This window comes from Lentzea terrae (genome assembly GCF_003265345.1).
Taxonomy (GTDB): Bacteria; Actinomycetota; Actinomycetes; order Mycobacteriales; family Pseudonocardiaceae; genus Lentzea; species Lentzea terrae.
In genome coordinates, this window is the sequence record NZ_QFWW01000023.1 from 229,372 (window position 1) to 287,042 (window position 57,671).

Below are 57,671 nucleotides of genomic sequence, written 5' to 3' on the forward strand. Positions count from 1 at the left end.
TCTTCGTCGCCGGTGCTCTCGATCGACCTGCCGCCCCGGTTGTGCCAGGAACCCGAACTCGTCGCCGAAGTGGCGCGGGTGCTGGACCGGACGGGGTTGCCGGCCTCGCAGTTGCGGTTCGAGCTGCACGAGCACCTGCCGGCGTTGCTGAACGACGACCAGATGGACGAGCTGACCATCCTGGCCGAGCGCGGCATCGGCCTCGTGCTGGACCAGATGAACGGCGGCAACGTCGGCATCGACCGCCTGCGCCTGCTTCCGCTGAGCGGCGTGAAGTTCACCGGCGCCGTCGTGCACGGCCTGGACGCCGGCGCGAACCGGGTGGATGAGAGCGCGTCGGTGGCGTTGCTGCAGTGGGCGTCGATCCTGCGGATGCCGCTCTACGCCGAGGACGTGCGAACCGCGACCGAGGCCTCGCGGTTGGCCGCGCTGGGCGTGACGGGCGGACAGGGCGCGCACTTCGGTCCGCCGCTGTCGGCCTCAACTGTTTCCTCGCTGCTTCTCAGCTAGTTCTTATCAGGGATTCTCAGGCTCTTCCCACAGGTTGCTCACATGATGACGGTCCATCGTGGAGTCATGACCGAGCAGAGCTTCCCCGCGATGAGCGGGTCACTGGTGGAACCGCAGCCCGCCGTTACCCCGGCGCCGAAGTTCTGGCGCCGCACGGCTCCGATGCTCACCGCGGCGGCACTCGTCGCCGGGTTGTTCGGAGGTGTCACGGGCGCGGTCATCGCGTCGCCGGACTCCCCGGCGTCGGCAACCTCGTCCGTGTCGGCGCAAACGGTCTCCAACACGTCCACTTTGGACTGGTCGTCCGTGGCCTCGAACGTCCTGCCCTCGGTGGTGCAGGTGAACGTCGGCAACGGCCTCGGCTCCGGCGTGATCCTGTCCGCGGACGGCAGGATCCTCACCAACAACCACGTCGTCGCCTCGTCCGGCGGCCAGGTCACCGTGACGCTGAACGACGGCCGCACCGTGCAGGCCAAGGTCGTCTCCACCGACCCGACCTCCGACCTCGCCGTGCTGCAGGCCTCCGGGATCTCCGGTCTGACGCCGATCAAGTGGGCTGACTCGACCTCCGTCAAGGTCGGCGACGCGGTGATGGCCATCGGTTCGCCGTCGGGCCTGCAGGGCACCGTGACCACCGGCATCGTCTCCGCCCTGGACCGCAAGGTGACCGTGCCCGGCGAGACCCGTCGCGCGCAACCCGTTACGTACCAGGCGATCCAGACCGACGCGTCGATCAACCCCGGCAACTCGGGCGGTGCGCTGGTGAACGCGGCCGGCGAGCTGATCGGGATCAACTCGGCGATCTACTCGCCGGCGTCGAGCAGCGGTGAGGCCGGGAGCGTGGGCATCGGGTTCGCGATCCCGTCGAACCAGGCCAAGCAGATCGTCGACCAGTTGGGCTAACTGATCACGTCGAACGTGCACTTGGCCCCTGGAGCGGAGGCCAAGCGCACGTCGCACGTGATGAGCGTGGCGCGTAGTTGTTCGGCGAGCGCGACATAGGCAGCGTCGTACGGAGTGATGTTGTCCCGCAGCTCCCACAAGCGGGGCAACAACGGCGCCAACGCCATTCGCCGCACCGGCAGGCCGGCCAGGTGCTGCAGCGCTGCCGGCACCGCAGCCGCGAGAGCAGGGTTACCACGCGCCATCGTCCGCAGCGCCGAGACCACCTCCACGTCGAGGTGAGCAGGAGCGAACAGAGCGTGCCCAGCAGACATGCGGACCACGGTCTGCTGTCGCCGAGGATCGTCAGCTGAGTAGAACGCGGCCAGAACGGACGCGTCCACCACCGCAAGGCTCATGAAGCGTCCCGCACCTCGCGCACAGCGGCTGTCGCGTCCTCCAACGTGACCCCTGTTCCACTCGGCGGCTGGTAGGTCGCCAAGTAGTCGCCGATGCTCAGCACCTGGGCCACCTCGGTCAGTCGTTCCACCACGAACGCGTTCAGCGACTGACGGCTCGCTGCGGCACCATCGGCCAGCGCCGCGTAGACCTCATCCGGCACATCTCTCAGGTTCATCCGCTTCATGGTGCCATTGTGGCACCAATCGCCACGATCGGGGGATCGAGCACGGGTCAACCGGAGGCTTGTGCGGGTGCGCGCTTCAGGTCTAGACCGGGATGATGCCCAGTCGACGACAGTTCATGACCGCGGCGGCGATGAGCCCCGCGGTCGCGGCCGTTACCCCGACCAGTGCAACCCAGGCGGCACCCGCAGGTTGGCCGACCGGCCCAGGCCGCCGCACCACCCAGCAGCAACCCGACCGCGACCTCCGGCGCATCCTCGGCGAGATCGACCAGCGCCGGATCGAGGCCACCGTGCGCAAGCTGGTGTCGTTCGGCACCCGCCACACGTTGTCCAGCCAGACCGACCCGGTGCGCGGCATCGGGGCCGCGCGCGACTGGATCTTCCGCGAGCTGCGTTCGTATCCCGGCCAGCTCGCCGTGGAGCTGCAGTCGTTCGTGCAGCCGCCGTCGCCGCGGATACCCGTGGCGACGACCATCACCAACGTCCTGGCGACCCTGCACGGCTCGAAGGACCCGTCCCGGATCTACGTGGTGTCCGGGCACTACGACTCGCGGGCGAGTGACCCGTTGGACGCCGTCAGCGACGCACCGGGCGCCGACGACGACGCGTCCGGGGTGGCGGCGGTCATGGAGATCGCGCGCGTCCTCGCGACGCGGGACGTCGACGCGACGATCATCTTCGCCGCGGTGGCCGGCGAGGAGCAGGGCCTGTACGGCGCGGCGCACCTGGCGTCGAAGCTCACCGGCGTGCAGGGGATGTTCACCAACGACATCGTCGGCACCGCCCCGGCCGACGCGTCGCACGTCGTGCGGCTGTTCGCGGAAGGCGTGCCCACCTCCGAAACGCCGGAACAGGCGGCGGTCCGGCGTTCGGTCGGTGGGGAGAACGACTCGCCGTCGCGGCAGTTGGCCCGATTCGTCACGGACCTCGCGGGCACCGGGATGACCGTCGAGGTGATCTACCGGCGCGACCGGTACCTGCGCGGCGGCGACCACATCCCGTTCCTGGAACGGGGTTTCCCGGCCGCGCGGTTCACCGAGCCGCACGAGGACTACGCGCACCAGCACCAGAACGTGCGGGTGGAGAACGGTGTGCAGTACGGCGATCTGCCCGAGTTCTGCGACTTCGGGTACATGACGCGGGTGGCGCGCGTGAACGCCGCCGCGCTGTGGTCGCTCGCCACCGCGCCCGGGACGCCGCGCAACGTCCGGATCAGGACCAACCGGCTCACGAACGAGACCGACCTGGTGTGGGACGTCGACCCGGCGGCCGGCGGGTACGAGGTGGTGTGGCGGCCCACCGAGGCGGCGGACTGGACGCACCGGATTCCGGTCGGTGCGGTCGGGGCGCACACCGTGGACCTGTCGAAGGACAACGTGTTCTTCGGGGTGCGGGCGGTCGGGGTGAACGGGAGGCGCAGCCCGGTGGCGTTCCCGGTGCCGGCTCCCTAGCAGGTCCAGAGCGCGGAGATCGGCAGGCAGGTCATGCCGTTGCCGAAGCTGAACGACTCGCGGCCGGTGTACAGCACGAACCCCGCGTGGAAACGGTCGCCGAGTTTGCGTTGAAGCAGGCGCAGGCCGCGGAAGTCCTCTGCTCGCACGGTTTCCGCGGCCTTCACCTCAACGCCGATCACGCGGCCGGTGTTGTCCTCCAGCACGGCGTCGACCTCGTACTGATCGCGGTCGCGGTAGTGGTGCAGCGACGCGAAAGTCTCAGACCAGGTCAGTTGACGCGCCAGTTCGCCCAGCACGAAGTTCTCCAGCAACGCGCCATCGCGAGCACCCAGATGCGCGGCAATCCCGGAGTCGACGAAAAACACCTTCGGCGTCGCCACTGCACGCGTCGTAGCGTTGGCCGACCAGGCTGGCACAGTACGCACGAGGTAGACCGTCTCAAGGATCTCCACGTACTTCCGCACCGTTGGTGCCGTCAGTTCCAGATCACCGGACAACCGGTTGTAGCTGACCAGACCAGTGGTCTGCGCTGCCAGCAACGACACGAGCGAACGCATGTCACTCGCCCGCTCGATGTCGGCCACCTGCTTCACGTCACGAGCGATCAGGTCGGCGAGATACCCGTCGAAGAACCTGGCCCGACGACGCGGGCTGTCCCTGCGCAACGCTTCGGGATAACCGCCTCTGGCCGCACGAGCCAGATAGTCCTTCTTCCGCAACTCGCTCGGCTCAGCTCGCAGCTCTGCACCTTCCGCGAATGCCGCGTCCACGAAGCCGTCCGGTGCGTCGTCGATCTCTCCTTGGGAAAACGGCCACAGCTCGACTGTTTCCGAACGTCCTGGCAATGCGTCCGGCAGACTGCGCAGCCCCAGGAGGCGAGCCGAACCCGTGAGCAGGAACTGACCTGGTCGCTGGTCGCGATCGACCACATACTTGATCTCCAGCCACAGGTCCGGCACCCGTTGAACCTCATCGATCAGCATCAAACCGTCATGCCGGACGAACGCGGACGGGTCCGCCGCAGCTGCCGCTCGAGTCTGGCCTTCGTCGAGAAAACGGCCCACACCGCCATGCTCGCGGAGCACCTTTTCAGCCAGGGTGCTCTTGCCAACCTGGCGGGCCCCGTTCAGAACGATGACGCGGGTGTCCGACATCGCCTCGGTCACCCGCTCCGCCGCACGTCGCGGCAGGTAGTCGACACCTTCTCGCACTACCTCATCGTACCGCTTGGTTTAGATCTGCCGAACCGTAGTCTTTATATCTGCCGAGCTTCAGTCTTTCGATCTGCCGAATATCACCCTTTAGGTTTGCCGAAGATCAGGACAGCCAGTCCGGGCGCAACGGCATGTGCGACTTCGTGCCGTCGAGCTTCACCCCGAGCACCTGGTGCAGCTGGATGTTGTTGCGGTCGAACCCGAGCCGCGACGCCGCCAGGTACAGCCGCCACACCCGAGCCCGAGCCTCCCCGACCTCCTTGACGGCTTCTTCCCAGTGCGCATCCAGGTTGCGACTCCACGCCGCGAGAGTCAGCGCGTAGTGCTCCCGGATGTTCTCCTCGTGTCGCACCTCGAACCCGGTGTCGTGCATCTGCGACACGATGTGACCGGGCCCGACCAGCTCACCGTCCGGGAACACGTACCGGTCGATGAACGGCCCGGACAACGCTCGCTGCTTGTTGTCCGGCCGGGTGATGCAGTGGTTGAGCAAACGGCCGCCGGGCTTCAGCTTCCCGTACAACGACGAGAAGTAGCCCGGCAGCTTGGCCTTGCCGATGTGCTCGGTGAGCCCGATCGACGACACCGCGTCGAACCCGGTCTCCCGCACGTCGCGGTAGTCGAGGTGCCTGACCTCGGCCAGATCGGCCAAACCAGCCGAGACGATCGCCTTCTGCGCCCACTCGGCCTGGTTGCGGGACAGGGTCACGCCGATCGCCCGCACGCCGTACTCGCGAGCCGCGTGCATGACCATGCCGCCCCAGCCGCAACCGACGTCCAGCAGTTTCATGCCGGACTTCAACCCCAGCTTGCGCGCGACCAGGTCGTGCTTCTCGAACTGGGCTTCCTCCAAAGTAGATCCGAGAGACGGGTACACCGCGCAGGTGTAGGCCATCGACGGCCCGAGGATCCACTCGTAGAACTGGTTCGACACGTCGTAGTGGTGTGCGATGGCGGCCTGGTCGCGGGCCTTGGAGTGCCGCAGGCCGCGCAGGCGGGTCTCCTGCGGTGGCGGCGAAACCTTGTGCGACAGGCGAATCCTGCCCAGGAAGCGCAGCAGCTCCACGCGTTGCAGCCACGGGAGCTCGCGCAGGGAGAACTCGGAGAGCTGGGAGAGGCCGGCGTGCACGTCGCCGAGGATCTCCAGGTGGCCGGTCACGTAGGCGCGGGCCAGACCGAGCTCACCTGGAGCGGAAGCCAGGTAGGACAAGGCTTCCGGTGTTTTGATGTCGATGGACACCGGCGCGGCTGAAGGGCCGGCGGTACTGCCGTCGTAGGCCTGGAAGCGAACGTCGCTGCCACCCGTGATGCGCTGGAAAATGGAGGCCAACCGCATTCATCGTCCCCTGACACACTTGGCGTACAGATCAGGCAAGCGGTTCGTCTGGTCGTACCGGGACTTCACGGACCGGTAGTGCGAACCGTTGTAGTGCCGCCAGAACTCGTCCTCGGTGTAGTAGGAGTCCGAGTACAGCGACTTGTGGCCGCCCAGCCGCGCCACCTCGCGCTCGATCAGCCGGTTGCGGTCACCCATCCGTTCTCCCGGCCGCACCGGGACCTCCGACCAGAACCCGACGTTCACGTACAACGTGTCCGCGTCCATCGGGTACAGCGGCCAGCCCGTGGTGTCGCGCAGGCGAACCGGGCACAGCCACACCGGCGAGATGCCGATCTCGCGGTCGAAGAAGTTGAGGAAGTCCGGCAAAGCCCCCACCGGAATTTCCACGTCCTGGATCACCGGTTCCACGCCCACCCGCGGCCGCAACTGGCGGTGCTTCGCCACCATCTTGCGGTACACGTCCGAACGCAGGTAGCGCTTCGGCCACAGCCGCCGCACCACCGGGTTCTGCGCACCGAACGCGCGGGAGCACCAGAACCAGTCGGTGTCCCAGCGCCACAGGTAGTCGTGGATGGTCAGATGGTCCGTGCGGCGCTTCTGGATGGACCGGTAGTAGATGTCGTTTCCGGTGTAGTCGGACGTGTACGGCGCGATGTCGACGTAGTGCCCCAGCGTCAGGTACATCTCGCCGCGGGAGAACACCGTGCCGTCGACGAAGTCCGCCGAACCGTCCGAACAGACCTCCTCGATGACGGCGGCGCACTCGGCGAAAGAGCCGAACGGCACGTGCCGCAGCCGCACGTACTGCCGCACCGGTTCGAGCTCGATCTCCAACCGCAGCGCGTAACCCAGCGTCCCGTAGGAGTTGGGGAACGCGCGGAAGAGGTCGTCGTCCGGCTTGGCGACGACCACCTCGCCGTCGCCGGTGAGGATCTCCAGCTCCCGCACCGACTCGTGCGGGAGTCCGTTGCGGAAGGACGTGGACTCGATGCCCAGTCCCGCCACCGCGCCGCCGATCGTGATGGTCTTGAGCTGCGGCACGACCAGCGGCATCAGGCCGTGGCGCAGCGTCGCGGCGACGAGGTTCTCGTAGGTGGTCATGCCTTGCACCTGTGCGGTGCGTCCGACCGGGTCCACCGCCAGCACCCGGTCGAACCTGCCGACGTCCAACCCGCCCGACTGCTCGGCGCGGAACCGGAAGAGGTTCGACGTCTTCTTCGCGAGCCGCACTGGCGCACCTTCGCGCATCGCGGCGTACTGCGCGGTCAACGCAGCAACGGCCGTGCTGTGCCCATGGTCACTCACCAGAACGACGTTATTCCTCGTCAGCGCCGTTGGCACGCCCAAAAGCCCGAATGGGCCAGCGATCTTTCGTCGCACCCTGCCGAAAGTTACTACCGAGTAGTAGCGTGCGAGGCATGGCTACGCACGAGGTGACCAACCAGGTGCCGCCGCTGAGCGGGCACGACGTCGCGGCCGACCCGGCCCTGCTCACCTGGGTCGACAACGACGACCTGCACGACCTCGGACGCCTCGCGGGCAGGGCTGACCTGCAGGAACTCGGCCGGCTCGCGAACACGTACCCGCCGGTGCTGCACACGCACGACCGGTACGGGAACCGGATCGACGAGGTCGAGTTCCACCCGGCCTGGCACGACCTGATGCAGATCGCCGTCACCAGCGGCCTGCACGCGTACGTCGACGGCGCACACCTCGAGCGGGCCGCGAGGTTCTACGTGTGGTCGCAGGTCGAGGCCGGCCACGGTTGCCCGATTTCGATGACTTACGCCGCCGTGCCCGCTTTGCGCGTCGAGCCCGAACTGGCCGACGTGTACGAACCGCTGCTCACCTCGCGGCAGTACGACTTCGGGCTCGAAGCGCCGCTCACCAAGCGCGGCCTGATCGCCGGCATGTCCATGACCGAGAAGCAGGGCGGCTCGGACGTCCGTGCGAACACGACAGTCGCGAAGCCGGTCCAAGACGGATACCTCCTCACCGGGCACAAGTGGTTCACCTCGGCACCGATGTCCGATGTGTTCCTCACGCTGGCGCAGGCGCCCGGCGGACTGACGTGCTTCCTGGTGCCGCGGGTGCTGCCGGACGGCACGCGCAACCGGTTCTTCCTCCAGCGGTTGAAGGACAAGCTGGGCAACAAGTCCAACGCGTCCGCCGAGATCGAGTACGACGAGGCGTTCGCCTGGCGCGTCGGCGAGGAAGGCCGCGGCGTGCGGACGATCATCGAGATGGTCAACACGACCCGCCTCGACTGCGTGCTGGGAACCGCCGCCGGGATGCGCGCCGGACTCCGGCAGGCCGCGCACCACGCGGCGCACCGCAAGGCGTTCGGGAAGTACCTGATCGACCAGCCGGCCATGCGCAACGTGCTGGCGGACTTGGCGGTGGAGTCCGAGGCGGCCACGACGACGGCGATGTGGCTCGCACAGCACCGGCCGCGGCTCGGGCTCGCGATCACCAAGTACTGGGTGTGCAAGCGCGGGCCGGTGCACGCGGCCGAGGCGCTGGAGTGTCTGGGCGGCAACGGTTACATCGAGGACAGCGGGATGCCGCGACTGTTCCGCGAGTCGCCGCTGATGTCGATCTGGGAGGGCTCTGGCAACGTCGCTGCACTGGACGTCCTGCGCGCGATGAAGAAGGAACCCGACTCGGTGCAGGAGTTCCTGGCGACCGTCAGCGGCGTGGACCCGCGCATCGACAAGGCGTTGAACGAGCTCGGCGTGGCGCTGTCCGATGTGGACGAGTCGCAGGCACGCCGGGTCGTCGAGAAGATGGCGTTGATCCTGCAGGGTGCCCTGCTGGTCAGGCACGGACACCCTGCGGTCGCGGATGCGTTCCTGGCCTCACGGCTCGGCGGGGACTGGGGAGTCGCCTTCGGGACGCTCCCCAAGTCCACCGATTTCAGCGCGATCATCGACCGGGCGATACCGAAGATTTAGACGGGGCAACCGTTCGGCGCCGGGGAACGCTCCGGTCCGTACATTTCGCCGATCATGAACACGCACACCGGTTGCTGCTCGAAGTCGTGGATGTCCGCGATCTCCAGGATCATGAAGTTCCGGTGCTCTCCCACCCGGGACGCGCTGAAGTTCGTGCGTCCGGTGGCACCGTATGAGTTCAGCTCGCGGAACTCCGCGCCGACGGCGGCACGGTGCGGTTCCCGGCCCGGCTGGGTGCCGGGCCGCGTCTGGGCCTTCCGCACGGCGTCGAGGAAGAGCCCGGTGGCGTCGTAGGCCACGCCCAGGTGTTCGCCGGGCCACGGCTTGGCAGGCCTGTCCTTCTCCGGCAGCTCGGGGTTGCCCTGGATCTGCTCCGCCAGCGTGTTGTAGCCGCGGCAGAACACGTCCAGCGGCTGTCCGCCGGGCACCTTCGCCTGGTCCGGTTCGCCCTCCACGCAGGACTTCCCGGCGAGCACGATCAACCCGGCCATGCTCACGTACGACAGGCGCATGCCGGCCAGTGCCGCCTGCTCGCGGCTGTCCTTCTGCGCGACGAACCGGATGATGGCGTCGTCGGCGACGACGCGGGGCATCCGGGCCCGGTCGGGGCAACCCCTGCCGATCGCCCGCAGGAACTCGGCGAAGTTCTCCTCCCTGCCCGCGAAGAACACCATCTCGCCGGAACGGTCCTCCGTGCACTGCGACGGGAACTCCTGCGGGCTGTTGACCCACTCCGCGTCCGTGGGCGCGATCCCGTGCTTTGCCAGTTCCGAACCCAACTGGGTGACCAGGTTCGAGGTGTAGATGTCGCTCCCGGACTGCGGCGGGTGGTAGATGGTCACCTTCGTCGTGCCGAGGTACTGGGCGTACTTGCGGACCAGTTCGGCCTGCCGGACGTTGCCGGGGATCAGCTGGAAGTACGTCGCCGAACTGTCCGGCAGCGAGGACTCGGTGAGCGTGGTGCCGATCGTCGGCACGCCCAGCCCGCCCAGTTCGGAGATGACGGTCTTGGTGTCCGCCACGCTGCGGTCGAGCCCGATCACGCCGATGATGCTCGGGTCCCGTGTCAGCAACGGCGTCAGCATCTCCCCGAGCACCCGGTGGGCGTGCTTCATCTTCGTGCCGCCGTTCGCGATCACGATGCGCAGCAACGGTTCCGAGGGCAACTTGATGTTCTGCTGGCGCTGTTTGAGGAGCATGCCCTCCAGTTCCTCGGCACGGGAGTGGTCGGCGTCGGGGTTGGAGCCCTGGTTGGTGAGGCTGGAGAAGTAGACCAGCGTGACGAGCGGGCGTTTGGCGTCGTCCGCGTGCAGCTTCTCCGCCTCCTCGTTCTGCTGGAACACCTGCTGCTGCGTCCACTTCAACCGGGGGTTCGAGCCGAAGATCTGACTGGCGTTGTCGCTGTAACCGACGCACTCCTCGTCGATCAGCCTCGTCGACACGCCGGACGACACCGCGGCGCCGACCAGCGAGCAGTTCGCCTTGACGTTGTCGCGCACCGCCGTGAACGCCGGCACCAGCAGCAGGAGCACCAGCACCGCAATGATCGCTTCCAGCCTCCGTGACTTCGCGAGCCACCGGACCGGCGGCGCCTTGAACGACAGCGCGCCCCTCGGCGGCTTCTCCGCGGTCTCGCGCGGGAGGGCGATCACGAGGTAGCGGGCGTCGTCGGCGAGCAACTGTCGCTTGCGCGGCAGTTCCTCACGCCACGTCGCCAGCGCCTCCTCCGCCTCGTGTGGCGCCACCGGAACGACGGTGCCGCCCTTCGACAGCTCGCGCGACAACCTGTCCTCGTCGTCGCTGGCGGCGATCACCAGCAACGGGTCGAGTTCGCCGGTGTCGTTGCGCACCTTGTTGATCAGCTTGAGGAGTTCCCAGCCACCGTTGTCCCTGGTCACGCCGTCGAGCAGGACCGGGACGTACGCGGTGCGCCGCCAGCCCGCCCTGCGCAGCCGGAACCTGCCCGACTTCCGCCGGTAGGCGATCCTCAGGTCCTCCAGGAACGCGTGCACGAGCAGGAGGTGGATCTGCTCGGTGTTCTCCGACTCGTGCCTGCCCAGCGTGAGCCGCTCGGCGAACCCGAGGAAGTCGATGGAGTGGTTGGGCAGCGCGTAGTTCTGCCCGCGCATGAACCACTTCGACTCGCGCGCGAGTCCTGGCACGCGCTTGCCGAGCCAGCTGATGCCGATCTTGGCTCCGAACTGGGTGACGAGCCCCAGCACCAGCCGGGACAGGAAGCCCGGGCTGAGCGTCTGGACCGTCTGGTTGACGTGCTCGGCGGTCCGGTTGACCTGCTCGCCGTCCTCGCTCACCCGGCCGGTCCACGAGCGCAGCAACTCGACTGCCGCCGCACGGTCGTCCCTGCCGGGCAGGTCCGGCAGCGGCGTGCGGGTCAGCCAGTCGACGAGCCGGTAGTGGTCGAATCTGGTCAGCCGTTCGGATCCGACGTGGACTCTGGCCAGCTGAACGCGGAGCTGGTCGAGCAACGGCAGCAGCGGCCCCGGTTCCCTCGTGTGCTCACTTCCGTCCGCCTCCGGAGGCACCGTGGCGGCCACGTCGACATAGGCGTGCGGAATTTTGGGAGAACCGGCGTCGAGCCGCGCCTCCAAGGCGCGCAGGAACGGCGTCGGGCTGCCTGCGCTCTCCAGGTAGAGCAGCGGAAGCGGCTGGTCACCGACCACTTCTTCGGTGTTGCTGCGGTAGAAGAAACCCGGTCGTGCGCAGAGCTCATGAATGACTTTGAAGAGCTCGCGCAGTCCGGTGAAGTCCGGTTCGGTCCGGCCACCAGTCATCTGCACCCTCACACTCGCGCGGATGGCAGAAGACGGTAGCCGGATTTACCGTTACGAACCCGTGATTCAGGGTACTTTTACGCAGATCGGGTTATGCGCACGATTTCTGTACGCAGTGGAATCAGAGGCCCAGTTCGCGGGAGATCAGCATCTTCTGCACCTCGGACGTGCCCTCGCCGATCTCCAGGATCTTGGCGTCCCGGTAGAACCGGCCGACCGGGTACTCGTTCATGAACCCGTACCCGCCGAAGATCTGCGTGGCGTCACGGGCGTTGTCCATCGCCGCCTCGGACGACACGAGCTTCGCGATGGCCGCCTGCTTCTTGAACGGCTCGCCGCGCAGCATCCGGGACGCGGCCTCGTAGTAGGCCAGCCGCGCGGTGTGCACGCGGGCCTCCATCTCGGCGATCTTGAACTGGATCGCCTGGTACGTGCCGATCTTCGCGCCGAACGTCTCACGCTCGTGCGCATACCGCACCGACTCGTCGACACAGCCCTGCGCCAGACCGACGGACAACGCGGCGATGGCGACGCGGCCCTCGTCCAGCGTCCGCAGGAACTGGGCGAAGCCGCGGCCGCGCTCACCCAGCAGGTTCGCGGCGGGCACCCGGCAGTCCTGGAACGACAGCTCGCGGGTGTCCGAGGCGCACCAGCCGACCTTGGAGTACTTCTTCGACACCGTGAAGCCCGGCGTGCCGGACGGGACGATGATCGACGAGATCTCCTTGCGGCCGTCCGGGAGCGTCCCCGTCACCGCCGCGACCGTCACCAGACCGGTGATGTCCGTGCCGGAGTTGGTGATGAACGCCTTGGTGCCGTTGATGACCCACTCGTCGCCGTCCAGCCGCGCGGTGGTCGCCAGCGCACCCGCGTCCGAACCGCTGCCCGGCTCGGTCAGGCCGAACGCGCCGAGCTTCTCGCCGGAGGTCAGCGAAGGCAGCCACTCAGCCTTCTGCTCGTCCGTGCCGAAGCGGTAGATCGGCATGGCGCCCAACGAGGTGGCCGCCTCCACGGTGATAGCGACGGACGAGTCGACGCGCGCGAGCTCCTCCAGCGTCAGGCACAGCGCGAAGTAGTCGCCGCCCATGCCGCCGTGCTCCTCGGGGAACGGCAGGCCGAGCAGGCCCATCGCGCCCATCTTCGCCACGATCGGGTACGGGAACTCGCAGCGCTCGTAGTAGTCGCCGATGACCGGGGCCACCTCGTCGCGAGCGAACTCCTCGACGGTCTTGCGCAGGTCCTCGTACTCGCTCGGGAGTCTGAAGTCCAACATCGGTGTCACTCCTCGTGAGAGACGACGAGAGCCAGCACCTGGTCGAGTGCGACCTGCTGGCCTGCTTGCACGTTCACTTCGGCGAGCACGCCGTCGACCGGTGCGGTCACGGTGTGCTCCATCTTCATGGCCTCGACCACGAACAACGCTTGACCGGCGGTCACCTCGTCGCCGGCAGAAGCCCGCACCACCAGCACGGTGCCGGGCATCGGCGACTTCACCGGACCGCCGGAGGCTGCGGCGCCACCGGAGGCGCCGACCAGGAACTCGGCCTCGATCAACGCCCAGGAGGCGCCGTCGTGGCCGAGCCACAGCACGTCGCCGTCCCGTGCGATCGCGTACCGGCGCGACCCGACGAACAGGTCCGCGCCTTCGCGACGAGCCCGCGCGCGGACCGGTTCGCCAGCGCCCACAACGACTTCATCGCCACGAACTCGCACGTCGACGTCGTTGATCCGCCACGTCGTCCACGCGTGCTCGCCGACCCGCCACCCGGACAGCTGGTCCCACGGGTCCTCCCAGGACCCGTTTCTGGGTGGCTCCAGCGACCGTTCCAGGCCCGCCGCCACGTAGACGTCGTCCGGAATCTCGGCCGACGTCAACGAGTCCAGCTTCCGTTCCACCAGACCGGTGTCCAGCGCGCCGGAACGAACGTCCGGATCGCGCAGCAACGCCCGCAGGAACGGGATGTTCGTCGTGACGCCGAGCAACACCATCTCGCCCAGCGCGTGATCCAGGCGCCGCAACGCTTCCTCGCGCGTGCGGCCGTGGGCGATCACCTTGGCGAGCATCGGGTCGTAGTCCGAACCGACGACAAGTCCCTCGTACAGCCCGGAATCCACCCGCACCGACGTGGGCTCGCGCAACGCCAGCACCCGGCCACCGGTCGGCAGGAAGCCGCGCGCCGGGTCCTCCGCGTAGACCCGCGCCTCGACCGAATGTCCCACCAGCTCGACGGAGAGGTCCAGCACCTCGCCGGCCGCCACGCGGAGCTGCCACTCGACCAGGTCGACGCCCGTGACCTGTTCGGTCACCGGGTGCTCGACCTGCAGCCGGGTGTTCATCTCCATGAAGAAGTAGTCGCCGGTCTGTCCGTCCACGATGAACTCGACCGTGCCGGCGCCGACGTAGCCGCAGGACTTGGCCGCGTCGACCGCAGCGGACCCCATCGCCTCGCGCACTTCAGGCGTGAGGAACGGCGACGGCGCCTCTTCGATGATCTTCTGGTGCCGCCGCTGCAGGCTGCACTCGCGTTCACCGAGGTGGATCACGTTGCCGTGCGAGTCGGCGAGCACCTGGATCTCGATGTGCCGCGGGTTCGTGATGAACCGCTCGATCAGCAACGTGTCGTCACCGAACGACCCGCGCGCCTCCCGCCGTGCCGACTCGATGGCCTCGCGCAGCGCGGACTCCTCGTGAACCAGCCGCATGCCCTTGCCGCCACCGCCCGCGGAAGGCTTGAGCAGCACCGGAAAACCGATCTCCAGGGCAGCGTCGACGATCTCGTCGTCCGACATGCCTTCGCGAGTGCGGCCCGGCACCACGGGAACACCGGCTGCCGACACGGTCAGCTTCGCACGGATCTTGTCGCCCATCGCGTCGATCGCCGACGCGGGCGGTCCGACGAACACGATGCCGGCCTCGGCGCAGGCCGCGGCGAACGCCGTGTTCTCGGCCAGGAAGCCGTAACCGGGGTGAATCGCCTGCGCCCCAGTGGAAACGGCGGCTTGAACGATCTTCTCGATGGACAGGTACGAATCACGAGCCGCGGCGGGCCCGATCCGCACGGCCTCGTCGGCCAGCCGGACGTGCAACGCATCGGCGTCCGCGTCGGAGTACACGGCGACGGAACGGATCCCGAGCGACCGCAACGCGCGGATCACCCTGACCGCGATCTCCCCGCGGTTCGCCACCAGAACGCTGTCGAACATGATCACATCCGGAAGACGCCGTAGGAAACATCGTCGATGGGCGCGTTGGCGGCGGCCGACAACGCGAGCCCGAGCACCATGCGGGTGTCCCGCGGGTCGATCACGCCGTCGTCCCACAGCCGCGCGGTCGAGTAGTACGGGTTGCCCTGGTCCTCGTACTGCTGGCGGATCGGCGCCTTGAACGCCTCCTCGTCCTCCGTGGACCAGGAGTCCCCGAGCTGGTCGCGGCGCACGGTCGCCAGCACCGACGCGGCCTGTTCGCCGCCCATCACGGAGATGCGCGCGTTGGGCCACATCCACAGGAAGCGCGGCGAGTACGCCCGGCCGCACATCGAGTAGTTGCCGGCGCCGAAGCTGCCGCCGATGATCATCGTGAACTTCGGCACCCGCGCACAGGCCACCGCGGTCACCATCTTGGCGCCGTGCTTGGCGATGCCGCCCGCCTCGTACTCGCGGCCGACCATGAACCCGGTGATGTTCTGCAGGAACACCAGCGGCACGGACCGCTTGTCGCACAGCTGGATGAAATGCGCGCCCTTCACCGCCGACTCGCCGAACAGGATGCCGTTGTTGGCGACGATCCCGACCGGATGGCCGTGAATGCGCGCGAAGCCCGTGACGAGCGTCGCGCCGTACTCCTTCTTGAACTCCTGGAACTTCGAGCCGTCCACGATCCGCGCGATCACCTCGCGCACGTCGTACGGCGTCCGGGAGTCCGTCGGCACCACGCCGTACAGGTCGGAATCGACGACAGGGGCCTCGACCGGCGCGACGTCCCACGGCCGCGGCACGCGCGGTCCCAGCGTCGAGATGATCGAACGGACCATCCGCAGCGCGTGCGCGTCGTTCTCCGCCAGATGGTCGGTGACGCCGGACGTGCGCGAGTGCAGGTCGCCGCCACCGAGGTCCTCAGCGCTGACGACCTCGCCCGTCGCGGCCTTCACCAGCGGCGGGCCGCCGAGGAAGATCGTGCCCTGGTTCCGCACGATGATCGCCTCGTCGCTCATCGCCGGCACGTACGCGCCGCCGGCGGTGCACGACCCGAGCACGGCGGCGATCTGCGGAATGCCGCGCGCCGACATCGTGGCCTGGTTGTAGAAGATCCGGCCGAAGTGCTCGCGGTCCGGGAAGACGTCGTCCTGCTTGGGCAGGAACGCGCCGCCGGAGTCGACCAGGTAGACGCACGGCAAGTTGTTCTGCAGCGCCACTTCCTGCGCGCGGAGGTGCTTCTTGACCGTGATCGGGTAGTAGGTGCCGCCCTTGACCGTGGCGTCGTTCGCGACGATCACGCACTCCCGGCCGGAGACCCGCCCGACGCCGGTGATGATGCCCGCGGCCGGTGCCTCGTCGCCGTACATGCCGTTCGCGGCCAGCGGCGACAGCTCCAGGAACGGCGAACCGGGGTCGACCAGCGTGTCCACCCGCTCGCGGGGCAGCAGCTTGCCGCGGTCGACGTGCCGCTGACGTGCCTTCTCGGGACCGCCGAGCGCGGCGGTGGCGAGCTTGCCGCGCAGCTCGTCGACGAGCGCGGTGTGCTCCTTGGCGTAGCGGTCCGACGGCTCGGCGGCGCTGCGCAGGGCGGGTGCGTCCATGCTCCCCAGACCTCAGGTTAGCGGGCGTTAACAAAGCCATGTTAACGCCCGCTCACCTAGCGGTCCACCGGAACCGCTCGAGAGTCACCAGAAGCCAGGTCAAGGCCTATTTCAGGCACTCTCACGTTCCGGAACAACCCTAACCGATGACCGACCGCAGAACGGGCAGGTAGCCGCTCTGATGACCGGCGCGGTTCGGGTGGTACGACTCCTCGACCGGCCAGCTGAGGCTGTTCAGCCACCAGCTCGACGAGCAGATCTCGTGCCCGGTGAACGCCCCGCGCACGTCGACGTAGCCGAACCCGGCCGCACCGGCCCGCGCACTGATGACGTTGTGCAGCGCGTCGGAACCGGAGTTGATCGCGGCCCGCTTGGTGTCGCTCAGCCCGACGTTGCACGTGCCCGGCACCTTGTAGAGGCGCGGGTAGCCGAGCACGACCACACGTGCCGACGGGGACTTCGACTTGATCGTTCCGTAGACGTTGTTGAGCAGTCCGGGCAGCGTGTTCGCGATGTAGGTCTTCGACTGGTTCACCCGGTTGACGCAGTCCTGGTCCGAACCGAACGTGCACGTCGTGATCACGTCGGTGAAGCCCGCGTCGTTGCCGCCGACCTGCACGGTGACCAGGTTCGTGCTGCTCGCGAGGGTCGCTGACTGGTTGATGACGTCACCCGTTTTCGCGCCCGAGCAGGCGACGGACTTGAAACTCGCGGGCGCTGTCGCCGCCGCCCACAGGGCCGGATAGGCGAGCGGGCCGCGCTTGCAGCTGCCGCTGACACCGTCGTACGAGCCCGTACCCAGGCCGGATGCGTACGAGTCGCCCAGCGCGACGTAGTTGACGGCGGCAGCGCTCGCGGGATTGGCGAGCGCGATGACGGCCGCGGCGGCGGTGACCACCGAGGCGATGAAATGAGCAGGGCGCATCGAAGACTCCCGAAGGGGTCGCAGGGGTGTGATGCATTGCACGCCAATGGTTACCCACGAGTAAGACCCGTGTGAAGTATTCGTCAACAGTCAACATTCAGGGGCTTGCACCAGTCGAAATTCCACCCATCGGACGACTAGGTAAACGGCTGCTAACCTCCCGGTGTGGCCGAGAAACCCTCACGTCGGGACCAGATCCTCACTGCCGCGGCCGAGCTCTTCGCGCGGCACGGCTTCCACGGCGTGGGCATCGACGACATCGGTGCGGCCGTCGGCATCTCCGGCCCGGCGCTCTACCGGCACTTCCGCAGCAAGGACGCGATGCTCGGCGAGATGCTGACGTCGATCTCCGAACGCCTGCTGGACGGCGGCCAGGCGCGCGTGGACGCGGCGACGACCGCGGAGGAAGCGCTGCGGGCGTTGGTCGGCTGGCACGTCGACTTCGCGCTGGACGACCCGGCGCTCATCACCGTGCAGATGCGGAACCTCGCGAACCTCACCGACCCGGACCGCCGACGGGTGCGCGCGTTGCAGCGCCGCTACGTCGAGGTGTGGGTCGAGACGATCAGGCGCACGGTGCCGGACTTCGACGAACCGACCGCGCGGGCGGCGGCGCACGCGGTGTTCGGGTTGATCAACTCGACCCCGCACAGCGCGCACCTCGACCGCGACCAGATGGCGGCGTTGCTGTCGCGCATGGCGCTCGCTTCGCTCACGCCGGTCGTTGTGACCTCGTAAATTGGCGATCAGCCGAGACCTTTCCGTAACCTGACGCGCGATGGGCGCGCGCAAACTCCTCCTCCGACTCCCGGCCTGGTTCCGGTTCACGGTGATCACGCTCGCGGTGTTCGTGTGCGGGGTGGTCGCCTCGCGCCCGGCGAGCGGCGACAGCGGGGCTCCACCCAGCGCTGACGTGATCGCCGCGGCCAACGCCGTCCACGCGTTCGTCGAGCCGTCGGCCACGCACGACCCGCACCTCAACCTGCCGTCGGACTTCGCGCAGGAGACGGGCCGTGACCCCAAGACGATCACGGCGCCGGACGGGACGTTGCGGGTCGTCGACTCCTCCGGTGGCTGTTCTGGTCCGGCGGGCGACACCGAGTGGGACTTCAGCGCCGCGTGCCGCGCCCACGACCTGGGATACGACCTGCTGCGCTACGCCGACCACAAGGGCCAGCCGCTCGGGCAGTACGCGCGCAAGGCGCTGGACGACCGGCTGGCGACCGACCTGCACACGCAGTGCCGGCTGAACCCCCGCGGCGCGGAAGAGACGTGTCACGCGGTGGCCGAGACCTACGCGCTGGGCCTCAAGTTCAACTCCTGGCGGCAGCGCTGGGGTGCGCCCGGCCACGAACCCGTGGTGGCGTGGGCGTTCGGCAGCGCGATGGTGGTGTTCCTGCTGCTGGCGCGCCTACATGGTCGTCGCCGCGAGGAAGTGCCCCCAGCGACCGCTCCTGTTCAGCAGGACCGGTACGCGACCTTCCTGCGGCTGTTCAGCCTCGCACTGCTCGTGCTCGGCGAGACCGTCGCGACGCTGGCTCATTTACGCGGTGCCGGCACGCCGTGGCTGTGGGCGTTGCAGGCGGTGCCGTTGTTCTTCTTCGCGGGCGGGCACGCGAACCTGCGCTCGTGGCAGGCGCACGAGGGCGGCTTCGGCTGCTGGGTGTCCAGCCGGACGTCGTGGCTGCTGCGGCCGGTGCTCGCGTTCGTGTTGCTGTGGGTGGTGTTGTTCGCGGCGTTGAACCTGCTGGACGTACGGGTCGACGCGTACAGCCGGCTGATCACGCACCCGTTGTGGTTCCTCGGGGTCTACCTGCTGGCGGTGGCCGCGACGCCCGCCGCCGCGTGGCTGCACCAGCACTTCCGCCGCACCGCGCCGTTCGTGCTGATGCTGGTGACGCTGGGCGTCGAGGTCGCACGGACGTCCACCGACTGGAAGACCGGCGGGTACGTGAACCTGATCGTCGGTGCCCTGCTGATGCAGCAGATCGGGTTCTTCTACGCCGACGGCACGTTGCAGAAGATCTCCCGGCGGGTGCTGGCCGCGCTGGGCGCGATCACGTTGCCGGCGCTGGTGTTCTTCAGCGACTACCCGCGCTCGATGATGGTGCTCGGGGTGGCGCAGGTGTGCCTGGCGCTGCTGGCTCGCGGCCGCGTCACGACGTGGCTGGAGGGTCGCTCCTGGCACGTCGTGAACTTCGCGCGCCGGGCACCGATGACGGTCTACCTGGCCTATCTGGCCGGCGTCGGCGCGGTGGTCGGGCTGCTCGGCCTGTCGCAGGCGCCTATTTGGCTGGTGTTCCTGCTGGTGCCGCTCGTCCTGCTGTTTCACCGGTTCGAGGCGCGGCTGGTCATGTTCCCGCGCCTGTCGCACGAGTCGCACCGCACCCGACTCGCGACCGCGATGGGCGTGTCGTTCGGGACGCTCGGCGTGCTCGGGTTCGTGGTGAGCGGGTTCCTCGGCGACGGGACGCTGGTGCTGCTGCCCGTCGACCCGCTGCAGAACCTCATCCACCTCCTGCTCGGCTGGTACCTGATCCACACCGCCCGCACCGGCAGCTGCGACACCCGCCTGCCGTGGCTGCTCACGGCGCTGGCGTGCGTTCCGCCGATGCTGGCGCTGGATCCGACTCCTCCGGTGGTGGTGCTGCACGCCGCGGCGATCGGGCTTGCACTGCTCGGAGCCATCCCCAGGTCACGGCCGCGCACACCGGCAGCCACAGCAGTCGTTGCCACACCCAGCCCGGATGCTCTGGTTGCTGCTGCAGCCCCGGCAGCGGGCCCCACGCACTGAGTGCCAGCGTCACGGTGATCAGCGCGCTCTGGTGCGTCAGGAAGATCCCCAGCGCGCGTTTGTTCAGCCACCGCACGGGTTTCGCGGTACCGAGCCGGGTGAGCCACGGCGCGATCGTGAGCACCAGGCCGATCTGGGCGAACGCCAGAGCGAGCGTGGCGTAGTTCGGCGGGTTCAGGTTCGAGACGGCCGCGCCGGGGATGCCGACCGCCGACGTCGGGTAACCGCCGAAACTCGTCAGCAGTGCGTATCCGATGACGCCGATGGCGAGCAGCGGCGGTCCGGGAATCTTCCTGCGGGCCAACGAGTAGCCGAGCTGCCAGGCCGCCCACCACACCGCGTACGGGACCACCAGCACCAGCAGGACCGGGACGAGCACACCCCACGAGTACTCGTCCAGCTTGCGCACCAACGGTTTCAGCGCGAGCAGGACCAGGTAGACGCCCAGGAACCACAGCGGGGTCGTGACCAGGTAGCCGATGTTGTAGGCGGTGGCCTGGTCGACGCCGCGCATCGACAGTCCGAAGAGGACAGCTGTCCAGGCGCCGAGCATCAGCAGCGTTGGTACGGCCAGCTGCTTGAGCCTGGTGAGGAACGAGGTCTTCGAATGGGCCGCCGCGTAGCCGCCGACGAAGAAGAACAGGCCGAGTGTTTGCAGCACCCAACTGATCGGCGTCAGCTCGGGTAAGTGCTTGAGCGGGCTGTCTATGTACATACCGGTGGGCGTATCCACCAGTGCGGTCACGAGCCAATGCCCGAGCACGACGGTGACGACCGCGATCGCCCGAACCGAGTCGATAAAAGGATTCCTCACAGCGATTTCTCCCCAGATGCAATCCGAACCAGAGCAGCGAGCGTCTCGCTACCCGGTTCGTAGTAGGTGTCGTGCTTCCCGCCCTCGAACCGCAACACCGTGGCCCCAAAGCCATCGCTCGTCGGATCCGTGCCGTGCCCGAGGTCGAACAGCCGCACGTTCGGCACGAACCGCATCCAGTCCCCGCTGGACCGGATCGCCCAGACCTTGGCCCGCGTCCCCAGCTCCGACACGGAACCCGTCCGCACACCAGGACTGCCGGTGAACACGATGTCGTCCACGTTCAACTCGTGCGCCGCGAGCGCCACCACCACCGAGCCATAACTGTGCCCGAAAACGTGGATCCGTGCGTTGGTGTGCAGTGCGCGCACGAACTCCACAAGCGCAGAAGCTCCTTGGCGCGCAAGGCCTCCGGTGGCCGCGTCCACCCCGAGCCCCTGCGGCGTCCGATATCCGAGCCACGCGATCACCGCGAGGTCGTCGCGGTGCGCCTGCTCGTACAGGTTGGTCGCCATCTTCCCGACGGTCCGGTCGAACCGGTCGACGTCCACGTCGGAACCCGGCACGACCACCACGACGTCGCGTGCGGTGGCGAGGTCACCGACGATCGCGACCCGGCGGGCGACGTCGCCGCGCCACTCGGCGATCGACGGCGCGACCGCCGGAACAGCGATCAGCAGGAGGAACAGGACGGCTCGGCGCATGAACCGAAGCTAGGAAGACGACGGACGCCGATTCGTCCCTCTGACGTGCTGTTTTACCGCCGCTACCCCGGTACTACGAGCCCGCTCTCGTAGGCCGCGATCACGGCCTGGGCGCGGTCGCGGAGGCCGAGTTTGGTGAGCACGCGGCTCACGTGCGTCTTGACCGTCTGCTCGGCCAGCACCAGGTGCGCGGCGATCTCGGTGTTCGACAGGCCCTGCGCGATCAGCACGAGGATCTCGGTCTCGCGTTCGGTGAGGACGGTCAGCTGCGCGGGCCGGACGCGTTCGGTGCGCCGGGACTTCACGAAGTCCTCGATCAGGCGCTTGGTGATCGACGGCGCCAGCAGCGCGTCGCCTGCGGCCACCACGCGGACGGCGTTGAGCAGCTCGCGGGCAGGCGCGTGCTTGAGCAGGAACCCGCTCGCACCGGCCTGCAACGCCTCGTAGACGTAGTCGTCGAGGTCGAACGTGGTCAGCACGAGCACCTTCGTGGACACCGACCCGTCGAGCAACAGGCGCGTCGCGGTGAGTCCGTCCATTTCGGGCATGCGCACGTCCATCAGCACGACGTCCGGTTTGACGTTGCGCGCCAGTGCGACGCCCTCCAGGCCGTTGCCCGCTGCCCCGACGACCTCGATGTCCTCCTGGGCGTTGAGCAGCGCGGAGAACCCCTCGCGCACCATCTCCTGGTCGTCCACCACGACCACCCTGATCACTTGTCCCCCAACGGAATCCTTGCCCGCACCATGAACCCGCCGCTCTCGGTCGACTTCACGGTCAGCGTGCCGCCGTGCACCGCGACCCGTTCGCGCATGCCCACCAGGCCCTGCCCACTGCCGCCGCCCATGGACGGTCCCCCGGCGGTGTTGATCACCAGCACGTCCAGCTGGCCCTCGTTCTTGTGCACGTGGACGGACGCCTTCGAGCCGGGCGCGTGCCTGGTGGCATTCGTGAGCGCCTCCTGCACGATCCGGTACGCGGTGAGCCCGACCGCCTCCGGCACGTCGTCCACGTCGACCTCGGCCTCGTCACCAGGCCTCGCCAGTTCGGGGATGCGGCTGATGCCCGGCTGCGGTTCCCGTTCCGGCTCCTGGCCGTTGGTCCGCAGCACGCCGAGCAGTCGTTGCATGTCGGTGATGGCTTCGCGTGCGGCCGTGCCGAGTTCCGCGAACTCCTGTTCGGCTTCCTCGTTCAGTCCCTTGAGGCGATAAGGCGCGGTCTCGCACCTGACCACGATCATCGACATGTGGTGCGCCACGACGTCGTGCATCTCGCGCGCGATGCGGGCACGTTCCTCGAGAGCGGCCTTGGCGGCCCGTTCCTCCTCGAGTTCCTGTTCCGCCCGGCCGCGCGCACCGAACATGTACACGGCACCTGCGATGACCGGTATGTAGAACCCGATGGTGTGGTTCTGGTACTCGGAGAGCTGGTGCAGCAGAACGCTGATCGCGGTGACGGTGATGACGATGCCGCGCGAGTAGAAGGCGGCGACCGCGACCAGCAGCGGCGCCGCCGTCCAGTACTGGAACGGTGCGACACCGGTCCAGTCGACGAGCCCGCTGACGAAGTAGAACCCTGCGGCGGCGAGTCGCCACGCGTACAACGGCGACCAGATCAGCAGCACGTACGGACCGAGGGTGGCGAAGAAGATGAGCACCCACCAGCCGTCACCCTGCACCGTCGCACCTGGGCTGTCGACGTACTGGACGCTGCCGATGATCGCCCAGATGAACGCATAGATGATCAACGCGGCGAACGCGGGGACGCGGAACCTGTCGAGCGTCCTTGCGAGCACTCGGGTGCGATCGGGACCGAACACCGTTCGGTACAGCGTGCGAAACACCACCCGATGCTAGGTGGATTCGCTGATTCCCACATTGACCTGCGGAGTGACATACCCCGGTAGCACTCTGATCAAGATGGGGCATTGCGAACGCGTCACACCGCGCGGTAGGCAGTACCTGTGAGACCACCACAGGATCCAGATCGCTGGGCACGGCTGACCGCCGTGGCCGGTGAGGCGCTGGCTGCGGCCAGGGCCGGTGAGGACGCTGTGGCGGTGGACCTCGTGACCGGCTACCTCAGCGGGTCGCCAGAGGGCAACGAGGAGATCCGTGAGCTGGTGCTGCTGCTGTTCGCCGAGTGCAGCAGCATGGTCGGCGCGCTCGGCTCCGGCGGCGCCACGCCGGTGAAGATGCAGGTCTTCGACGAGGAGGGCCGCGAGGTCCAGATCGACGACGCGGACCCGCCCGTGCGCACCGCGATCCGCGCCCTGCTCGCCGAGGTGCACGGCGACCAGGAGGCGGCCTCGGAGCAGATCGAGATCGCCCTGGCCAACGGGGCCCCGCAGGAGCTCGCGACCGTGGTCCTGCAAGCCCTGCGGTGGACCCTCAAGCTGGCGATCGAGTGCGAGACGCGCGACCTGCCCATCGCGCCGTGGATCACCGCGTCACTGGACGACCAACCCTGACGTGCAACAGGGCGTCCACGCCGTCCAGCAGGTGCTGGTCGAGCGGGAAGTAGCCCATCCTGAGCTCCGTGTCGGCGCGGGTCCTGCCCTGCGGCTTGTCCTTCGTCATGCCCCAGGTGGTGAATCGGCTCTGCAACTGCCCTTCGAGGGTGTCTTTGTCCGGTTCACCCAGCCCGAAGCTGTCGTTGCGGCCGAGCGTGCCCGCGATGACCGTGTACTGGTCGCCCAGGACCGGCGCCACGAGCGCGCCCGCGGAGAACCACTCGACCCGTTCCCCGGCCATCTCCATCGAACTGCTGGTGCGCTGCAGGTGAGCGTTGTGGGCGAACACGAACGTCGGCCCCCTGCCCGCCTCGGCCCTCCTGATCTCCAGCAGGTTCCGCGCCATCACCCCGTCCCGCATCTGACAAAGGCGGTTCAGCCGCACCCCCAACGGGTTCGGCTCGGCGCACTCCCGGTGGTACCGCAGCAGGCTCAACCCGGCGACCAGGTGCGTTTCCGCGCGCTCCCAGGCCTCGTCGACCTTCTTGTGCCGATGCAGCTGCTTGAGCAGCTCCGTACCGATCTCGCGCAGCCTGACGGCCTCTTCGGACCTGCCGGGTGACTTGGTCAGGTCCAGCACCGCCTCGTCCCGGCTCCACTTCTCGTCGTCCGTGCTCAGGTCCACCTCCACACCGAGGTAGTCACGAGCGTGCTCGAGGTAGGGACGAGGGCTGGGCGCGCTGGCCGTCTCGGTCTGGAAGTCGAACCCGTAGAAGCTCAACCGGTCTTGCTCCGCTTTGTCCGCGTTGTACTCCCGCATCCACGCGACCAGTTCGCGGTTGGCCGGCCAGTTCTCCCCGAACGTGTGGGAGAACCCTTCCTTCATGACCGCGTCGAGGTCGCCCGCCCCACCGTGCACGTAGTCGTTGACGAGCATCCCCCGGATCCGGCAGCTCTCCAGTGCGATCGACCGGAAACCGCAAGCCGCCAGCTGCTCGAACAGCTCGTTGCGCACCCACGTGTGCGCGTGCTCCAGATGCGTCGGCTCGCCGAACGCCAGCAACTCGGTGAAGGGGCTGATGAACTCACGAATGTCCTGGCTCATGTAGTTGAACCGTAACATTGAAAGCTCTGTTGAGACTTTCGCACGGATCTAGCCGTTGATTGCGCCTAAAGTCTCAACCGTGCGTCCCTCCGACCTGGCCCGCGAACACGGCCTCTCCACCCAAGCCGTGCGCAACTACGAGGAGTCCGGCTTCCTCCCACCCGCCGAGCGCACCCCGTCCGGCTACCGCGTCTACACCCCGGTCCACGCCGCCGCACTACGCACGTTCATCGCCCTGATCCCAGCCTTCGGCCACGCCCGAGCCGGCCAGATCATGAACCTGATCCACACCGACGCGCTGGACGACGTCCTGCTCACCATCGACCGCGGCCACGAACAACTCCTCCGCGACCGCGAAACCCTGAACTCAGTCAGCCGAGCCGTAGCCGACCTCACCGACTTCGAGCCCAGCCGCCACCCACGCTCAATCGGCGAACTGGCCCGCCGCCTGGACCTCAGCCCCGCAACCCTCCGCGCCTGGGAAACCGCAGGCATCCTCGTCCCCACCCGCGAACCAACCGGCCACCGCACCTTCACCGCAGCAGACGTCCGCGACGCCGAGTTGGCCCACCTCCTGCGCCGAGGCGGCTATCCCTTGGCACGCATAGCTTTGGTGGTTTCGCAGATCCGCACCGCAGGCGGCACCGACACGTTGGTCGACGCCCTGACCGACTGGCGCCACCGCCTGACCGCACGAGGCCTGGCCATGCTCGCCGCCTCCGCCCAACTCAACGAGTACCTGACCATCCGGGACGCTTAGGCTGAGCCGCATGCGCACAGCTCTAGTCGGCTACGGTCTGGGCGGGGCAGCCTTCCACGCCCCTTTCATCGCGGCGACCAACGGCCTAGAACTCTCCGCCGTGGTAACCGCAAACCCGGCCCGCCAAGCCGAGGTGCGCTCCCGCTACCCGGAAACCCTCCTGCTGTCCTCTCTGGACGAGGTCTGGTCCGGCAACTTCGACCTGGTGGTCATCACCACCCCGAACCGCTTCCACGCAACCCACGCCCGCCAGGTCCTGGAACACGGCCTCAACGTGGTGGTCGACAAACCCTTCGCAGGCTCAGCAGCAGAAGCCAGAGCCCTGGCCTCAATCGCCTCGTCCCGCAACCTGATGCTCGTCCCGTTCCACAACCGCCGCTGGGACGGCGACTTCCTGACCGTCCAAAAGCTCCTCTCCTCGAACTCCCTGGGCGCGGTGCACCGCTTCGAGTCCCGCTTCGAGCGCTACCGCCCAGAAATCAAGTCCTCCTGGAAAGAATCCGGCGACCCGGCCGACCTGGGCAGCATCCTCTTCGACCTGGGCACCCACCTGGTAGACCAGTCTGTCGCCCTCTTCGGCCGCCCCAAGTCCGTCCACGCCGAAATCACCACAGTCCGCCCAGGCGCCAAAGCCGACGACGACGTCTTCCTCTCCTTGTCCCACGAAAACGGCGTCCGCTCCCACCTCTGGATGAGCGCCCTGGCCGCAGACCAGGGCCCGCGCTTCCGAGTCCTGGGCCACGACGCGGCCTACGTGAAGCACGGCATGGACCCGCAGGAAGAACGCCTCAAGGCAGGCGAGGCCCCAGCGGGACCGGGCTGGGGCGAAGAACCGGAGTCCGCGTGGGGCACCCTAAGCGGCAAACCACACCGCACCGAACCAGGCTCCTACCAGGATTTCTACGCCTCAGTGGCCGCCGGTGTGGCCCCGGTGTCACCACAGGACGCAGTGACGGGCCTAGAGGTGATCGAGGCAGCCAAACAGTCGGCCGCAACAGGCGATTCCGTATCGATCTAACGCCCCCGCGAAGGCCAAGCCGAGCGGCGAGGCCGAGGGCGAGCCGACCCGATGGCGCAGCCGAGGCACGGCGAACCGACGACTCACCCCCAACAGCTGAGACAACCTACACACCCGGCACACGCACCAACGGCGGGTACAACACAGCAGCCGCCCCTCGACGAAACAACGCCGCCGGCCGCCCCCCATCCCGAGTGGTCGACTCCCCAGTAGCCTCCAACAACCCCTCCACCCCAGTAACCTTCCGGTGGAAGTTCCGCGGGTCCAGCGAAACCCCCCACACGATCTCGTAAACCCGCCGCAACTCAGCCACAGTGAACTCGGCCGGACAAAACTCCGCCCCCAACGGCGTGTACTCCAACTTGGCCCGAGCCCTCTCCACCCCATCCGACAAGATCCGCGCGTGGTCGAACGCCAACGCGGACACCTCGGACACCGGCACCCATGAGGCCGCAGCGGCATCTGTGCCGGCGACCGGCACCGGCAGGTCCGGCGCCAACGCCAGGTACGCCACCGACACCACCCTCATCCGCGGATCCCGGCGCGGCTCCCCGTACGTGGCGAGCTGCTCCAGGTGCAGCCCGGCCACCCCGGTCTCCTCGACGAGCTCGCGTGCAGCCGCGGCGTCGACCGACTCGGCAACCTGAACAAACCCCCCAGGCAACGCCCACCGCCCCCGAAACGGCGCCTCCCCCCGCCGAACCAACAGCGCACACAGCGCGTCAGACCGCACGGTCAGCACCACGAGGTCGACCGTGACCGCAAAGGGAGGGAAATCACTTGGCGAGTACACATCCACGAGTATAGGCTTATCGTCAGATCGACGACAAGCACACCGAGGAGACCCCCATGGCCGACATCAGCAGCTACCCCGGACTCAGGCACCTCAGAGGAGCCCCCACGGTCCACATCAGACACATCAGGAAGGGCAAGGTCATCCACGAAGGCACCGGCCTGAGCTTCTGGTTTCGCCCCAGAAACGCAGTGCTGAGCGAAGTCCCGGTAGACGACCGCGAACTCCCGATGCTCTTCCACGCCAGAACCAGCGACTACCAGGACGTGACAGTCCAGCTGACCATCACCTACCGCTGCACCAACCCGGAAACCACGACAGCGAGGATCGACTTCTCGATCGACCCGGACACCGGAACCTGGCGCCAGGACCCGCTGAGCCAGATCGCCAACACCCTCACCGAGAGCACCCAGCAACACGCCCTCAAGATCCTCGGCACCCTGGACCTGGAAACCGCCATCAAAACCGGCGTGGAACGGGTCAAGCAGCAGGTAGCGGAGAACCTCAAAGCAGACCACATCGGTCTGGAGATCATCGACGTCCGCGTGGTCGCCATCCGCCCGGACGCCGACCTGGAGAAGGCCCTCCAGACCACCATCAGGGAGAAGGTTCAGCAGGAAGCCGACAAGGCCACCTACGAACGCCGCGCGATCGCCGTGGAACGTGAGCGCGCGATCAGCGAGAACGAGCTGCAGAACCAGATCGAGCTGGCAAAGCGAGAAGAACTCCTTGTCGTACAACGAGGAGCCAACGCACTCAAGAAGGCGGAGGACCACGCGAAGGCCAGCCGAATCGCCGACGACGCCAAGGCAGAAGGCATCCGCAAGCTTGCAGAAGCCGAAGCAGCAGGCGAGAAGGCCAGGCTGGACGCCTACAAGGAGATCCCTCAAGCAACCCTCTACGCCCTGGCAGCCAAGGAACTCGCCGGCAACCTCCCCGAGATCGGCAGCATCACCCTCACCCCTGACCTGATCCAGCCGATCCTCGCCAGGCTCGCGCGATGAGTCTCGCCCCGAGAATTGTGCTGGTGCACCGGCGCACCGAGCTGACAGAGTTGCTGGCACGGCATGGCACGCGGGGCCAGGTCGAGTTCTTCCTGAAGTCCCGCAACCGAACCCTGGACGAGGTGGTGGACCGTGACGAGCAGACCCGCAAGGCGCTGGGAGAGGTCAGCGCCGCCATCCCGCTGGACTGGCGCCGCGGCGTGGTCGAGAGGGAAGACCTGTCGCGGTTCCTGTTCGCGCCCGAGGACGTAGTCGTCATCGTCGGGCAGGACGGGCTGGTCGCCAACGTCGCCAAGTACCTCGACGGCCAGCCCGTGATCGGCATCAACCCGGAGCGAGGTGTGCTCGCGAAGCACGCTCCCCAGGACACCGAAGAACTCCTGCACAACACCGGGAACACCGAAGACCGCACGATGGTCGAGGCGAGGACGGACGACGGCCAGACGCTCCAGGCGCTCAACGAGATCTACGTCGGCCACCCGAGCCACCAGACCAGCCGGTACCGCATCCACAACGAGCGCCAGGCGTCGTCCGGCATCCTCGTCGGCAGCGGCACCGGCGCCACCGGCTGGTGCTCGAGTGCGCACCGGGAACGGAAAAGCGCCATCAGCCTCCCGCACCCGACCGAGCCCAGGCTCGTGTGGTTCGTGCGGGAGGCGTGGCCGTCGCCGAGCACTGGCATCGAGCACACCGAAGGCGAGCTCACCCGTGCACCGCTCGACATCGACGTCGAGTCCGACGGGCTGGTGGCGTTCGGCGACGGCATCGAGAGCGACGTGCTACGCCTCGGCTGGGGTCAGCGGCTGAGCGTCGGACTCGCCTCCCGCCGGCTCCGCCTCGTGTGCTGAGCCGATCACCAGCAAGCAAACTCCCGACAGCACGGCACCACAGATCAGGTACACCGCGACGGCCCAGGTTCCGTAGCCCAGCAACGACGTCGCGACGAACGGCGCCAGCCCACCCCCGAGCACGGCGCCGAGCTGGTAGCTCACCGCCACCCCGCTGTACCGCACGCGAGTGCGGAACAGTTCGGCGAAGTAGGCGGCCATCGGCCCGAACAACGCACCCGATCCGATGAAGCCGAGCACGATCGCCGCGGTGAACCACTGCGCGTCCATCAACCAGAACATCGGGAACGCGAAGGCCGCCTGGAACACCGCGCCACCGAACATCACGGGCAGCCGCCCGATCCGGTCCGACATCCAGGCGAACACGGGCACGGCGACCACCTGCGCGAGCCCTCCGAGCACCTGCGCCACGAGGAGATCGTCCGGAGACAGCCGCAACGCGGTGCGGCCGTAGTTGATGGTGAACACCGACAACACGAAGATGAAGATCTGGAAGCCGAGGTTCACGCCCGCGCCGAGCAGCAACACCTGCCACCGCGTGCGCACCACCTCGGCGAGCGGCGCCCTGGACTTCTCCGCCGATGCGAACCGCGGGCTTTCCGTCACCCGCAGCCTGATGTACAGACCGATGCCGACCAGCACGATCGAGAACAGGAACGGCAGCCGCCAACCCCACGTCAGGAAGCCGGGGCCGGACACCCGCGACGACAGGTACATCGCGAGGTTCGCCAGCACCAGACCGATCGGCGACCCGATGAAGACCCAGCTGCCGTACCAGCCCCAACGGCCCGGCGGCGCGTGCTCGACGGCCATCAGCGACGCCCCGCCCTGTTCGCCGCCCATGAAGAAGCCCTGCACGATGCGCAGCAACACCAGCAGCACCGGCGCCGCGATGCCGATCGAGGCGTAGGACGGCAGCACGCCGATCAACGCCGTGGCCAGTCCCGTCACGGAAAGGGTGATCACGAGCATCGCGCGGCGGCCGAGCCGGTCACCGAGGTGGCCGATCACCGCGCCGCCGAGCGGCCGGGCCACGAAACCCGCGCCGAACGTGGCGAACGCCAGCAGCACGCCGACGCGCGAGTCGAACTGAGGGAAGAAGATCTTGTTGAACACCAGCGCTGATGCTGTGCCGTAGAGCAGGAAGTCGTACAGCTCGATCGTGTTACCGACCGCCGACGCGAAAGCTACTTTGCGTACCCCCGTCATCGTTCCAGCCTGGACGAGGGATTGACACTGCGCAATGGTCCGGTCACCCTTCGTCATACGTTCCTACTGCTCAGTAACGAGGTAGCAATGACGCGCCGAGTGACTGTTGTTTCCCTGCTCACTGCCCTGATCGCGGCTCTTTTCGTCCCCACCGCCACGGCCGCGCCGAAGTATCGGAACTACGTCTCACTCGGAGATTCGTTCGTCTCCGGACCCTTCATCCCGCTCCAGCGGCTCGACCCGCTGAGCTGCTTCAAGTCGACGCAGAACTACCCGTCCGTCGTCGCCAGGAAGCTCGGCATCGCCAACTTCACCGACATCTCGTGCGGTGGCGCGCAGACCAAGGACATGGCCGGCGTGCAAAGCGGCATCCCCGGCCAGTCGGTGCCGCAGTTCTCCGCGCTGAAGCCCGACACGGACCTCGTCACGGTGTCCATCGGCGGCAACGACATCGGCTTCATGGACATCATCGTCACGTGCGCCGGTAAGAGCCTGCTCGACCCGCACGGCGCACCCTGCAAGGCCAACTACGGCGACGAGCTCGCCCAGCGCGTCAACGCCACCGCCGCCAAGGTGGCCGCCGTGCTCGCGGGCATCAAGCAGCGTTCCCCGAAGGCCAAGGTCGTCGTGGTCGGCTACCTGCGGATCCTGCCGCCGTCCGGTGGCTGCTGGCCGATCGTGCCCATCTCCTCTGGCGACGTGCCGTATCTCGACAACGTGCAGAAGCAGCTCAACGGAATGCTCGGCGCCCAGGCGAGGGCCGCCGGTGCCACGTTCGTGAACCCCTACGACATCAGCCTCGGTCGCGACACGTGCGCGGCACCGTGGGACAAGTGGGTCGAGGGAATCATCCCGACCAGCCTCGCGTTCCCGGTTCACCCGAATGCCAGTGGCATGGCAGCGGTGGGTAAGCAGGTCGCCGCTGCACTGAGCGCGACGGAATCAACGACCACCTAGTTGCACGCAGTTAATGCGATCTACACGATCTGGTGTTATCGCTGAGTGAGCTGGAGATTCGGGTCTTCGCCGCGCCACAGTGAGGGCATGGTGAAGACCCGACTCCTGCTTGCCTGCCTTGCGTTCACCGCGCCGCTCGTCCCCGCGACTGCGTCCGCCGCACCTCTGCCCGCGACCAGCCTGGTGCTGTCGACGCGGTCGGAGATGGGCAGGTACAGCAACACCACGCAGTTGATCTGCGAACCCGCTGGGGGCCGGCACAAGAAGGCCAAGGAGGCCTGTGCCGATCTCGCCACTGTGGACGGCGACTTCACCAAGCTGACCGCAAGCGGCGCCATGTGCACCATGGAGATGAACGCCACGAAGGCGACGATGCGCGGCAAGTGGCGCGGCAAGAAGGTCTTCCGCGAAGAGACCTACTCCAACCCGTGCGTGCTGCGGGTGAACACCGGCAGCGTGTTCGATTACTAGACCGCGTTCGCCGGTGTCCCGCCGCACCGCCGTCGCGGCGGGACACCGGCCAACGCACTCATCCAGGCAGACCCCATGACGGTGCCGGAGCACCGATCACGGGTCCGACCTTCAGGTCCGGCTTGTCCCCGCCGCGGTGGATGACAGCTTCCTCACCGCGTCGCAGCTCGATGCGCAGATCTCCGTTGGGCAGCACCGAAAAACGCTTCGGCCGACCCCACCTGTCGCGCACCACCGGATCCTTGATGTCCGTGCGCACCACGCACGGCGCACCGGCCTCGCTGCGTAGCTTGATCCACCGCGTGGCGCCCTTCTGTCGGGACGCGCTGAGCAGGAACGCGCCCTGCGTCCGGAAGTTGTCCAGCGAGATCTCCGGCCACGCCGCAGGAACCGCCGGGAACACCCGGATCACGTCGCCCCAGCTCTGGCAGAGCATGTCGTACATGGACTGCACGGCCGACAACGGCGTCTCGATGACCGGACCGGACTCCTGGTACATCGTGTTCGGCTTGATGTACCGCCGCATCAGCTCGCCGAGGTAGAAGTCCGCCTTGTCACCGCGCAACATCTGCGCGGAGATCGAAGCGGCACCCGTGAACGTGTAGCCCTGCAACGCGCCCTCGAAGCTGATCCAGTGGTTCAGCGACGTCTCGATGACCTGCCGCTGCGCCGGGTCCTCCCACGTGATCTCGTACAACGGGTAGATCTGCAGCAGGTGCGAGTAGTGCCGGTGCGACTTCGCGAACGGCACACCCGCGCCGATCATGTACCCGTTCTTGTCCACCGGGTACGGCGTGAGGTTCGCGAGCGTGTCCCGCCACTTCGGAATCAGCGGATCGTTGATGCGCAACGACTTCGCGGACTCCAGCAGCGTCTGGCAGCCCCATCGGATGAGCGCGAGGTCGTAGTTGCAGTCCGGCGCGTTGACGCCGTACTCGGGCGAGAACGTGATCGGCAGGTGCCACTTGCCGTCCGCGCCCTTGGCGAGGAAGTGGAAGTAGTAGTTGATGGCCCTGCGCAGCAACGGGAACAGCACGTTGCGCAGCACCCGGTCGTCCATCGTGTGCCGGTAGGTGAGCCAGACGTTGTGCATCGTCCAGGTCAGGTTGCCGACCTCGGGCGTCGGCACGTCCTTGCCGGGAATGCCCACGCCGTAACCGGAGTTGCCGATGCCCGCGCCGTTGTTGAGCACGGTGTCGGTGGTGCGCGGAATGCCGGCGGAGTCGTGCCGGTACTCCGCCGGCACCTGCTCCACCAGCACGTCGCGGTACCGGTCGATCGAGTACGTGACGGCGTCGAAGTCGACGTGGTTGGAGCCGTGGATCAGCCAGTACTCCAGCTGCACGTTGAGGTTCCACCACGTGTTCGGCCACGGCGTGTTCTCGAGCCACGGCCCGCAGGTCGCGATCGCAGGCGCTTCTTTCCGTGCCGCGGAAGCGAACTTGTAGAGCTGGATCCAGTAGAACGCCTGCAGTCGCTTGTCCGGAATGGACAGGAAGCTCTTGCGGTAGAAGTCGTGCCACCACAACCGGTGGTCGACGGCCAGTCCCTCGATCGAGCCGCACCGGACGTTGCCGATGGCCTTGCGCACGGCCTTCTTGTCGGGGTGCGACCACGTGACACTGGTGAAGAGCGTGCGCCGAGTGCCACGCGTGACCTCGCGCCACGCCGTCACGTGCTCGCCGCCCGCGTTCAACGGCTGCACGGCCAGTTGGACGTCACCGGAGCTGGTGAGCTGCACGGGCGGGTTGTCGGTGAAGCCGGCGGGCGGCGGGCGGTTCCACTTCGGGTCGGTGCGCGGGCTGATCCCCTTGAGCGGGTGGAAGACCCACTTGAACGCGCGCTCGCCCTCGCTGGCCTGGACGTCGATGGCGTAGAGGTCGCGCTTGGTGTGGATGAACGCCCTGATCCGCAGGCTGCCGGCCGCGGTCGTGATCGTGCCGGTCAGCTCGGCGTTCCACAGGTCCATGCGCAGGTCGACGCCGGTGATCGCGCCGACGGGTTCGAGGGTGAAGTAGCCGATGGGCAGCCGGGCGAGGCCGAACAGCGCCCCGAACTCCGGCCGGTGGTCCTGCACCTGGGAGTGCTGGACGTTGAATCTGATGGCGTTGGCGTTCGGCTCGGCGTAGATGCCGGAACCCAGGTACCCGTTGCCGAGGTACGGGCCCTCGAACCAGGTGGCGGGCATCTTCTTCCAGATGAGATCCGATGACCCGATGAAGTCACGCCAGTTGAAATCGTCGCCGGCCGATGCGATGTCAGGGAGCAGCGCACTGCCCGCTACCCCGGCCAACGCGCCTCCGATCAGCGTGCGCCGGTTGAGTTCGACCACGTTCGGGCACCTCACTTCGATGTGCGGTCAGGTCCTCGCGGCGGCGATTCATCGGATCTTTCGTGAGTACCCAGCCAGAGTCAAGAGGTGGCCATGGGCATGGCGCCGGCTTCGCGGCCACGTCCTTGACGAACTTGGTTTGTGATGCAAACCTGATTGCAATCGAGTGCAGTCGGGGGACTGACCATGACCGAGGATCCGAAGAGCCTGCTCACCGAGCTGAGCGAGATGCGCAAACGCGCCCGCGCCGACCGGCACGGCTACTGGCTGCCGTTCCTGCTGTTCGGGTTGATCACGCTGGGAGCGACGCCGTTCTACACGCCGAAGCTGTGCGTGGAGAGTGGGCAGGACCCGGAGCTCGTACAACCACACGTGTGCTCGTGGAGCTCGGCGGACCAGCACTGGCTCTACAACTGGCTGCACCCGACCGGTCAGATGAGCGGACCGACGTTCGGCTTCCACCCGACCGTCGCCGCGGACATCTACTGGATCATCGCGTTGCTGTGCGGCTATCTCGCGGTCGTCTGGTGGTACCGGTGGCGCGCGGCGCAGGTCGGCGTGGAGACGCCCACCAGGGTCTACGCCCAGGTCACGATCTTCATGCTGGTGCTGCCGCTGATCGGTGTCCCGGTGCTGAGCGAGCTGTTCTTCGGACGGGTGGGCTGGCAGATCGCGCTGCCGGTCACCGTGGCGGTGATCGTGGCGGCGACGTGGCGGGTGCGCAGCGTCTGGTTCACGCTCGCGGTGCTCGCACTGTTCGCTCTCGCGCACTTCGCCACGTTCTACCCGTACGGGCCGATGTTCGTGCTGGCCGCGGGCCTCGCCGGGCTCGCCTACCTGGAGCGCAGCGTGGTGTGCACGGTCACCGTGGCGATCTTCACCGCGGTCGTGATCTTCGTGAACGAGGCCGGCCGGTTCTTCTTCTACTGGCCGTTCGACGTGGAACACTTCGCGAGCACCGCCCTGCCCGCACTCGTCCTCCTGGTCGGAGGGATCATCGGGTCCGTGCGGCGAGAGATGGCGCGATGAGCGAGAACCCCACGGCGGGACTGGACGACACGGTCCACCAGCGACACCGGCTCGGCGTGCTGACCATCGCCGCCGAGGCGAAACGGGTCGAGTTCTCCTACCTGAAGTCGGCGCTGGAGCTGACGGCGGGCAACCTGTCGCGGCACATCACCGTGCTGGAGCAGGCCGGTCTGGTCGAGGTGGAGAAGGGCTACGAGGGCAAACGCCCCAAGACGTGGCTGCACATCACCGACGCCGGCCGCACCGCGCTCGCCGCGGAGATGGCCGCGTTGCGGGCACTGCTCGACCGCCACGACGGCCGCTAGAACTGCCTGCGGTACACGGAAACGTCGTCGCGCCAGACGCCGAACGCGTCTGGCGCCGACTGCACGATCGTCATCTCGTTGAGGTGGCCGAGAATCCGCCACGCCCGCGCAACCGCTTGCGAGCCCGCGTAGGCGATCGTGCAGAACCGGCGCGGCTCGACGACCGTGCGCACGCGGTCGACCTTGCCGACGCTCATCGGCGTGTCCTGCCACAGGTCCAATGTGTACCCGGTGCGGATGGGATCACCCGATCCCAGCACGCCTTCGATGGCGACGACCAGCCGGTCGCCTTCGAGGCGCAGGTCGTAGTGACCGCTGAGGGGAGGCGTGCCGCCGGTGTAGGCGGAGCGCGCCGGATCGAGCACCCAGTGGCCGAGAAACGGCACGAGGTCGTCACTCATATGTGTCTCCTTCGCGGAACCTGCGGCACTGGCGGATTGTCCGGCGCATCGAGGTGGGCGACCATCACCCGATGAGTTATGAGACGGGCGTTCGGTGGAAGTGGATACCGTTCGTCGTGCTCGCGTTCGTGCTGCTGAGCTGGCTCGTGTTCGAGGCACTCGACCTCATCGACTTCGAGGGAGTCGTGACGTGGGTGCGCGGCATCGACCCGGTGTGGGCGGCAGTGGCGATCTTCGCCCTGCTCGTCGTGGACGTGCTGCTGCCCGTGCCGTCCACTCCGCTGATCGTGCTGGCGGGAACGGCACTCGGCCTGCCGCTCGGGCTGGCACTCGCAGTCATCGGATCCCTGGGTTCCTCTGCCGCAGGATACGCGCTCGGCAGGTATGCCGGACCGCGGTTGGTGCGCCGCGTTGTAACCATTGAGGAACTAACCGAAATGCGGCGCTGGGGCCGTCAGTTCGGGCCCTGGTTCTTCGGGGTGGCCCGCGGCATTCCGATGATGGCGGAGACGGTCTCGGTGTCCGCCGGGGTGTCGCGGGTGCCGTTCCGGACTTTCCTGCTGTTCACCCTCCTCGGGACCGTCCCGATTTGTGCCGCCTACGTGTTCGCGGGGTCGCAGGCGGAGACGGTCGAGGAGATCGTGATGATCTGCGCGGCCGGCTTGTTGCTGACCGTCGGACTGTTCTACCTGCTGCGCCGGTTCGTGAAGGCTGCGCCCTAGAAAAATCGCTGGCGCGGCGTGGTTGTATGAGTGTGCGCCCGGTGCGCAGCAGAGGGTTACTTCCGGTGATACTCAGGTTCGAACCCTGAAGCCGGCTTCGGCCGGTCTTCGCTCACTCCGGTGAGCACGTCACCTTCTGCGACTCGATCTCGGGCGCCCCACAACTCCACATCAGCCGGAAATTAATCGCTGGCGCGGTGTGGTTGCATAGAAATCGCACCCGGTGCGAAGCCAACGGTTACTTCGCCTCAAAACCGCAAAAGCCGTTGGCGACTTTGATCTCGGGAGCGCACAACTCCACACGTGTCCGGTGCGAAGCAGAGGGTTACTTCCACTTTTAATGGGCGGGTTGCAGGTTCGAATCCTGCCGGCCACTGGCCGTAGCTCAAACTGGCAGAGCAGCAACGTACCTTCCGCGACCTTGATCTCGGACACGTGTGGGGTTTGTGGGCTCCCCTTTCTTTGTCCTGAGGGGGAAGAGCCGATGGCGAAGTTCAACATCTTTCGCGCACGTCCGGCGGGCACCAGCCCGGTCGCCACGGCGCCGGCACCGTCCGGTCGCACCTATGAGGGCGGCGACGGCTACGCCCGCGACACGAAGTCCGAGCTGTTCCTGCTCGCCGTGTCGAACATGGGCGGCGAGAACACCTTCTACGAGTCCGGTGGTCAGCGCGACACCCGGTTCGCGAACCTCGTCCACCAGGCCGCGCTCGCGGATCCCGAATGGACCGCGCGCCTGCTGAAGTGGCTGCGCAGCGAGGCGAACATGCGCACCGCGTCGCTCGTCGGCGCGGCCGAGTTCGTCTACGCGCGGCTCGTGGCCTCCTCGGACGCGGGTGTCACCAACCGTGCGGTCATCGACTCGGTGCTGCAGCGCGCGGACGAGCCGGGCGAGCTCCTCGCCTACTGGACGGGCGCGAACGGCCGGAGCGTGCCGAAGCCGATCAAGCGCGGCATCGCCGACGCGGTGCAGCGGCTCTACGACGAGCGCGCGGTCCTCAAGTGGGACAGCGACGCCCGCGGCTTCCGCATGGCCGACGTGCTGAACCTCGTGCACCCCTCGCCCGCGGCCGACTGGCAGGGCGCGCTGTTCCAGTACGTGCTGGACCGGCGCCGCGACGCCGAGGTGGCGCTTCCCGAGCAGCTGCAGATGGTCGTGGCACGTCGTGAGCTCATGGCGTGGCCGGTCGAGCAGCGGCGTGCGCTCTTCACCCGTCCCGACGCGGCCGACGTGCTGCGCCGGGCCGGGATGACGTGGGAGGCCGTGGCCGGGTGGCTGCAGGGTCCGCTGACCCGTGAGGTGTGGGAGGCGCTCGCACCGTCCATGGGTTACATGGCCCTGCTGCGCAACCTCCGGAACTTCGACGAGGCAGGCATGTCCGACGAGGTGGCGGCGGCTGTGGCGGCACAGCTGGCCGACCCCGGCCAGGTCGCGCGCTCGCGGCAGTTCCCGTTCCGGTTCCTGTCGGCGTACGAGGCGGCACCGAGCCTGCGCTGGGGCCACGCCCTGGACCAGGCGCTGCAGGCGTCGCTCGGCAACCTGCCCGCACTGCCGGGCCGGTCGCTGATCCTCGTCGACACCTCGGCGTCGATGACGCAGGGCGCGTTCTCGGCGAAGTCGAAGGTCACCCCGGCCAAGGCCGCGGCGGTCTTCGGTGTCGCACTGGGCGCGAAGGGCGAGCAGGTCGACGTCGTCGGGTTCGCGGACGGCACCTTCCGGCACGACGTCCCGCGCGGGGCCTCGGTCATCCGCGGGGTCGACCGGTTCCTGAAGCGGATCGGTGAGGTCGGGCACGGCACCGACATCATCGGGTCGCTGCAGCGCACCTACCGGGGCCACGACCGGGTGTTCATCATCTCGGACATGCAGACGATCAGCGGGCACTACAGCCAGCGCGTCTCGGACGCGGTGCCGGCGCACGTGCCGATCTACGGCTTCAACCTGAACGGGTACAAGCAGGCCGCGTACGCGACCGGCAAGGCCAACCGCCACGAGTTCGGCGGCCTGACGGACGCAACATTCCGCATGGTGCCCCTGCTCGAAGCGGGGCAGAACGCCGACTGGCCGTTCTGATCAACAGTGCCGTTGAGATAGCGCTAACTATCGGTTAGCGCTATCTCAGGGTATTCTCGGCCGATGGACTTCAACGTGTTCGCCAAGGCGTGCCCGTCACGCCCGACGCTGGAGCACGTCACCGGCAGGTGGGGCAGCCTGACGATGGGCGCGCTCGTGGACGGTCCGCTGCGGTTCAACGAACTGCGCCGCCGGGTCGACGGGGTCAGCGAGAAGATGCTGTCCCAGACGCTGCACGCGCTGGAGCGCGACGGGCTCGTGCACCGCGACGCGCAGCCGACGAACCCGCCGCGCGTCGACTACACCCTCACGCCGCTCGGGCGCGAGACGGCGGAGCGGTTGCTGTCGCTGATCCACCTGCTCGAGGAGCGCATGCCCGACGTGCTCGAAGCACAGCGCGCGTACGACACCCGCAAGTAGGCACCGTCAGCACTCGATCACGTTGACGGCGAGGCCACCGCGCGCGGTTTCCTTGTACTTCACCGACATGTCCTTGCCGGTGTCGCGCATGGTCTTGATGACCTTGTCCAGCGAGACGAAGTGCGAGCCGTCGCCGCGCAACGCCATGCGCACAGCGGTGATCGCCTTGATCGACGCCACGGCGTTGCGCTCGATGCACGGGATCTGCACCAGACCGCCGATGGGGTCGCAGGTGAGACCGAGGTTGTGCTCCATGGCGATCTCGGCGGCGTTCTCGACCTGTTCCGGGGTGCCACCGAGCACTTCGGCGAGACCGCCGGCCGCCATCGAGCACGCCGAACCGACCTCGCCCTGGCAACCGACCTCGGCACCGGAGATCGACGCGTTCTCCTTGAACAGCACGCCGATCGCGCCCGCCGTGAGCAGGAACCGGACGACGCCGTCGTCGTTGGCTCCCGGCACGAACTTCGTGTAGTAGTGCAGGACCGCGGGCACGATGCCGGCCGCGCCGTTCGTCGGCGCGGTGACGACCCGGCCGCCCGCCGCGTTCTCCTCGTTGACCGCCAACGCGAAGAGCGTCACCCAGTCCATGACCCGCAGCGGGTCGGTGACGAAGTGCTCGCTCTCCAGCCGCTTGCGCATCTCGGCCGCGCGGCGGCGAACCTTGAGACCGCCGGGCAGGACGCCGTGCTCGGTGCAGCCGCGTTCCACGCACTCCTGCATCACGTGCCAGATGTGCAGAAGTCCTTGCCGCACCTCGTCTTCTGACCGCCACGACAGCTCGTTGGCCATCATGATCTCGCTGATCGACAGACCCGTCTCCCGGCAGCGCGCGAGCAGCTCGTCGCCGGTCAGGAACGGGTGCGGCAACGGCGTGGTGTCCGGTTTGATCCGGTCGGTGCCCGACGCGTTCTCGTCGACGACGAAGCCGCCGCCGATCGAGTAGTAGACGGCGTGCTCGACGGACTCGTCACCCCGGTACGCCTCAAAGCTCATCCCGTTGGGGTGCAACGGAAGCGACTTGCGCCGGTGCATGACGAGGTCGCGGTCGTGCACGAAGTCGATCTCGTGCACGCCGCCGAGCTTCAGCCGTCCGCTCGTGACGATCTCCTCGACGCGAACGGCCGCGACCGTGGGATCGACTTCTTCCGGCAGGTTGCTTTCGAGGCCGAGGAACACGGCCTTCGGGCTGCCGTGGCCGTGCCCGGTCGCGCCGAGCGAGCCGAACAGCTCGACGTGCACGCGGTCCACTTCGGACGCTCGGGCCCCGAGCTTCTCGACGAACATCGCGGCGGCACGCATCGGGCCGACCGTGTGGGAGCTGGACGGCCCGATGCCGACGGAGAAAAGGTCGAAAACGCTGATCGCCACTGATCAGTCCTTCGTGGTGGGGTTGTTCAGTCAGTCTTTGGTGAGCTCGGCGTACTTCGCCGCCGTGAGCAGGTTCTCCGCCGACTCGACGCGCACCTTGAACAGCCAGCCGGCACCGTACGGCTCGTTGTTGATGATCGCCGGGTCGTCCACGACAGCGCTGTTGACCTCGATCACCTCACCGGTGACGGGCGAGAACAGGTCGCTGACCGACTTGGTGCTCTCGAGCTCGCCGCACACCTCGTTGGAGACGACCTTCGCGCCGACCTCGGGGAGCTGAACGAAGACGATGTCACCGAGCGCGTCTGCGGCGTACTCGGTGATTCCGCAGGTCAACGGATCCTGGGTACCCGGCGTCCAGTCGACCCACTCGTGTTCGTGGGTGTAGAGCAGGTTCTCGGGGAACTCCACGGCGACTCCTCTGGCTGTGACGGGTCAGGAAACTTGCGCCCCCTCCGCCGTGCAGAGTTGCCTACCCCGAGCGGTCTTGCTGCCTGAGAGTGTGCGGGAGCTTGCCCCTTCGGCGCCTCGACTGCTGCGTCGAGGTCTCTCCCACTCGGGTTCTGGTGCCTCGCGGGCACCGCGGCCGGTCTTCAGTTCTCGGCGCGAACGCTATGTGCGGCCACTGCCGAGTGTCAACGCGGGACGGTCGATCGGCACGCGGGCGTGGCCCACATCGCTCTGTTCCAAGTGAACAACCACACAGTGGCCGGATAGTGCGAACCGCACAGTGACATGACCTTCCGGCTGCCTCACATTGTGAGACAGAGGCCAGCCCGAACGGAGGAGTCATCGTGCGGATCGCAGTTCCCCGCGAGATCAAGAACCACGAGTACCGCGTCGCTCTCACCCCGGCCGGTGCCCACGAACTGACCAGCCGCGGCCACGACGTCTTCGTCGAGCAGGGCGCCGGCCTCGGTTCCGCCATCACCGACGAGGAGTACCTCGCCGCGGGCGCCAAGATCCTCGCTTCCGCCGATGACGTCTGGGCCGAGGGCGACATGGTCCTCAAGGTGAAGGAGCCGATCGCGGAGGAGTACCCGCGACTGCGCGCCGGGCAGACCCTCTTCACGTACCTGCACCTCGCCGCCGACAAGCCGCTGACCGAGGCCCTGCTGGCGTCGGGCACCACGGCCATCGCCTACGAGACCGTGCAGCTGCCGAACCGCGCGCTGCCGCTGCTCGCCCCGATGTCCGAGGTCGCGGGCCGCCTCGCCCCGCAGGTCGGCGCGTTCTCCCTGATGAAGCCCTCCGGCGGCCGCGGCGTGCTGCCCGGTGGCGTCCCCGGCGTCGCCCCGGCCCGCGTGGTCGTGATCGGCGGCGGCGTGGCGGGCATCAACGCCGCCACCATCGCCGTCGGCATGGGCGCGGACGTGCAGATCCTCGACACCAACGTCGACCGCCTGCGCCAGATCGACGCCCAGTTCCAGGGCCGTCTGCGCACGCTGGCCTCGAACTCGTTCGCGATCGAGCAGGCCGTCCGCGAGGCCGACCTGGTCATCGGCGCCGTCCTCGTGCCGGGTGCCGCCGCGCCGAAGCTCGTCTCGAACGCGCTGGTCGCCGACATGAAGCCGGGCTCGGTGCTCGTCGACATCGCCATCGACCAGGGCGGCTGCTTCGAGGACTCGCGTCCTACCACGCACGCCGAGCCGACCTACGAGGTCCACAACTCGGTCTTCTACTGCGTGGCGAACATGCCGGGCGCCGTCCCGCGCACTTCGACCTACGCGCTGACCAACGTGACGCTGCCGTACGCTGTCGCGCTGGCCGACAAGGGCTGGGAGCAGGCGCTGAAGGACGACCGTTCGCTGGCCCTGGGCCTCAACGCCCACGCCGGCCAGCTGACCAACGGCCCGGTGGCCGAGGCGACCGGCCTCGTGCACACGCCGCTGGAGTCCGTGGTCTGAAAGCCAACTGAATGAATGAGGCCCCCGCACGCGATCACGCTGCGGGGGTTTCGCTATCTGAGTGCCACGACCCTGGCCTTGATGCCGTCGATCACGCAGTTCAGCCCGAACTCGAACTGCCCCTCCAGCGACCACACCGCCTGGTCGTTCAGCATCTCGACGTAGCGGGGGTGCTTCTCCCGGTAGAGCTCGGCGATCTTCCCGAGGTCCGGCGGCGGGGCGTCCATCCCGCCCCTCGCGCTGAAGTTCACCTCGGCGATCGCGTACCCGATGACGTAGCTCGACACCGTCGACACCGACTTCGCGGCAGCGGCCATCGACAAACCGGTGCGCAGCATGGGTTCGAGCATCGAGTCGGCCATCGCCACTGCTTTCGGGCCGATGGTGGTGAACTCGCCGATGCCGCGGACCCACCACGGGTGTTTCAGCGCGACACGACGCAGCGAGTGCATCAGCGCGCGCAACGCCGGCTCCCAGTCGGCGTCGGGAGCCGGCAGGTCGAGCTCGCCGTAGATCTCGTCGAGGCACAGCTCCAGCAACGCGTCCTTGGTCGGCACGTGCCAGTAGAGCGACATCGGGGCAGCGCCCAGTTCCGCGGCGAGCTTGCGCATGGAGAGCTTCTGCAGGCCGTGCTCGTCCAGCACTTCCAGGGCCTTGCGGACGATCGCCTCCCGGCTCAGGCCGAGAGGCTGTCCGCTACCGGGCCTGGGTTTGCTGAACCACACGCTGTCCACAGGCCGATCCTAGGCACGTCGCAGCAGCACGCTGGCCACAACGCCTCCCAGGAACACGGCCAGAGCACCGATCAACAGGCTGACGCTCATGCCGTTCGAGAACGCCTCGCGCACGACCGTGATGTCCGCACCGCTGTGCAGCGCCTCGCTCAAAGATCGCCCTGGCACGCCGTCCGGCAACGAGGCCAGGAACCGCGCCGACAACAGCGCGCCCAGCACGGCGATGCCGAACGAGGAACCCAGCTCCGTGAGCGTGCCCGACAGCCCGGACGCGATGCCGGCGCGTTCCGGCGGGATGGAGCCCATCAGCGCGTTGACCGCAACCGGTTGTGACACACCGACACCCACGCCGATCAGGATCAGACCGGCCAGCGTTGGCGAGTAGGTGGTGCCGATCGACAGCAGGGCCACGCCGGCCGCGACGATCGTCATGCCGAGCAGCATCGCCCTGCCGGCACCCAGTTTCACGACGAGCTGCCCCAGGGTGTTGCTGGTGACCAACAACGCGATCGCCATCGGTGCCACACGGATGCCGGCCTCCAACGGGCTGTAGCCGAGCACGCCCTGGAGGTGTTGCGTCAGCAGGAAGAGCGAGCCCGCCATGCCGAACGCCGCCAGCACGCCGGACGCCACCGCGCCGGTGAACCGGCGGTCGGTGAAGAACCCGAGATCGAGCATCGGCTCTGCGGTGTGCCGTTCCCACAACGCGAATCCCGTCATGGTCACCAGCCCGATCGCGACCGGCACGCCGAACTCCGCCGAGCCGAACCCGTGCTCCGGCACCTCGATCACCGCGTACACGATCGACACCATGCCGATGATCGACAGGATCGAGCCGAGCACGTCCGGCTTGCGCACGGTCGGATCCTTGGACTCCGGCACCAGCGTCGCGACGGCCGCGATCGCCAGGATCGCCACCGGCACGTTGATCAGGAACACCGAACCCCACCAGAAGTGCTTGATCAGCGCGCCACCGATCACCGGGCCCGCCGCGAAGCCGAGGCTCGTGACGGCGGCCCAGATGCCGATGGCCTTCGGGCGTTCCCTGTCGTCGAACAACTGCATCAGCACGGCCAGCGTGCCGGGCATCAGCACCGCCGCACCGATGCCCATGAAGCCGCGGGCAGCGATCAACGCCTCGGACGAGCCCGCGTAGGCCGCCACGGCGCTACCGGTGCCGAACAGGACGAGGCCCGCGAGCAACGCGCGCTTGCGGCCGAACCTGTCGCTGAGGCTGCCGGTCGTGAGCAGCAGGCCCGCCAGCGCGAGCGAGTAGGCGTTGATCATCCACTGGATGTCGGCGGTGCTGGCCCCCAGACCTGTGGAGATCGACGGGATCGCCACGTTCAGCACGGTGTTGTCGAGCACCACGACCATCACGGACAGGCAGAGCACGCCGAGCACGGCCCAGCGCTGGGGGTGCGGGTGCACCCCGACCTTCTCGGTCGTCGAAGTCATCTCTCGTCCCCCTTACGGTGTACGAGCAACTTACAGCGTACGAGACCTCGAGGCGCAACAGGATTCCGCTGACAGCAGAGGGAGGTGCCACAGAGGGCGAAGAAGTGAGGAAATTAAAGGGCGGCCGCGCTCAACCAGCCTGGGGGTCACTGGGAGCGGGGCCGCCGTGACCAAATATAGCGGGCCCGACGGGGGCGCGCCCAGCACCCCCACCGAATCGCGACCCAAAAGTTTCCCCGACTGGACCACTGCCCGTGTTCGGCTCGTCCAGCAAACGAGTGAATCTCCCGGCCCGCGGTGCGGCGAGCAGGGCCAACGGCCGATGAAGACGGAGTCGGGCGTCCCTCGAAGGGAGATTCCATGGCTGAACCACAGGGATGGATCCACTGCCACGACCCGTTCGGTCGGGACAGATCGATGACCGTTCTGGTCGAGAACGACCGAGTTCTCCTGGTTACACCACCGGGCGAGACCGCTGTGATGTCCGCCACTCAGACGCGTCGGCTGGGCTCTTTGCTCGACCAGGCCACGGCGAAGATGTGATGGACGAGGCCCTGCGAGACGCGGTGCTGCAACGACTGGCACTGCTGGACAAGGTGGCCGAGCACGGCGAGGCCGAGGCGCTGGTTCCGCTGGCCCGCGCGGAGATCCACCGCCTGGCGGACGGCTGGCGCCTGCTGCTGACGGTGCACCAGCCGGACGAGGACGGCCGGTGCAAGGCGTGTCCCGGCTGGTTGCGGCGACGGCGGTGGCCCTGCCAGGTCTGGAACATGGCGCACCAGCACCTGATCGGTGAGGGTCTGCCGCATCGGGAACGCCGCAGGCCGTTGCGCAACCCTTTCACCCGATCGGGCACGATCGAGATTCCTGCGGAAACACCGGTCGAGCTGACCACCGAACTGCCGCCGATCTTGTCCGACGTGCCGCCGCTGGTACATCGCGCACCGGTCGTGTCTAGGCCGAAGCACGCCTTGCCGGACTGAACCATCAGGCAGGATGGGCCACATGCATGACGGCAGCGGCCTCATCGCGGTCCAGAACCTGACCAAGCAGTTCGGTTCGGTCACGGCGGTGCAGAACCTGAGCTTCACCGTGTCTCCCGGCAGCGTGACGGGCTTCCTCGGCCCGAACGGCGCGGGGAAGACGACGACCCTGCGGATGTTGCTGGGGCTCGTGAAGCCGACGGGCGGCACGGCGACGATCAACGGACGACTGTTCCACCAGCTCGGCCAGCCCGGCCGCGTGGTGGGTGCGGTGCTGGAGGCGCAGGGTTTCCACCCCGCCCGCTCCGCCCGCAACCACCTGCGCGTGTACGCGGCTGCCATCGGCGTGCCGGACGCGCAGGCCGACCAGGTCCTCGGCCTGGTCGGCCTCGGCAGCGCGGCCGATCGCAAGGTGGGCGGGTTCTCGCTCGGCATGAAGCAGCGGCTCGCGCTGGCCACCGCGCTGCTCGGCGACCCGCAGGTGCTCGTGCTCGACGAACCCGCGAACGGCCTCGACCCCGAGGGCATCGCGTGGCTGCGCACGTTCCTGCAGTCCTACGCGCGCATGGGACGCACGGTGCTGATCTCCAGCCACCTGCTGGCCGAGGTCGAGCAGACCGTCGACCAGGTCGTGATCATCTCGCGCGGGCAGACGATGTTCTACGGGCCGTTGGACCAGTTGCGGCAGTCGCAGCAGCGGCGCGTTCTCGTGCAGCCGTCAGACGTCAACGCGCTCGCAAACGCTTTGAGGGCTGAGGGCGTGCACGCGATCGAGCAGCTGGCCGACGGCAGGCTCGCGGTGTCCGGGGTGGACTCGAAGCACGTCGCGGACAGCGCGTTGCGGGCGGGTGTGTCGATCTACGGCATCCAGGAGGAGCAGGTCGACCTCGAGCGGCTGTTCTTCCAGCTGACCAGTGGCCAGTTCGCCGGGCACGCGCCGGCTCCGTACAAGCAGCAGGGTGGTTGGGCCTGATGGGCAACCTCGTACAGGCGGAGCTCCGCAAGACGACGACGACCGGGCTGTGGTGGGGTCTGCTGATCCCGACCGCGGTGCTGGCGCTCGGCTGGGGGCTGTCGACCGGCCTGCTCGGGAAGTACTTCGTGGACTTCGCGTCGACCAGCGAGGTCGACGAGGTGTCGGACTTCCTCGGGGTGACGCCGGACCAGTGGAAGGTGTCGCTGTTCGGCATCGCGCGGGCGATCAACATCTCGACGATCTTCCCGATGGTCTTCGGTGCGCTGGCGATCTCCGGTGAGATCAACCGGCGGACGATCACGACGACGTTCCTGACCGCTCCGTCGCGGATGCAGGCGTTGCTGGCGAAGATGCTGGTGTACGTGCTGTGGGGCGCGGTCTACGGCCTCGCGATCATGCTGTTCCTCGGCATCGGCGTGGTGCTCACCAGCAACGCCGGGCAGCTGCCGGACGCCGGCGGCTGGGTGACGCTGACGCTGGTCTGCGTGCTGTCGTCGGTCCTGATGACGATGTTCGGCGTCGGCATCGGCGCGCTGATCCCGAACGTGGCGGGGTCGATCGTGTTGCTGCTGCTGTACTTCCTGGTGATCGAGAACGTGCTGCACCTGGTGCTCGCGTACCTCGAGGTGCCTGCGGTGATCGGGTTCCTGCCGAACGGGTCGATCAACGGGCTCACCGGGTCGGCCGCCGTCGACCTGTTCCTGTCGACGGCCGGGGTGGTGCCGCCGGAGATCGAGGACGTGCTGCGGGCGATCGCCGGTGCCGGCGGTGCGCTCGACTGGTGGTGGTCGGGCCTCGTGTTCCTCGGCTGGTCCGGGATCGTGTTCGCGGGCGGCTGGGCTTTGACGCAGTCCAAGGACATCACCTGACCTGCAGTTTTTCAAAATCAAGTTAACTGTCAGACCCCGTCCGTAGTCTTGGCTCCGTGACAAAGGGCTGGATCCGCCGACTGACCGCAGCGTGCTGGCAGCACCCCCGCCTGGTGGTGCTGTCGGTGCTCGCCGCGGTCGTCGGTGTTGGCCTGCAGGCGGCGGGCCCGTTGCTGCTCAAGACCGCGGTCGACGACTCGACGGCGGGCCGCACCGACCGCCTGTGGACGTTGATGGTCGTGTTGATCGTGCTGGAGCTGCTCACGTTCGGGTCGGCGTTCCTGCGCCGATATCTGGGCGGGAGGCTGGCGCTGGGCGTGCAGCACGATCTGCGGCTGGGCGTGTTCTCGGCGGTGCAGCGGCTCGACGGCGCGAAGCAGGACGAGATGCGCACCGGGCAGATCGTCTCGCGGTCGATCACCGACCTGCAGCTGGTGCAGTCGTTGCTGATGATGGCGCCGTTGGCCGTCGGCACCGTGGTGTTCGCGGTCGCCGCACTGGCCGCGATGCTCTACCTGTCGGTGCCGCTGACGATCATCGCGATCATCGTGCTGCCGCTGGTGGCGTGGCTGGCCGGCAACACCCGGCTGACGCTGTTCCCGGCCACGTGGTCGGCGCAGCAGCGGGCGGCCGACCTCGCGCAGCACGTCGAGGAGACCGTCACCGGCGTGCGCGTGGTGAAGGGCTTCGGCCAGGAGGCGCGCGAGGTCGCGCGGCTGGAGAAGCACGCCAAGGCGTTGTTCGCGGAACGGATGCGGGCGGCTCGGCTGTCGTCGCGACCGCTGGCGACGGTGACCGCGCTGCCGTTGCTGGGCCAGGTCGGCGTGCTGGCGCTGGGCGGCTGGCTGGCGTTGCACGGCCAGGTCACGCTGGGCACGTTCCTCGCGTTCACGACGTACGTGGCAAACCTGGTGGGCCCGACCAGGATCCTGTCCGGCCTGGTGGTGTCCGCGCAGCTGGCCCGTGCCGGCGTGGAGCGGGTGTACGAGCTGATCGACTCGCAGCCGGACGTCACCGACGGCCCCGGCGAGGTCCCCGACGGCCCGCTCGGCATCTCGTTCTCGGACGTGACGTTCGGCTACACCCGCAGTGAGCCGGTGCTGCGCGACTTCTCGATCTCCGTCGAGCCGGGCGAGACCCTGGCGCTGGTCGGCACCGCGGGTTCCGGCAAGTCGACGGTTTCCCTGCTGCTGCCCCGTTTCTACGACGTGCACTCGGGCGCCGTCCGGGTGGGCGGCGCCGACGTCCGCACGCTGCGGCTGGAGTCGTTGCGCGGCTCGATCGGCGTCGTCTTCGAAGAGGCCTTCCTCTTCTCCGACACCGTCTTCGCGAACATCGCGTACGGGCGTCCCGACGCCTCCCGCGAGGACGTCGAACGTGCCGCGAAGGCTGCCGAGGCGCACGACTTCATCGAGGCCTTGCCGTTGGGCTACGACACGGTGGTCGGTGAACGCGGCCTGACCCTGTCCGGCGGCCAGCGCCAGCGCGTAGCCCTCGCCCGCGCTCTGCTCTCGGACCCCCGCGTCCTGGTCCTCGACGACGCGACGTCCGCAGTGGACACCGCGACCGAAGCGGCGATCCACGCGACTCTCGCGTCCGTCACGGCGAACCGCACGACGCTCCTGGTGGCCCACCGCCGTTCCACCCTGTCGCTGGCCGACCGGATCGCGGTCCTGGACGCGGGCCGCGTGGTCGACATCGGCACCCACGCCGAGCTCACGTCCCGTTGCGCCCTCTACCGCGACCTGCTGGCGGGCCCGGACGAGGCGATCGAGACCACCGCACCGGCGCCGACGGGCGAGCTGTGGCCCGAACTGTCGCAGGAAGACCTCGACCAGCGCCTGATCGACGAGGCCAGGACCACGGCCCCGTCCTCGCCCGGCCGCAGAGGAGGCGGCGGTGGCGGCGGCATGTCGGCCCTGGCCGGCGGCCCGCCCACGCCCGAACTGCTGGCCCAGGTCCGTTCGCTGCCGCCCGCCACCGAGGTCCCCGTCCTGCACGGCGAAGACCCGCGCGCCGCCGACCCCGGTTTCCGCCTGGCGAGCCTCCTGCGCCCGGTCCGCCTGGGCCTGGCCGCAGTCGCCGCCCTCGTGGTGCTCGACGCGTTGGTGGGCATGGGCTTACCGGCCCTGGTCCGCCTGGGAGTCGACGGCGGCGTGGTGACCGGCACCGAGTCGTCGCTGTGGCTGGCCGTCGGTCTCGGCGTCGGCCTGGTCGTGGTCGGCTGGCTGACCACCACGGGCAGCACGGTGTTCGCGGCCCGCCTCGGCGAACGCCTGCTCTACCTGCTCCGCGTCCGCAGCTACGCCCACCTGCAACGGCTGGGCCTCGACTACTACGAGCGCGAGATGGCCGGTCGCATCATGACGAGGATGACGACGGACGTCGACGCCCTCTCGACGTTCCTGCAAACCGGCCTGGTCACCGCAGTCATCAGCCTGCTCACCGTCGTGGGCATCACCGCGGCCCTGGTGATCACCGACGCGTCCCTGGCCCTGATCGCCCTCTCGGTCCTACCGATCCTGGTGATCGCCACGGTGATCTTCCAACGCCTCTCCTCCACCGCCTACGCCGAAGCCCGCGAACGCGTGAGCGCGGTCAACGCCGACCTCCAGGAAAACGTCTCGGGCCTGCGCGTCTCCCAGGCGTACACCCGGGAACGCCATTCCGCGGAGGCCTTCGCCTCACGCAGCGACGCCTACCGCCAGTCCCGCCTGCGAGCCCAGCGCTACATCGCCACCTACTTCCCCTTCGTGGCACTGCTCTCCGGCGTGGCCCAAGCCGTGGTCCTGGCCATAGGCGCCCACCGAGTGGCCACCGGCTCCCTGACCCCAGGCATCCTGCTCGCCTTCCTCCTCTACCTGGGCCTGTTCTTCAGCCCGATCCAGCAACTCTCCGGCGTCTTCGACGGCTACCAGCAGGCCCGCGTGGGCCTGCGCCGAATCGGCGACCTCCTCCGCACCCCGACAACCGTCGAGCCACCATCAACCCCAGTCCCGGTCCCACCCCGCCTCACCGGCGAGGTGGAACTCCGCAACGTCTCCTTCACCTACCAGGGCGCCGACCGCCCAGCTCTGGACAACGTGTCCCTGCACGTAACCCCAGGCGAAACCGTGGCCCTGGTGGGCGAAACCGGCGCGGGCAAGTCCACCCTGGTCAAACTCATCGCCCGCTTCTACGACGCCACCTCGGGCTCCGTCCTGATCGACGGCGTGGACGTCCGCGCCTACGACCTCTCCGCCTACCGCCAACGCCTGGGCGTGGTCCCCCAGGAAGCCCACCTCTTCGGCGGCGACGTGGCCGAAAACGTCGCCTACGGCCGCCCCACCGCCAGCCACCCCGAAATCCAGCAAGCCGTGGAATCCGTAGGCGCCCTCCCCATGGTTGCCACCCTCCCCAACGGCTTCCACCAACCGGTGGGCGAACGCGGCAACCACCTATCCGCAGGCCAACGCCAACTACTGGCCCTGGCCAGAGCCGAGCTGGTCAACCCAGACCTCCTCCTCCTGGACGAGGCCACCGCAGCCCTGGACCCGGCAACAGAATCCGCAGTCCTGGCCGCCAGCGACCACCTAACGGGCGCCCGCACCACCTTCGTCGTGGCCCACCGCCTGGCCACCGCAGCCAGAGCCGACCGAATAGTCGTCCTGGCCAACGGCCGAATCGTCGAACAAGGCACCCACGCCGACCTCCTGACCGCAAACGGCGCCTACGCCCGCCTATGGCGCCACAGCACCCCAGAAGCAGCCGCCTAACCCCGCCCCAGCGCCGTACCCACGGCCAACCAACCAGGCACAGGCCGCCCGCACGGGAGCCCCCGGCATACCGACGACGCACGCCCACCCGCACGGCGAACCCATGGTGTGGTCCTGGCGTACCGGCGAAGCACGGCCAGCCCGCACGGCCAGCCATGGCGAGCCCACGGCAACACCGGCCAGGCACGGCCAGCCCGCATGGTGGGCCGTTGAGTGCCAGCGAGGCACGGCCAGCCCGCATGGCGAGCCCACGGTGTGGCCATGGCGTACCGGCCAGGCACGGCCAGCCCGCACGGCGAGCCCGCGGGAACACCGGCAAGGCACGGCCAGCCCGCACGGCGAACCAGGGTTTGGTCCTGGCGCACCGGCAAGGTCGCGAGCCGATCTTGGTGCGGCGACCCGCAGTCAGCTCAGACGTTCGCGCGGCAAGCTCAATTGTTCGCGGTACCCGTTGACGCCTTTCCGGGAGCGCGCCACGAGGATTCCATCTATATCTCGCGAAGCCGAAGGCAAGCGGCGATGGCGAAGCCGAGCCGATGCTCCTATAGCAACGCGGGCCAAAGGCGAAGCCAAGGCGCCCCGTGTGGCGATGCGGAGCGAGCCGGACAGGGCTATCCCGCCGCGGACCAGCGGTAATGACCGCAGGTCAAACAACCCAACGCAAGCACGCACGCTGGCGATTGGGGCTTGACTTTGGGATCGAGGTGCTACCGTTTCGCGGATCGGACGGCTGCGAAGCATCCGTCCTTTTCCGCCCGACGCAGCGCCTCGAAAGGGCCCCGAAGTCAAGCCCCGATCGCGATCGTCGCGAAGCGGCGATGACGCAACCAAAGCCCGTAAGGCAGCCCGCGCGCCCACGCTGGAACGCGACCAAACCGCAGAAGGCGACCAGCTCCGCTGAAACCGCCGCCAGCTGTCGGCGACGCGTGAAAACTGACCCCCTACCGACGGGTGAAAACGGACCCCCGTCGACAGTAGGGAGTGCTCAACGTGGAGGACTGGGCGGAGATCCGCCGTCTTCACCGTGCTGAGGGGATGCCGATCAAGGCGATCGTCCGTCAGCTCGGTATCAGCAGGAACACCGTGCGGCGGGCGCTGGCCGCCGACGCTCCGCCGCAGTACCGGCGGCCTGCCAAGGGCTCGATCGTGGACGCGGCCGAGCCGCAGATCCGGGCGCTGCTGGCGCAGTGGCCGACCATGCCCACGACCGTGATCGCGGAACGGATCGGCTGGAGCAGGTCGATGACCGTACTCAAGGACCGGGTGCGGGAGCTGCGGCCGCTGTTCACCCCGCCGGACCCCGCCAGCCGGACCGAGTACCAGCCGGGCGAGCTCGCGCAGTGCGACCTGTGGTTCCCGCCGGTCGACGTCCCGCTCGGGTTCGAGCAGGCTGGGCGGCCGCCGGTGCTGGTCATGGTGTCGGGTTACTCGCGGGTGATCGGCGCGCGGATGATCCCGTCACGTCAGAGCCCGGATCTGCTGGCCGGGCACTGGGCACTGATCAGCGGCTGGGGCCGGGTGCCTAAGGCGTTGGTGTGGGACAACGAGTCCGCGGTCGGTCAGTGGCGGGCCGGCCGGCCGCAGCTGACCGAGGCGATGAACGCGTTCCGCGGAACGCTCGGGATCAAGATCGTGCAGTGTCGTCCGGCCGATCCAGAGGCCAAGGGCCTGGTCGAGCGGGCCAACGGCTATCTGGAGACCTCGTTCCTGCCCGGCCGCAGCTTCACCGGCCCGGCCGACTTCAACGCCCAGCTCGCCGAGTGGCTGGCCCGCGCCAACCAGCGCCAGCACCGCAGGCTCGGCTGCCGTCCAATCGAGCGGTGGGAGGCGGACAAGGCCGCGATGCTCGAGCTGCCACCGGTCGCTCCGGTGACCGGCTGGCGGCTGACCACCCGGCTGCCACGAGACCACTACGTGCGCCTCGATTCCAACGACTACTCGGTGCACCCGGCCGCGGTCGGCCGGCGGGTCGAGATCGCCGCCGATCTCGAGCAGGTGGTCGTCACCTTGCAGGGCAATGGGGTGGCTCGGCACGAGCGCTGCTGGGCTGATCACCAGAGCATCACCGACCCGCAGCATGCGGCCGCCGCGAGCGAGTTGCGGCAGGCACGCCGGTTGGTCGCGGTCCCGGCCATCGACACCGACGTCGAGCACCGCAGCCTGGCCGACTACGACCGCATGTTCGACCTCGACAGCAGCAGCGAGGAGATCGCCTGATGAGCGCCAAGACCACGAACACCAAGGGCCGCAACGTCTCCAGCGAGATCGCCTACCTGACACGGGCACTCAAAGCGCCGTCGCTGGCCGGCGCGGTCGAGCGGCTGGCCGAACGAGCCCGTGCCGAGTCCTGGACGCACGAGGAGTTCCTGGCGGCCTGCCTGCAGCGCGAGGTTGCTGCCCGCGAGTCCCACGGCGGCGAGGGCCGCATCCGCGCCGCGCGGTTCCCGTCGCGCAAGTCGTTGGAGGAGTTCGACTTCGACCACCAGCGCTCACTCAAACGCGAGGCGATCACACACCTCGGCACGCTGGATTTCATTGCGGGCAAAGAGAATGTGGTGTTCCTCGGCCCGCCCGGAACCGGCAAGACCCACCTGTCCATCGGGCTCGGGATCCGGGTCTGTCAGGCCGGGCACCGAGTCGCGTTCGCCACCGCCGCGCAGTGGGTCGCCCGTCTCACCGAGGCTCATCAGGCCGGCCGGCTGCAGCAGGAACTGGTCAAGCTGGGCCGGATCCCGCTGATCATCGTGGATGAGGTCGGCTACATCCCGTTCGAGGCCGAGGCCGCGAACCTGTTCTTCCAGCTCGTCTCGTCCCGCTATGAACGGGCCAGCCTGATCGTCACCAGCAACAAGCCGTTCGGCCGCTGGGGCGAGGTCTTCGGCGACGACGTCGTGGCCGCCGCGATGATCGACCGCCTCGTCCACCACGCCGAGGTCATCTCCATGAAGGGAGACAGCTACCGCCTCAAAGACCGCGACCTCGGCCGAGTCCCACCAGCCACCAAGACCAACGACTAAAGATCAACAACCATCAGGGGGTCCGCGTTCGCCCGCCGCCTGGGGGTCAAAATTCGCGCGCCGTTGACACCAGCCACAGCAAGCCACCCCGCGCGGTGCCAACGCACGCCGAACCGCGCACGCCGAACCGCGCCCGCAAACTCCCGCTCGCCGAGCCGCACCCGCAACCCGCGCCCGCTGAGCCGCACCCGCAACCGGCGCCCGCTGAGCCACGCTCGCTAACAAACCCCACGCCCGCTGAGCCACGCTCGCTGATCCCACCCGCTGAGCCGCGCGCCCAACCCCGCGCCCGCAACCCCGCGCCCGCGACCCCGCACCCCGCCCGAGCCACGCCAGCCAACCCCGCGCCCCCGCCCCCACCCCGTGGCCCACCCCACGATCCCTCGTCCCCACCCCACCCCATGACGTACAAACCATCTCCCCAGATCAGCCAGATCAAGGGAGTCCCCGCCATGCCACCCCGCCCCACCCTCCTGTACGTCTCCAACCTCACCTACCCGGCCAAAGGCAGGCGCTACAGCGACGAGGACATCTACCTGACCTCACAACTCCGCCAACACTTCAACCTGGCCATCTGCCACCCAACAGACGCCGCAAACCTGATGGCAGGCTTCGACACCGTCGTAGTCCGCAACAGCGGCCCGGTGATCGACTACCCAGACGCCTACCAGCACTTCCGCACCCAAGCGAAAGCCACGGCCCAACGCGTCTACAACCCGCTCGCCGGCAAGGCGGACATGGCCGGCAAGCAGTACCTGATCGACCTGACCGACCAGGGCTACCCGGTGATCCCCACGATCGACACCCCGGACCACCTGGACCGGCTCCCGCAGACAGCCGAGTACGTCGTGAAGCCCAAAGCCGGCGCCGACTCCCACGGCCTGGAGTTCGTGCACCGAGACGACCTCCCAGCAGGTCTCGCGAACAAAACCAGCCGAGACCTCCTCATCCAGCCGAAGATCGATTTCCGGTACGAGGTCTCGTTCTACTTCGTGGACCACGACTTCCAGTACGCGTTGAACGCACCGGACCCGGCCGAGCGCTGGGAGCTCACCCGGTACGACCCAACGGAACAAGATCTGGAATTCGCGCAGAAGTTCATCGACTGGAACGACCTCGACCACGGCATTCAGCGCGTGGACGCGTGCCGCACCCAGGACGGCGACCTGCTCCTGGTCGAACTGGAGGACCTCAACCCGTACCTGTCGCTGGACCGGACGACGGATCGAGTCAGATCCAACTTCACGAAAGCCATGATCAGCTCAGTCCGACGATCACTCGAAACCTGATACCGGCGAGCAAGATCAACCCACGAACCGCAGAAGTTGTACTTATCGTGAACTGATCGCTGCGCTCGGTGCGTATGCCACTCCAACAGCGCACGAAAAGGGAGGCGACGTAGTGAGACGCACATCAAGAAAGGCTCAACAGCGGGTGACGCCAGGCCCGTCCTGATCGATCCTGTGACAGAGCACTCCTTGCCAGGTGCCTCCAGCGTGTGAAGGCCGAGGCCTGGGGGACTAGCCTGACTACCGCATGAGTCAACACCAAGAGCGAGATGGATAGAGGCGAGCGCCAGCCGTGTCCAGCAGCAGTCCTGCGTCACAATTCGGGCCGAACGAGTGGCTCGTCGAGGAGATGTACGAGCAGTTCCTCGCGGACCCGTCATCCGTAGACCCGGCATGGCATGACTTCTTTGCCGACTACAAGCGTGCGGGCGGCAACGGCACCGCCACGGCCAGCGCGGGTGGCTCCACGGCCACCACGACCGCGACCGTGACGCCGCCGGCCGCCGACAACGGCAAGCCCGCCGCGCCCAAGCAGCAGCCCAAGCCCGCGGCCACGCTGCCGCAGACCGGCAAGGCGACGCCGCAGCAGGCCGCGAAGGCCAAGCCGGTCACGCAGAGCGCGCAGCCCGAGCAGAAGCAGCTGCGCGGTGCCGCCGCCGCGATCGCGAAGAACATGGAGCTGTCGCTCACCGTTCCGACCGCGACCAGCGTGCGCGCCGTGCCCGCCAAGCTGCTGGCCGACAACCGCATCGTCATCAACAACCACCTGAAGCGGACGCGCGGCGGGAAGGTCTCCTTCACGCACGTCATCGGCTACGCGGTGGTCCGGGCGCTGCAGGCGTACCCGAACATGAACCGGCACTACGCCGAGGAGAACGGCAAGCCGTTCGTCGTCACGCCGGAGCACGTGAACTTCGGTCTGGCGATCGACCTGCCCGGCAAGGACGGGCAGCGCACGCTGGTCGTCGCGTCGGTCAAGGGCTGCGAGAACATGACGTTCACGCAGTTCTGGCAGGCCTACGAGGACCTGATCCGCAAGGCCCGCGCCGGTTCGCTCACCACGGACGACTTCTCCGGCACCACGATCTCGCTGACCAACCCCGGCACGATCGGCACGAACCACTCGGTGCCGCGGCTGCAGGCCGGTCAGGGCGCGATCATCGGTGTCGGCGCGATGGAGTACCCCGCGCACTTCCAGGGCACCAGCGAGCAGGCGCTCACCGACATGGGCGTCAGCAAGATCATCACGCTGACCTCCACGTACGACCACCGCATCATCCAGGGTGCGGAGTCGGGCGAGTTCCTCAAGCGCGTGCACCAGCTGCTGCTCGGCGAGGACGGCTTCTACGACGACATCTTCGCGTCGCTGCGGCTGCCCTACGAGCCGATCCGCTGGGTCGCCGACATCCCCGAGGGCGCGGTCGACAAGACGGCTCGCGTCATCGAGCTGATCGACGCGTTCCGCACCCGCGGCCACCTGATGGCCGACACGGACCCGCTGAACTACCGCCAGCGCTCCCACGCCGACCTGGACGTGCTCAGCCACGGCCTGACGCTGTGGGACCTTGACCGCGAGTTCCCGGTCGGC

49 protein-coding genes, 1 tRNA gene, 1 pseudogene and 1 riboswitch (2 of these 52 only partly in view) are annotated in these 57,671 nt (G+C 68.0%); of the genes and pseudogenes, 28 read left to right on the forward strand and 23 right to left on the reverse strand.

Translation table 11 applies throughout. The annotated features are described in order from the left end of the window. A protein-coding gene (locus tag DI276_RS28725) for a putative bifunctional diguanylate cyclase/phosphodiesterase (protein ID WP_198680968.1) crosses the window boundary here: on the forward strand, window positions 1–510 show its end. Its footprint begins 1,524 nt before the window's first position; only the last 510 of its 2,034 coding nucleotides appear in the window; its start codon lies off the left edge, out of view; it ends in the stop codon at window positions 508–510. Between the two features lie 66 nt (window positions 511–576). After that, entirely contained in the window at window positions 577–1,413 is an 837-nt protein-coding gene (locus tag DI276_RS28730) for a S1C family serine protease (RefSeq protein ID WP_112268971.1), read from the forward strand. Here DI276_RS28730 and DI276_RS28735 read toward each other — a convergent pair. Together DI276_RS28735 and DI276_RS28740 are read right to left on the reverse strand one after the other, a co-directional pair. Then, complete coding sequence (locus DI276_RS28735) at window positions 1,410–1,811, reverse strand: type II toxin-antitoxin system VapC family toxin (protein ID WP_112268973.1); 402 nt, start codon at window positions 1,809–1,811, stop codon at window positions 1,410–1,412. The two genes, DI276_RS28730 and DI276_RS28735, sit on opposite strands and share 4 nt — an antisense overlap. Beyond that, complete coding sequence (locus DI276_RS28740) at window positions 1,808–2,029, reverse strand: hypothetical protein (protein ID WP_112268975.1); 222 nt, start codon at window positions 2,027–2,029, stop codon at window positions 1,808–1,810. The genes DI276_RS28735 and DI276_RS28740 overlap by 4 nt, the downstream gene beginning before the upstream one ends. A gap of 125 nt (window positions 2,030–2,154) precedes the next feature. On the opposite strand from DI276_RS28740, the gene DI276_RS28745 reads away from it, so the two are divergent. Then, window positions 2,155–3,489: a M20/M25/M40 family metallo-hydrolase gene (locus DI276_RS28745; RefSeq protein ID WP_232836984.1), complete on the forward strand. Its 1,335-nt coding sequence runs from the start codon at window positions 2,155–2,157 to the stop codon at window positions 3,487–3,489. Here DI276_RS28745 and DI276_RS28750 read toward each other — a convergent pair. From DI276_RS28750 to DI276_RS28760, 3 genes are all read right to left on the reverse strand, one after another. Then, on the reverse strand, window positions 3,486–4,703 hold the full coding sequence (locus DI276_RS28750) for an ATP-binding protein (RefSeq protein ID WP_232836985.1): 1,218 nt from the start codon (window positions 4,701–4,703) through the stop codon (window positions 3,486–3,488). The genes DI276_RS28745 and DI276_RS28750 overlap by 4 nt on opposite strands. A gap of 106 nt (window positions 4,704–4,809) precedes the next feature. Further along, a complete protein-coding gene (locus tag DI276_RS28755) occupies window positions 4,810–6,042 on the reverse strand; it encodes an SAM-dependent methyltransferase (protein ID WP_112268977.1) in 1,233 nt (410 codons plus the stop codon). Next, a complete protein-coding gene (locus tag DI276_RS28760) occupies window positions 6,043–7,293 on the reverse strand; it encodes an FAD-binding oxidoreductase (RefSeq protein ID WP_112269311.1) in 1,251 nt (416 codons plus the stop codon). 170 nt (window positions 7,294–7,463) lie between these two features. Between DI276_RS28760 and DI276_RS28765 the strand changes: the two genes are divergently transcribed. Beyond that, window positions 7,464–8,999, forward strand: coding sequence for an acyl-CoA dehydrogenase family protein (locus DI276_RS28765; protein WP_112268979.1), 1,536 nt, complete (start codon window positions 7,464–7,466; stop codon window positions 8,997–8,999). On the opposite strand, the gene DI276_RS28770 is transcribed toward DI276_RS28765, so the two are convergent. The 5 genes from DI276_RS28770 to DI276_RS28790 all read right to left on the reverse strand — a co-directional run bounded on the left by DI276_RS28770 (window position 8,996) and on the right by DI276_RS28790 (window position 17,512). Beyond that, window positions 8,996–11,791: a type 1 periplasmic-binding domain-containing protein gene (locus tag DI276_RS28770; protein ID WP_157985013.1), complete on the reverse strand. Its 2,796-nt coding sequence runs from the start codon at window positions 11,789–11,791 to the stop codon at window positions 8,996–8,998. The two genes, DI276_RS28765 and DI276_RS28770, sit on opposite strands and share 4 nt — an antisense overlap. 121 nt (window positions 11,792–11,912) lie before the next feature. Continuing rightward, window positions 11,913–13,064 (reverse strand): acyl-CoA dehydrogenase family protein, encoded by a 1,152-nt coding sequence (locus tag DI276_RS28775; RefSeq protein ID WP_112268983.1) that lies wholly within the window; start codon window positions 13,062–13,064, stop codon window positions 11,913–11,915. A 5-nt stretch (window positions 13,065–13,069) separates the two neighbouring features. Beyond that, window positions 13,070–14,995 carry an acetyl/propionyl/methylcrotonyl-CoA carboxylase subunit alpha gene (locus DI276_RS28780; RefSeq protein WP_112269313.1) on the reverse strand — a complete coding sequence of 642 codons (1,926 nt, stop codon included), beginning with the start codon at window positions 14,993–14,995 and terminating at the stop codon, window positions 13,070–13,072. A 2-nt stretch (window positions 14,996–14,997) separates the two neighbouring features. Continuing rightward, complete coding sequence (locus DI276_RS28785) at window positions 14,998–16,587, reverse strand: carboxyl transferase domain-containing protein (protein ID WP_112268985.1); 1,590 nt, start codon at window positions 16,585–16,587, stop codon at window positions 14,998–15,000. Between the two features lie 139 nt (window positions 16,588–16,726). Further along, window positions 16,727–17,512, reverse strand: a complete 786-nt coding sequence (locus DI276_RS28790; protein WP_112268987.1) for an SGNH/GDSL hydrolase family protein — start codon at window positions 17,510–17,512, stop codon at window positions 16,727–16,729. A gap of 165 nt (window positions 17,513–17,677) precedes the next feature. Here DI276_RS28790 and DI276_RS28795 point away from each other — a divergent pair, with 165 nt between their 5' ends. Together DI276_RS28795 and DI276_RS52460 are read left to right on the forward strand one after the other, a co-directional pair. Further along, window positions 17,678–18,250, forward strand: a complete 573-nt coding sequence (locus DI276_RS28795) for an SACE_7040 family transcriptional regulator (protein WP_112268989.1) — start codon at window positions 17,678–17,680, stop codon at window positions 18,248–18,250. A 40-nt stretch (window positions 18,251–18,290) separates the two neighbouring features. Next, window positions 18,291–18,752: pseudogene (locus DI276_RS52460) on the forward strand (hypothetical protein); the annotation flags it as partial. A gap of 1,345 nt (window positions 18,753–20,097) precedes the next feature. Here the strand turns inward: DI276_RS52460 and DI276_RS52465 are convergent. From DI276_RS52465 to DI276_RS28820, 4 genes are all read right to left on the reverse strand, one after another. After that, window positions 20,098–21,120: an acyltransferase family protein gene (locus DI276_RS52465; protein ID WP_112268994.1), complete on the reverse strand. Its 1,023-nt coding sequence runs from the start codon at window positions 21,118–21,120 to the stop codon at window positions 20,098–20,100. Beyond that, on the reverse strand, window positions 21,117–21,824 hold the full coding sequence (locus DI276_RS28810; protein ID WP_112268996.1) for an alpha/beta hydrolase: 708 nt from the start codon (window positions 21,822–21,824) through the stop codon (window positions 21,117–21,119). The genes DI276_RS52465 and DI276_RS28810 overlap by 4 nt, the downstream gene beginning before the upstream one ends. A gap of 62 nt (window positions 21,825–21,886) precedes the next feature. Continuing rightward, complete coding sequence (locus DI276_RS28815; RefSeq protein ID WP_112268998.1) at window positions 21,887–22,540, reverse strand: response regulator; 654 nt, start codon at window positions 22,538–22,540, stop codon at window positions 21,887–21,889. Beyond that, window positions 22,537–23,667 (reverse strand): sensor histidine kinase, encoded by a 1,131-nt coding sequence (locus DI276_RS28820; RefSeq protein WP_112269315.1) that lies wholly within the window; start codon window positions 23,665–23,667, stop codon window positions 22,537–22,539. Before DI276_RS28820 ends, DI276_RS28815 begins: the two co-directional genes overlap by 4 nt. A 120-nt stretch (window positions 23,668–23,787) precedes the next feature. Between DI276_RS28820 and DI276_RS28825 the strand changes: the two genes are divergently transcribed. Next, on the forward strand, window positions 23,788–24,294 hold the full coding sequence (locus tag DI276_RS28825; protein ID WP_112269000.1) for a hypothetical protein: 507 nt from the start codon (window positions 23,788–23,790) through the stop codon (window positions 24,292–24,294). Here DI276_RS28825 and DI276_RS28830 read toward each other — a convergent pair. Continuing rightward, the gene (locus DI276_RS28830) at window positions 24,266–25,381 is read right to left on the reverse strand and encodes an erythromycin esterase family protein (protein WP_112269002.1); all 1,116 of its coding nucleotides are present in this window, start codon (window positions 25,379–25,381) and stop codon (window positions 24,266–24,268) included. The genes DI276_RS28825 and DI276_RS28830 overlap by 29 nt on opposite strands. Window positions 25,382–25,460: 79 nt before the next feature. On the opposite strand from DI276_RS28830, the gene DI276_RS28835 reads away from it, so the two are divergent. Then, complete coding sequence (locus DI276_RS28835) at window positions 25,461–26,141, forward strand: TioE family transcriptional regulator (protein WP_112269004.1); 681 nt, start codon at window positions 25,461–25,463, stop codon at window positions 26,139–26,141. Between the two features lie 10 nt (window positions 26,142–26,151). Continuing rightward, complete coding sequence (locus DI276_RS28840; protein ID WP_112269005.1) at window positions 26,152–27,159, forward strand: Gfo/Idh/MocA family protein; 1,008 nt, start codon at window positions 26,152–26,154, stop codon at window positions 27,157–27,159. Window positions 27,160–27,265: 106 nt separating this feature from the next. On the opposite strand, the gene DI276_RS28845 is transcribed toward DI276_RS28840, so the two are convergent. Further along, complete coding sequence (locus tag DI276_RS28845) at window positions 27,266–27,952, reverse strand: NUDIX hydrolase (protein ID WP_408610589.1); 687 nt, start codon at window positions 27,950–27,952, stop codon at window positions 27,266–27,268. A gap of 56 nt (window positions 27,953–28,008) precedes the next feature. On the opposite strand from DI276_RS28845, the gene DI276_RS28850 reads away from it, so the two are divergent. After that, on the forward strand, window positions 28,009–28,956 hold the full coding sequence (locus DI276_RS28850; RefSeq protein ID WP_112269009.1) for an SPFH domain-containing protein: 948 nt from the start codon (window positions 28,009–28,011) through the stop codon (window positions 28,954–28,956). Continuing rightward, on the forward strand, window positions 28,953–29,804 hold the full coding sequence (locus DI276_RS28855) for a diacylglycerol kinase catalytic domain-containing protein (protein ID WP_112269011.1): 852 nt from the start codon (window positions 28,953–28,955) through the stop codon (window positions 29,802–29,804). Before DI276_RS28850 ends, DI276_RS28855 begins: the two co-directional genes overlap by 4 nt. Here DI276_RS28855 and DI276_RS28860 read toward each other — a convergent pair. Further along, window positions 29,736–31,013, reverse strand: a complete 1,278-nt coding sequence (locus DI276_RS28860; protein WP_112269013.1) for an MFS transporter — start codon at window positions 31,011–31,013, stop codon at window positions 29,736–29,738. The genes DI276_RS28855 and DI276_RS28860 overlap by 69 nt on opposite strands. An 87-nt stretch (window positions 31,014–31,100) precedes the next feature. Here DI276_RS28860 and DI276_RS28865 point away from each other — a divergent pair, with 87 nt between their 5' ends. Beyond that, entirely contained in the window at window positions 31,101–31,970 is an 870-nt protein-coding gene (locus tag DI276_RS28865) for an SGNH/GDSL hydrolase family protein (protein WP_112269015.1), read from the forward strand. A gap of 87 nt (window positions 31,971–32,057) precedes the next feature. Beyond that, window positions 32,058–32,441, forward strand: coding sequence for an SSI family serine proteinase inhibitor (locus tag DI276_RS28870; RefSeq protein ID WP_112269017.1), 384 nt, complete (start codon window positions 32,058–32,060; stop codon window positions 32,439–32,441). A gap of 58 nt (window positions 32,442–32,499) precedes the next feature. Here DI276_RS28870 and DI276_RS28875 read toward each other — a convergent pair whose 3' ends face one another. Next, window positions 32,500–34,773 (reverse strand): glycosyl hydrolase family 95 catalytic domain-containing protein, encoded by a 2,274-nt coding sequence (locus DI276_RS28875; protein ID WP_112269019.1) that lies wholly within the window; start codon window positions 34,771–34,773, stop codon window positions 32,500–32,502. A gap of 186 nt (window positions 34,774–34,959) precedes the next feature. Between DI276_RS28875 and DI276_RS28880 the strand changes: the two genes are divergently transcribed. Next, on the forward strand, window positions 34,960–35,802 hold the full coding sequence (locus DI276_RS28880) for a hypothetical protein (protein WP_112269021.1): 843 nt from the start codon (window positions 34,960–34,962) through the stop codon (window positions 35,800–35,802). After that, complete coding sequence (locus DI276_RS28885) at window positions 35,799–36,107, forward strand: winged helix-turn-helix domain-containing protein (RefSeq protein ID WP_112269023.1); 309 nt, start codon at window positions 35,799–35,801, stop codon at window positions 36,105–36,107. Before DI276_RS28880 ends, DI276_RS28885 begins: the two co-directional genes overlap by 4 nt. Here DI276_RS28885 and DI276_RS28890 read toward each other — a convergent pair. Then, window positions 36,104–36,508 carry a hypothetical protein gene (locus DI276_RS28890; RefSeq protein ID WP_112269025.1) on the reverse strand — a complete coding sequence of 135 codons (405 nt, stop codon included), beginning with the start codon at window positions 36,506–36,508 and terminating at the stop codon, window positions 36,104–36,106. The two genes, DI276_RS28885 and DI276_RS28890, sit on opposite strands and share 4 nt — an antisense overlap. Window positions 36,509–36,579: 71 nt before the next feature. Here DI276_RS28890 and DI276_RS28895 point away from each other — a divergent pair, with 71 nt between their 5' ends. The 4 genes from DI276_RS28895 to DI276_RS28905 all read left to right on the forward strand — a co-directional run bounded on the left by DI276_RS28895 (window position 36,580) and on the right by DI276_RS28905 (window position 39,724). Continuing rightward, entirely contained in the window at window positions 36,580–37,230 is a 651-nt protein-coding gene (locus tag DI276_RS28895) for a TVP38/TMEM64 family protein (RefSeq protein WP_157985015.1), read from the forward strand. Between the two features lie 303 nt (window positions 37,231–37,533). After that, window positions 37,534–37,606, forward strand: a tRNA-Ser gene (locus tag DI276_RS50280). Between the two features lie 108 nt (window positions 37,607–37,714). Next, the gene (locus tag DI276_RS28900) at window positions 37,715–39,304 is read left to right on the forward strand and encodes a TROVE domain-containing protein (RefSeq protein WP_112269029.1); all 1,590 of its coding nucleotides are present in this window, start codon (window positions 37,715–37,717) and stop codon (window positions 39,302–39,304) included. A 63-nt stretch (window positions 39,305–39,367) separates the two neighbouring features. Further along, window positions 39,368–39,724: a winged helix-turn-helix transcriptional regulator gene (locus DI276_RS28905; protein WP_112269031.1), complete on the forward strand. Its 357-nt coding sequence runs from the start codon at window positions 39,368–39,370 to the stop codon at window positions 39,722–39,724. A gap of 6 nt (window positions 39,725–39,730) precedes the next feature. Here DI276_RS28905 and DI276_RS28910 read toward each other — a convergent pair whose 3' ends face one another. Both DI276_RS28910 and gcvH read right to left on the reverse strand, forming a co-directional pair. Beyond that, window positions 39,731–41,095 (reverse strand): L-serine ammonia-lyase, encoded by a 1,365-nt coding sequence (locus DI276_RS28910; protein WP_112269033.1) that lies wholly within the window; start codon window positions 41,093–41,095, stop codon window positions 39,731–39,733. A 30-nt stretch (window positions 41,096–41,125) separates the two neighbouring features. Next, on the reverse strand, window positions 41,126–41,506 hold the full coding sequence (gene gcvH, locus DI276_RS28915) for a glycine cleavage system protein GcvH (RefSeq protein ID WP_112269035.1): 381 nt from the start codon (window positions 41,504–41,506) through the stop codon (window positions 41,126–41,128). A 61-nt stretch (window positions 41,507–41,567) separates the two neighbouring features. After that, window positions 41,568–41,660, reverse strand: a riboswitch (glycine riboswitch). Window positions 41,661–41,889: 229 nt separating this feature from the next. On the opposite strand from gcvH, the gene ald reads away from it, so the two are divergent. Beyond that, window positions 41,890–43,002 carry an alanine dehydrogenase gene (gene ald, locus DI276_RS28920; RefSeq protein WP_112269037.1) on the forward strand — a complete coding sequence of 371 codons (1,113 nt, stop codon included), beginning with the start codon at window positions 41,890–41,892 and terminating at the stop codon, window positions 43,000–43,002. Window positions 43,003–43,055: 53 nt separating this feature from the next. Here ald and DI276_RS28925 read toward each other — a convergent pair whose 3' ends face one another. Together DI276_RS28925 and DI276_RS28930 are read right to left on the reverse strand one after the other, a co-directional pair. After that, on the reverse strand, window positions 43,056–43,736 hold the full coding sequence (locus tag DI276_RS28925; RefSeq protein ID WP_112269039.1) for a TetR/AcrR family transcriptional regulator: 681 nt from the start codon (window positions 43,734–43,736) through the stop codon (window positions 43,056–43,058). A gap of 9 nt (window positions 43,737–43,745) precedes the next feature. Next, window positions 43,746–45,194: an MFS transporter gene (locus DI276_RS28930; RefSeq protein ID WP_112269041.1), complete on the reverse strand. Its 1,449-nt coding sequence runs from the start codon at window positions 45,192–45,194 to the stop codon at window positions 43,746–43,748. 542 nt (window positions 45,195–45,736) lie between these two features. Here DI276_RS28930 and DI276_RS28940 point away from each other — a divergent pair. From DI276_RS28940 to DI276_RS28980, 8 genes are all read left to right on the forward strand, one after another. Beyond that, entirely contained in the window at window positions 45,737–46,177 is a 441-nt protein-coding gene (locus DI276_RS28940; RefSeq protein ID WP_232836986.1) for a hypothetical protein, read from the forward strand. A 22-nt stretch (window positions 46,178–46,199) separates the two neighbouring features. Further along, window positions 46,200–47,150 (forward strand): ABC transporter ATP-binding protein, encoded by a 951-nt coding sequence (locus DI276_RS28945; RefSeq protein WP_112269043.1) that lies wholly within the window; start codon window positions 46,200–46,202, stop codon window positions 47,148–47,150. Then, on the forward strand, window positions 47,150–48,022 hold the full coding sequence (locus DI276_RS28950) for an ABC-2 transporter permease (protein ID WP_112269045.1): 873 nt from the start codon (window positions 47,150–47,152) through the stop codon (window positions 48,020–48,022). Before DI276_RS28945 ends, DI276_RS28950 begins: the two co-directional genes overlap by 1 nt. 56 nt (window positions 48,023–48,078) lie before the next feature. Next, window positions 48,079–51,777, forward strand: coding sequence for an ABC transporter ATP-binding protein (locus tag DI276_RS28955; protein ID WP_232836987.1), 3,699 nt, complete (start codon window positions 48,079–48,081; stop codon window positions 51,775–51,777). 981 nt (window positions 51,778–52,758) lie between these two features. Next, window positions 52,759–53,994 carry an IS21 family transposase gene (gene istA, locus DI276_RS28960; protein ID WP_112269049.1) on the forward strand — a complete coding sequence of 412 codons (1,236 nt, stop codon included), beginning with the start codon at window positions 52,759–52,761 and terminating at the stop codon, window positions 53,992–53,994. After that, the gene (gene istB / locus DI276_RS28965; RefSeq protein ID WP_112269051.1) at window positions 53,994–54,794 is read left to right on the forward strand and encodes an IS21-like element helper ATPase IstB; all 801 of its coding nucleotides are present in this window, start codon (window positions 53,994–53,996) and stop codon (window positions 54,792–54,794) included. The genes istA and istB overlap by 1 nt, the downstream gene beginning before the upstream one ends. A 452-nt stretch (window positions 54,795–55,246) precedes the next feature. Further along, the gene (locus DI276_RS28975) at window positions 55,247–56,083 is read left to right on the forward strand and encodes an ATP-grasp domain-containing protein (protein WP_112269317.1); all 837 of its coding nucleotides are present in this window, start codon (window positions 55,247–55,249) and stop codon (window positions 56,081–56,083) included. A 292-nt stretch (window positions 56,084–56,375) separates the two neighbouring features. Beyond that, window positions 56,376–57,671, forward strand: partial view of a multifunctional oxoglutarate decarboxylase/oxoglutarate dehydrogenase thiamine pyrophosphate-binding subunit/dihydrolipoyllysine-residue succinyltransferase subunit gene (locus DI276_RS28980; protein WP_112269053.1) — the start only. It continues 2,376 nt past the right edge of the window; 1,296 of the gene's 3,672 nt are visible here — the first part of the coding sequence; it begins with the start codon at window positions 56,376–56,378; its stop codon lies off the right edge, out of view.

Excerpts from the sequence above, each read along its gene's own strand:
- DI276_RS28950 (WP_112269045.1), top strand. The coding sequence starts at position 47,150 with ATGGGCAACCTCGTACAGGCGGAGCTCCGCAAGACGACGACGACCGGG.
- DI276_RS28840 (WP_112269005.1), top strand. The coding sequence starts at position 26,152 with ATGCGCACAGCTCTAGTCGGCTACGGTCTGGGCGGGGCAGCCTTCCAC.
- DI276_RS28900 (WP_112269029.1), top strand. The coding sequence starts at position 37,715 with ATGGCGAAGTTCAACATCTTTCGCGCACGTCCGGCGGGCACCAGCCCG.
- DI276_RS28865 (WP_112269015.1), top strand. The coding sequence starts at position 31,101 with ATGACGCGCCGAGTGACTGTTGTTTCCCTGCTCACTGCCCTGATCGCG.
- DI276_RS28780 (WP_112269313.1), bottom strand. The coding sequence starts at position 14,995 with ATGTTCGACAGCGTTCTGGTGGCGAACCGCGGGGAGATCGCGGTCAGG.
- DI276_RS28745 (WP_232836984.1), top strand. The coding sequence starts at position 2,155 with ATGACCGCGGCGGCGATGAGCCCCGCGGTCGCGGCCGTTACCCCGACC.
- DI276_RS28785 (WP_112268985.1), bottom strand. The coding sequence starts at position 16,587 with ATGGACGCACCCGCCCTGCGCAGCGCCGCCGAGCCGTCGGACCGCTAC.
- DI276_RS28810 (WP_112268996.1), bottom strand. The coding sequence starts at position 21,824 with ATGCGCCGAGCCGTCCTGTTCCTCCTGCTGATCGCTGTTCCGGCGGTC.
- DI276_RS28870 (WP_112269017.1), top strand. The coding sequence starts at position 32,058 with ATGGTGAAGACCCGACTCCTGCTTGCCTGCCTTGCGTTCACCGCGCCG.
- DI276_RS28730 (WP_112268971.1), top strand. The coding sequence starts at position 577 with ATGACCGAGCAGAGCTTCCCCGCGATGAGCGGGTCACTGGTGGAACCG.
- DI276_RS28895 (WP_157985015.1), top strand. The coding sequence starts at position 36,580 with ATGAGTTATGAGACGGGCGTTCGGTGGAAGTGGATACCGTTCGTCGTG.
- DI276_RS28760 (WP_112269311.1), bottom strand. The coding sequence starts at position 7,293 with ATGCGCGAAGGTGCGCCAGTGCGGCTCGCGAAGAAGACGTCGAACCTC.
- DI276_RS28855 (WP_112269011.1), top strand. The coding sequence starts at position 28,953 with ATGAGTCTCGCCCCGAGAATTGTGCTGGTGCACCGGCGCACCGAGCTG.
- DI276_RS28975 (WP_112269317.1), top strand. The coding sequence starts at position 55,247 with ATGCCACCCCGCCCCACCCTCCTGTACGTCTCCAACCTCACCTACCCG.
- DI276_RS28850 (WP_112269009.1), top strand. The coding sequence starts at position 28,009 with ATGGCCGACATCAGCAGCTACCCCGGACTCAGGCACCTCAGAGGAGCC.
- DI276_RS28740 (WP_112268975.1), bottom strand. The coding sequence starts at position 2,029 with ATGAACCTGAGAGATGTGCCGGATGAGGTCTACGCGGCGCTGGCCGAT.
- DI276_RS28765 (WP_112268979.1), top strand. The coding sequence starts at position 7,464 with ATGGCTACGCACGAGGTGACCAACCAGGTGCCGCCGCTGAGCGGGCAC.
- DI276_RS28735 (WP_112268973.1), bottom strand. The coding sequence starts at position 1,811 with ATGAGCCTTGCGGTGGTGGACGCGTCCGTTCTGGCCGCGTTCTACTCA.
- DI276_RS28790 (WP_112268987.1), bottom strand. The coding sequence starts at position 17,512 with ATGCGCCCTGCTCATTTCATCGCCTCGGTGGTCACCGCCGCCGCGGCC.
- DI276_RS28890 (WP_112269025.1), bottom strand. The coding sequence starts at position 36,508 with ATGAGTGACGACCTCGTGCCGTTTCTCGGCCACTGGGTGCTCGATCCG.
- DI276_RS28860 (WP_112269013.1), bottom strand. The coding sequence starts at position 31,013 with ATGACGGGGGTACGCAAAGTAGCTTTCGCGTCGGCGGTCGGTAACACG.
- DI276_RS28930 (WP_112269041.1), bottom strand. The coding sequence starts at position 45,194 with ATGACTTCGACGACCGAGAAGGTCGGGGTGCACCCGCACCCCCAGCGC.
- DI276_RS28945 (WP_112269043.1), top strand. The coding sequence starts at position 46,200 with ATGCATGACGGCAGCGGCCTCATCGCGGTCCAGAACCTGACCAAGCAG.
- DI276_RS28775 (WP_112268983.1), bottom strand. The coding sequence starts at position 13,064 with ATGTTGGACTTCAGACTCCCGAGCGAGTACGAGGACCTGCGCAAGACC.
- DI276_RS28905 (WP_112269031.1), top strand. The coding sequence starts at position 39,368 with ATGGACTTCAACGTGTTCGCCAAGGCGTGCCCGTCACGCCCGACGCTG.
- DI276_RS28940 (WP_232836986.1), top strand. The coding sequence starts at position 45,737 with ATGGACGAGGCCCTGCGAGACGCGGTGCTGCAACGACTGGCACTGCTG.
- DI276_RS28830 (WP_112269002.1), bottom strand. The coding sequence starts at position 25,381 with ATGAGCCAGGACATTCGTGAGTTCATCAGCCCCTTCACCGAGTTGCTG.
- DI276_RS28880 (WP_112269021.1), top strand. The coding sequence starts at position 34,960 with ATGACCGAGGATCCGAAGAGCCTGCTCACCGAGCTGAGCGAGATGCGC.
- DI276_RS28755 (WP_112268977.1), bottom strand. The coding sequence starts at position 6,042 with ATGCGGTTGGCCTCCATTTTCCAGCGCATCACGGGTGGCAGCGACGTT.
- DI276_RS28885 (WP_112269023.1), top strand. The coding sequence starts at position 35,799 with ATGAGCGAGAACCCCACGGCGGGACTGGACGACACGGTCCACCAGCGA.
- DI276_RS28770 (WP_157985013.1), bottom strand. The coding sequence starts at position 11,791 with ATGACTGGTGGCCGGACCGAACCGGACTTCACCGGACTGCGCGAGCTC.
- istB (WP_112269051.1), top strand. The coding sequence starts at position 53,994 with ATGAGCGCCAAGACCACGAACACCAAGGGCCGCAACGTCTCCAGCGAG.